Here is a 56709-nt window from a genome sequence, read left to right as displayed (position 1 = left end):
GCCTGCGCACCGGCTCCAGCGTCTGCGTGTCGCGGCGGACTGCCGTCAGCGCGTTTTCGACCTCTTCAACGCCGTTCAGCACCGCCGCTTTCCAGGCAAGATACTGGGTCTTCGCATCAGATTTTTCGATATCGACATTCGCCCGCAACGTGCCGCCATCGAAGATCGGCAGGCTAAGGGATGGGCCGAAGGACCAGCTGGTCAGACTTCCGCCGCTGGCGCCTGACGATTTGACCCAGCTCGGCGAAATCGAGCCGGAAAGCGAGATCGACGGATAGAACTGGGCTTCGGCTGCGCCAATATCGGCGACGGCGGCCGCCAGCTCACGTTCGGCCTTGCGGATATCGGGACGGTTGCGGATGAGATCGGCCGGAATGCCCGCGTGAAGATCGCCGCGGAATACCGGTTGGCCCGCACTCTTCTGCAGCTCACCCATCAGCGCGGACGCCGGCATCCCGATGAGCGTGGCGATATGATGGGCCGATTCCGTGAAGCTCTTTTCGAGGCCGGGAATGTCGGACTTCGTCGACTGCACCAGGCCTTCGGCCTGCACGACGTCGAGGCGGGAGGCCGCCCCGGCTTTCAGCTGCAGCTGCGTCAGTTCGTAGGTCTGCTGGCGGGATTTCAAACTCGCCTGCGACAGCGCGATGCGCTCCTGATAGTAGCGGGCGTCGATATAGCTCTCGACGAGATCTTTCAGAAAGGTGAGCTTGGCATTGTCGGCCGTCGCATAGGCGGCCCCGAGCGAGGCGATTGCGCTTTCCCTGGAGCGGCGATACTGGCCGAAAAAGTCGAGCAGCCAGGACAGGCTGGCCTCGCCGCCTGATGTATTGGTGGTGCCGACGCTCGTGCGCAGCCGGCCCTTCTCGCCGGACAACGTATGCGACGCGCCGACGGTCAGGCTGGGCAGGCCGCCGGCGCCGGCGACGGTGACGTTGGCGAAAGCCGAGTTGATGCTTTCAAGCGCCTGCAGCACATCGAGGTTCTCACGGAGGCCATGGGCCACCAGGCCGTTTAGCTGCTTGTCACGATAGGCCGTCCACCATTCAGCGGTCACGACATCGCCATTGCTCTTGCTGCCGCCCTCCTCGAATTTGGCGGGCAGCGGCATTTGCGGGGGAACGTGATCCGGGCCGCTGACGCAGCCTGCCAACAGAATTGTCAGGAGCGATGCGGCGTAACGGAGGGGTGATAATCTTGTGCGAAGCGACGTACTCACGGGCGAGCCTTCTGAACCGGGATCGTGGGTTCAGGCTTAGCGACGTCAGCGTTAATGGCGGTTAAGAAACTGTAAAGTTAGGTAAAACCCGCCTTCATCGAGATCAGCTTTGATCGCCGCCCGTCCCATAGGGCGTCGGCCTTCTCGGAAGTTCCAGTGTAATGGCCAGGCCGCCGGCTTCCGGCAGCGACGCGTGCACGCGCCCGCCGTGGCGCTCGATCGCCTGCCGGGTAATGGCGAGGCCCAGGCCGTATCCGCCTCTCGGCACGGCATCCTTCCCCCGGGAAAACGGCTGGAAGATCCGTTCGAGTTCGTCGCGCCCAACACCCGGTCCCCGATCGGCGACGCGGATCGTCAGGCAGTCGGCCGCCGCCTCGCAGGATACCGATATGTGTGAATGCTCCGCCGTATGTTTGACGGCGTTGCGGACGACGTTTTCGAGCGCCCTGTAGATCAGTTCGCCTTCCACCTCGGCGCGGAAGATGCCGTCGACGCTCGTCGTGATCGAGACCTCCCGCGCCTGGGCTTCGAACGCCGCATCGCCGAGGATTTCGTTGAGGAATTCGATGACGTCAAGGGTCTGCGTCTTTAGCGGCAGGCTGGATCCCGCCGTCAGCCTGGCAAGTGTCAAGACCTCGCCTACCAGCGTATCGAGCCGTTCGACCTCACGGTCCATACGATCCAGCATGGCGCCGAGTTTGGCCGGGCTTTGCCTGAGGACGCCGACGGCTGCCTGCAGGCGGGACAAAGGCGAGCGCAGCTCATGGGAGACGTCATGGAACAGCCTCTGCTGCGCATCCTGAAGCTCCTGAAGCCGGGCTGCGCTCGCATCGAAATCGTAGGCAAGTGCGGTGACTTCATCCTTTCGCCCGGCCATCTTGTCGCCAATGCGAAAGTCGAAACGGCCATGGGCGAGCGCGCTCAAGCCGTCGCGCAGATGCACGACAGGACGAATGAGGTATCGCGCTAGCGCGCCGGCCGCAATCGTGCTGGCGACCAGGATGGTGAGCCACGGTAGGAATGGGCCAAGGCTGTCGAAGGTGGAACCGGCCGGAGCCGACACGGAAAGCCGATAGCAGCTCCCATCCTTCAGCACGGATCGGGTGGTGACCGTGTTCTTCTCGGCGCAGACATCGGTCTCATCAGGCTTCGACAGCATCAGGCCAAGCGGTTGCGTCTTTTCGCTTGTGCTCACGAAGCGCAGAGCGGCGGCTTCGCCGTCCTTAACCAGAATATTTGCAGTCAGGTTCAACACGAGCGTCCGCCGCTCATGCTCTAGCTCGCTTGCAAAGGGAACCGCCTGGAGGAGTTTGACGATAAGGATAATGACAGCAAGGCTTGCCGCCAGAGTCAGCCAGATGATCCTGAAGAACTTCCAGAAAAGCCGGGGCATGGTCAATCCAACAGCAGTTGATAACCCTGACCGCGAACGGACTGGATCCACGATTGCCCGTCCTCTCGCAGGCCGAGCTTCTGGCGAACGCTGCTGATATGGACGTCGATGCGGCGATCGAACGGCGTGAGCGGTTTTCCGAAGGCCCGCTTCGAAATCTCCTGCTTCGACACCAGCTGGCCGGCGCTGCGGGCGAGGACTTCGAGCAGGCTGAATTCGGTGCCGGTCAGCTCCAAAGTCTCGCCGCGCCATTCGGCGCTTCTGCTGCCGGAATGGATCAGAAGCTGTCCCGCCCGGATCGTGTCGGTCGATGCGCCGCCTGCCGGCTGACCCGCGCGGCGCAAGATGGCGCGCAGCCTTGCCGCCAGTTCGCCCGGCGAGCAGGGTTTCGGCACATAGTCATCAGCGCCGAGATTGAGGCCCGATATCCTGTCGACGTCGTCGCCTCTTGCCGTCAGCATGAGGACGGGGACCTGGCTCAGTTTCCTGATCCGCTGCAATACCTCGATCCCGTTCATCCGCGGCATCATGATGTCGAGCACGATGATATCGACCGTATTGCCGGCGGCCGCGGCGATGGCGGCGCGGCCGTCCGTATCCGTCACCACGTCATATCCTTCCTCGACCAGATATTCCTGCAGAAGCGTCGTCAACTCGGCATCGTCGTCGATGAGGAGAACCTTGTTCATTTGCTTAGTCCGTCACTAGAACAGGATGATTTTAGGCCGGCTCGGCCTGAAAATCTGAATCCTGTTCTACATTAAAGAGTTAGAGCATGATGTCGCCCGAAAACCGCTCACACTTTTCGGCATCATGCTCGGATCGGGCAAGCCATACAGCACATACGCGCTCAATCGGCCAAGTTTTACCTAACTTAACACTAACTTGACCGCGCTTAACGTTCGCCCCGTTACTTATCCTGCCCATGACATCGACGCGCACCAGGACCGGGTTGCCTCGACATGAGCGGCACTCCTTCGTCGCCTTCGCGCGGATCCAAAGGCATCGATGCCTTTGACCACAAGGAATGCTTCGTTGAGAAAATCCTCCAGAATACTTGCCACCGTTCTTGTTGCGGCGGCGCTTGCCTCCCCCGTCCGTCTTGCCATGGCGGAACAGGCAGCCGCAACCGCGCTCACCGTCTCCCTGACGGCGCCTGCGCAACGGGACTGGCCTGAGACCGTTCCCGCGAGCGGGTGGCTGAAGCCGTGGCAGGAAGCGATCATCGCCTCGGAGACGAGCGGCTTGCGCATCACCGATGTGCTGGTCGATATCGGCTCCGTGGTCACGAAGGGAGAGACGCTCGTCCGGCTTTCGCAGGAGAGCGTGCTCGCCGATCTGCGCAAGCAGGAGGCGTCCGTCGAGACCGCCAAGGCAAGCCTTACGAAGGCCAAGGCCAATGCCGACCGGGCACGGCAGCTCCAACCCTCGGGTGCGCTCTCTGACGAGAAAATCGTCGAATATCTGGCCGACAAGCAGACGGCAACGGCAAGCCTTGCATCGGAAGAGGCCGCACTCGACAGCGAAAAGATCAAGCTCGCGCAGACGACCATCACAGCGGCCGACGACGGCGTCATAACTTCGCGTTCCGCCAATCTCGGCGCTGTGGTCTCTACCGGCACCGAGCTGTTCCGCATGGTGCGCCAGCAGCGGATCGAATGGCAGGCTGAGGTTTCCGCCCGCTATCTCCCACGCATTTCGGAAGGCCTGAACGTCAAGATCAAAGGGCCGGACGGCCAGGCCATCGAGGGCAAGGTGAGGCTTGTCGGACCGTCGGTCAGCACCGATACGAGCCGAGCGATCGTCTATGTCACGCTTCCAGCCGACTTGCGCCCGCGCACCGGGCTTTACGTGACCGGCAACATCGAATTGCAAACCTCACCGGCGCTGACCGTTCCCGAAACGGCGATCGTGTTCCGAGACGGCATCAGCTACGTCTTCACGTCAGGCGAGGATCAACGCGTGCAAAGGATCCGGGTCGAAACCGGCCGCCGCAACAATGGCGAGGTGGAAATCGTCTCAGGACTGGACCGCTCGTCGAAAGTAGTGGGCTCCGGCGGCGCGTTCCTGTCGGACAACGACCTCGTAAAGATTGCGGAGACGAACTGATGAACTTCTCAGCATGGTCGATCCGCAACCCCGTGCCGGCAATATTGCTGTTCGTGATGCTTGCCGTCGGCGGGCTCCTGGCCTTCAAGCAGCTGCCGATCCAGAACTTCCCCGATATGGACCTTCCGACGATCAGCGTCACCGCCACGCTCGACGGCGCAGCACCGACGCAGCTCGAGACGGAGGTCGCCCGCACCATCGAGGATAGCCTCGCCTCGCTCAGCTATCTCGACCACATCACCACGACCATTACGGATGGTACCGTCTCGATCAAGGTCTCCTTCGAGCTGGAGAAAGACAGCGAAACGGCCCTGAACGAAGTCCGCAACGCCGTCGACAGCGTCAAAGGCGATCTGCCGGCGCAGATGGAAAGCCCAAGCGTCACCAAGGTCACGGTGCAGAGCTCCGCGCTCGTCACTTACGCCATTCGCTCGACCGCTCTCAACGAGACCGAACTTTCCTGGTTCGTCGACAATGATCTGACCAAGGCGCTGCTGTCGGTGCCGGGCGTCGGACAAGTCAACCGCATCGGCGGCATTGACCGCGAGGTTCATGTGGATCTCGACCCTGCGACCATGGCTTCGCTTGGGGTCACTGCGGCGACCGTGTCATCGCAGCTGAAGGCGGTGCAGGCGGATACGTCAGGCGGGCTTGGCGAAATCGGCGGTACCCGCCAGACCTTGCGCACGCTCGGCGCCCTGCCCTCGGTCGAAGCGCTGAAGGCGCTCAGAATTCCGCTGGCGAACGGCCAGCAGGTTCGCCTCGACGACGTCGCATCCGTCACCGACAGTTTCGCCGAGCGGTCCTCGATGGCCTATCTCGACGGCAAACCGGTGATTGCGGTCGAGATCAAGCGCTCGAACGGGTTTTCGGACAGCGGTGTCGCTGACGACGTCGACACAGCGATCAAGCAGTTCGCCTCCCAGCATTCCAACGTGCAGATCGAAGACGCCTACAGCACGATCGGACCGATCATCGAGAATTACGATGGTTCGATGCACATGCTGTACGAAGGTGCGATTCTCGCGATCGTCGTCGTCTGGCTCTTCCTGCGGGACTGGCGGGCAACGATCCTGTCGGCCGTGGCGCTGCCCCTGTCTGTCATACCGACCTTCCTCGTCATGTATCTCTGCGGCTTCAGCCTGAATATCATCACGCTGCTTGCACTGTCGCTCGTGGTCGGCATCCTCGTCGACGACGCCATCGTCGAGATCGAAAACATCGCCCGCCATCTGCAGATGGGAAAGCGGCCGATCGATGCCGCCCTCGAAGCCGCCAACGAGATCGGGCTTGCCGTCATCGCAACCACCTTCACGCTGGTCGCGGTCTTCCTTCCAACGGCATTCATGAGCGGCATTCCGGGACTTCTGTTCCGCCAGTTCGGCATCACCACCGCCGTCGCCGTCCTCGCCTCGCTGGTCGTCGCACGCTTGCTGACGCCGATGATGGCCGCCTATTTCATGAAGGCCCATCCGACGGAGGAAAAGGACGGCCGCATCATGCGTGCCTATATGGCAGTCGTGAAAACCGCCATGAACCACAGAAAGACCACTGTGGCGGCAACCGCCGTCTTCGTCGCGCTCTCGCTTTCCACCATTCCCTTGCTGAAATCAGGCTTCCTGCCCGCTTCCGACGACGCGCGAACCCAGATCACGCTCACCATGCAGCCGGGCGCCACGATCCAGCAGACGGACGCGTCGGCGAGGAAGGCAGCCGATATCGTCGGAAAGCTCAACGATGTCACGCGTGTCTTTTCCTCCGTCGGATCCGCATCCTCGGGCGGCGGCCCCGACAGCAGCACGACGAGCGATGCCGGGGCCGCCACGATCGTCGCCGTCTTGTCGCCCATCGGCGATCGCGATCGCAAGCAGTCGCAAATCGAAAACGACATGCGCCAGGCACTCTCCGTCCTCCCCGGCGTACGCGTGGAGGTCGGCAGCGGCGGCAACGGCACGAAACTCGATATCACGCTGGCGAGCGACGATGCGAATGTCCTCGACAGCGCCAGCACGGCGCTCGAGGAACAGCTCCGCACGCTGCATGGTATCGGCGCGGTGACATCGACCGCGGCGAGGCAGGCGCCCGAAATCCAGATCACGCCCGATTTCGCGCGTGCGGCAGCGCTCGGCGTGACGTCGAGTTCCATCGCCGAGGCCGTACGCGTGGCGACGAATGGAGAATATTCGGCCGACCTGCCGAAGCTCAACCTGCCGCAGCGCCAGATTCCGATCGTCGTCCGCTTCAGCCCCGAGACACGCACCAATCTGGACGACATCAAGAACATGCGGGTAGCGGGCACGAACGGCAATGTCGATCTCGGATCGATCGCCGATGTGAAGATCGGCGGCAGCCCTTCCGAAATCGACCGCATCGACCGGATGCGCAATGTCACCCTTTCCGTCGAACTCAACGGCCGCATCCTCGGCGACGTCAACCGCGAGGCGCAGGCCCTGCCGGCGCTCCAGCACCTGCCGTCGGGCGTCACCCTCGTCGAACAGGGCGAGCTTCAGCGCAGTTCGGAGCTGTTCCAGAGCTTCGCCCTTGCCATGGCGATCGGCGTATTCTGCATCTATGCGGTTCTCGTGCTGCTCTTCCACGACTTCCTGCAGCCGCTCACCCTGCTGATGGCTCTGCCGCTCTCGCTCGGCGGCGCACTGCTGCCGCTCGTTTTGACCGGAACCAGCTTCTCGATGGCGGCCGTCATCGGCTTGCTCATGCTGATGGGCGTGGTGACCAAGAACTCCATCCTGCTCATCGAATATGCGATCATGTCGCGCCGTCAGGGCATGTCCCGGTTCGATGCCCTGGTGGACGCCTGCCACAAGCGCGCCCGGCCGATCGTCATGACCACCATTGCCATGGCAGCCGGCATGCTTCCCGTCGCGCTCAGCCTGACGGGCGGCGATTCGAGTTTCCGCCAGCCGATGGCCATCGTCGTGATCGGCGGCGTGATGATGTCGACCTTCCTCAGCCTCATCGTCATCCCGGTCATCTTCACCTTCGTCGACGACTTGGAACAGATCCTCAAGCGGTTGCTGCGCCGGATCGGGCTGGCTGGGGAAACCGCTGGAGATAAGCCGCATGCGTCCAACGATCACGCGGCGATCGCCTTCCACCCCGAGCAATCACGGCGAGGGCACGGTCAGAGATGATCTCCACCGCCCTTCCGTCAGCAGCCGGTGACAGCAACCTCTTCGGTCGCGTTCCCTCCCCCACGGGAACAGACCGCGGGACGTGTTCCCCCGCAGGCGGCCTCAAGCCGCCTGCGCGTCCTGTATCCCAATCACGAGGTATGGCTCTGTCGGAAGACATTTCAATTGGTGGAACGGGGTGATCGACGACCTGCCCCGGTGATCAGGTCGAACAGTTCGACAGAGCGGCGCTACTATCGATGCCGAATGTTGCCAGCTCTCAGGACAATGGCTTCATCGATCCGAAATCGGGCAAGGTGCCGCTCGCGTAGCCGATGGCCCCGAGCGAAGCGATGGCGATCCGGCCCTCACGGATCGACAGGAGCGGCCCGTCCCGCCCCTGCTCGTAGAGATCGGGATGGGCAGCCGCAAAACGCGCCTTCTCCGCCTGCGGCGCGCCCTGCATGCCGGCGACATAATGATGGCCATTGCGCTCGACATGGGAGAGACCGAGCAGCGAAACCAGCGCCAGATCCTGCTGCACAGCGAGCCCGGCCTGGCAGGTCAGATCCTCACCGGAGAGAAACAACCCCGGCACGCCGTCCGTTATAATGCGGATCGCCTTGATGAGCGAGCGGTAAATGCCTTTGCAGGTTTTCGAGGAGACGCCGGTATAGCCGAGCCCCCGGGCGCGGGCGAAGGCACCGTCGCCATCATCGCTCTCATCGATCAGGAAAGGCAGCTGCGATACCAGCGCTCCGAGCGGAGTTTCCATGGTGATCGCGCGCGAAAACGGCTGTTCGATGAAGGCAATGGCCGCGCGCAGCCGCGCCAGACGCGGCATGGCCGCGATCTGCGCCATTAGGGCGGCAAGCTCGTCGGCGGCGGGGAACTGTTCGTTGCCGTCGACCGTCACCCGGTAATCTGGCAGACGGTCCAGAACGGCGGCGATCCGCGACAGCCGGTCGATATCGGCATCGGCCGCGCCCGAAAGCTTGATCTTGAACCAGCGGTTGCCATAACGGGCAATCACCGCCTCGAGACTTTCCGGCAGGCCATCGCCGACCGGATCGACGATCTCGTCCTCGGCAATGGAGTCGAGCAGTCCGATCGTATGCCGGGCTGCAATCGAGCCGGCGGGACGAAGGCCGGCGAGCACCGCTGACGCTGCATCCGCGTCGATATCGCCTGATAGCATCGGGCCGCCGATGCCGACGAGATTGCTCCGCACCGCGTCAAAAAAGGAAATGCCGGCAAGGCGGCAATAGGCATCGAGTGCTGCGCGGGCGATCAGCGAAGGACCGAAACCGGCGGCCAGTGGATTTCCAGGCAGGCGGCGGGCGGTTTCCATCTCGTTCAGGCGGGCGGCGGTAAACAATGTCGCCGGCGCGGACGCTTCGAGCGATGCGGCGGCCGCAGTGCGGATCGAGCCGCGCAATTGATCGACATTCTGCGTTGGCGTCAGCATCGGGTTCTTATCGAACCATTTCGGCACCATCAGTTCGGCGGCACCGCCGATGGCGGTTTTCCCCTCCTCGTCCTCGACACGTACCCTGACAAAGGCCTGCGGCGCCTTTTCCAGCGTCGCCGCGCCGAAGCGGAACGGCAGGCGCAAGCGGATGTCGCGCTCGAAGGCGTCGATCTCGACAATTCTGATGCGCGGCGCCGTCATGCCATCCGCTCCAGCATCGCGCGCGACACCTCGTGTTGGAGCGGTTCCCGGCGCAACAGCCGGCCGATCTCGTCGACCATGGCCCGCCCCTGGGCGAAATGCGCCTCTTCGGTGTGGCCGGCAGCATGCGGTGAAATAGTAACATTGGCAAGCCTGGGGTCGCGGAAGGGACTGTCCTGAGGCAGCGGCTCGTTGTCGAAGACATCAAGAGCCGCATCGATACGCCCGGAGCGGATCTCCACGAGCAACGCCACCTCATCGACCAGCTCGGCCCGCGCCGTGTTGATGAACAAGGCGCCGGGCCGCAGCAGCGCCAGTTCGCGGGCGCCGATCATGCGGCGCGTTTCCGGCAGAACGGGCGCATGCAGGGAAATCACGTCGCTCTCAGCAAGCGCATCGTCCAGCCCGGCCTTGATAACGCCGAGCGCGGCCGCCTCGCTGTCGTCGAGATAGGGGTCGACGACAAGCACGCGACAGCCAAAGGGAACGAGCAGGCGGATGACCGCCCGGCCGACATATCCGGCGCCGACGATGGCGACCGTTCTGGCGCCGAGCAATCTTTGCGGCACGGCGGCGCGGACGTCGAGCCATTCGCCGCCCTTGCGCAATCGATGATGCAGAAGGTGGATGCCGCGCATGGCAAGCAGCGCTTCGGCGACGACAAATTCGGCAACCGAGGCGGCGATTTTCGAGGCGGCATGGCTGACGCGAAGGCCATCATCGAACAGGCGGACGGGAACCAGCGTGCGGATGCTGCCGGCCGAATGGGCGACGAGGGCAAGCTGCGGATGGCGTTGGCGCGCCGCGGGATCGAAGGGCGGCGTACCCCAGCCGGTCAGGCAGGCCGTGGCGCCTTGCAGCAACCGGTCGGCATCGGCGGCATCGATCGTCGCGCCGGCCGGCCAGCGGACGTCGCCGAGGGCATTCAAATCAGCGGTCGCCGCATCGTCGAGCATCATTCGGCGGGTCTTTTCGGTCAAAAGGACGGCGATGACGGGAGCTTGTTCACGCATGCTTCTACTCTTTCGCTGCGGCGACGAGGCGCCTGAGATGGGCGAGATCGGCGCGGGCCTTGTCGAGCGCCTGTTCCCGGGGAAGCCGGTATTGGGAGTGCACCGAGAGCACCCCTGCAAAGCCATTCATCACCAGATGCGGGATGATTTCGTTCCAGGGAACCATGCCCTCATCGAGCCCATACCAATCCGAATGCCAGGCACGCTGGCCCTGCGCCCCATAGACGCCGGGAAACCAGCCGCAATTCTTGACGCCCATGCAGCAGAACCAGGGATCGAGAAGGTCGAGGGTCAGACGCCAGTCCTCGCTGCCCTCGCGGATGATCTGGTTGGCCGGATCGGGATAGGCACCGATCCTTGAGGGATCGCGGCCGGCCAGCAATTGCGCCGCCAGCGCGCCGGAGCTGTGCAGGGTTCCGCCGTGAAGCTGGACGGTCAGCTTGATATCGAAGCGTTCGGCGAGGCGCTGGAAACCGTCGAGGTCACGCCGCGCCTCATCGGCCTGCGCCTTCCAGCGCCGGGACGGATCATAGCGCCAGAAGCCGAGCCGAACCTGCCCGATGCCGGCCTCACCGCAGCAACCGAGAAGCCGCGACACGGCATCGTCGGGCCGGGTGGCGTCGATGGTCGCCATGGGTGTCCGCAGGCCGGCCGCGGCAAAGCGCTTTGCGGCCTTGACGATCTCTTCCGGCCTGTCGGGGCAAACGGCGTGGCCGTCGCGGATGAGAAGATCGGCACAATCGAAGCCCAAACCGGCAGTGATCTCCGCCGCCTTCTCCAGCGGCAGGCCTTCCAGGGTCTTGGTGAAATAGGCGATATCCATGATGCCGCTGCTCATCGACTGGAAATACAGAGCTCGCTCTCGCGGCCGAAGGCATCGCGGGCGCGCACCGCGTACCGCACGCCCACCGGCGGCGACATGTGCAGGAATGCGGTCGAAATCAGCGGCACCGGACTGACCTTTTCGAAGCTCTTGCCGTCGGTGCTGGCGAGGACATCGTAGAAGATGGCGGGGCTCGCATCTCCGGCTGCCCAGAACAGCATGCGCTCCTCGCGGCCGCCGAGACCGAGGTATCGTTCGACGACAAGACCGGTGGGGACGGCCGGCGGCGCGCCGGTATCGGGAACGACGAGCACCTGCGTCAGCGACGGCAGTGGCACGTCGAGATCGACACTGATCCGGCCCTCGTCGCATTCGATGACGCTGATCGGGTGCAGCAGGGCGGGCTCCTGGGCGCGGCGCAGTTCGGCAAGCTGCGCTTCACCAGGTTCGGGCGGCGCGCCGACCGGCTCGAAGAGCCCGCGCGGATTGCTTTCGTCGCGCTGGGCCTCCCAGACCTCCATCGGATTGGTGAATTCCTCGTCGATGCGCAGCTGGCAAAGGGCGTGGCGGCCGGGAGCGAGCCCGCTGACCTCAAGGCGGACGGCGGTCCGGCCCGAAAGGTTGATGGCATCGACACTGTGGATGAGGCTGATCGAAACACCGCCGCCCGGCAGCCGTGTCGGCAGGATCGCCAGGCCATCCTGATCGGGAGTCAGCGGCGGCTCGGCCGTCACCTTGCAGACGGTGTCGCCAAGCGTCGCCAGCAGCTCCATCGCTGTGAGGCCGGGCTTCTTGATGATGTCGAAGGGCGGCGCGCTGTCGATGTCGGTCACCAGTCTGTTCAGATCGGTCTTGTGCTCCCACTGCGCCTTGGTGAAATTGCGCGGGCCGAAATAGGCGAAGATCGTGCGCTGGCTCCAGCCGCCGATAAAGGCGTGGTCATTGCTGAGGAAGGTGAAATTTGCCGCTTTCGGGGCAATGATGCGCCGGTCGTGCTGCTCGATGATGCGAGCGATGATCCCGGCATAATAGGCCTTGCCATGCCAGCTGTGATGATCGCTCCAGCCGAGCTGCGGATCGCATTCATCATTGACGATCGGCAGGCCGGCAAGCCTGGGATGGTGCTCCTTGAGATAATCGACGACGAGCAGGGTGCGGTCGACGATGGCGTTGGTCTTTGGGGTCAGGTCGTCTTTGCTGCCGTTGACGCCCTTTTCGTGGATCGAGATGTAGTCGAGGCGCGGCGGGCCGTCGCCGCTCAGGCAGCTCGTGCCGCTGTCGCAATGAGCCATCAGGGCGCGGAAGATCGGCGAGAGCGTGCGGGCGGTGCCGGGTCCGCCCATCGGCAGGCCGGGATCGACGGCGTTGAGGCCTGCGACGCAGGCGTCGTAATAATTGGTGTAGCCCTTGATCCCGTAGGTCCACCAGCCGGAGTCGGCCTCATTCGTCGTTTCGAAATACCACGTCCGCAACTCGTCCACGCCGTAGCGCGCGCCGTAACGATCGACCGTCGCCGTCACGAGATCCCGCCAGCGCCTGACCTGGTCCATGTCCTCGTAATCGGTGAAGAGATCAGACGGGTTGCCCATCAGCTCGAAGAAGGGCTTCAGACGGTGCTCGATCATCACGTCGAGCGCCCGGTCGAGCAGCGACCAGTCGTAGACGAATCTGCCCTCGCCGCCGGTCGCGCGCAGCAGATTGTAGAGATAATGGACGCGCAGATAGCGGATACCCTCGTTCGGCAGGCCGCCCATATAGGCGAGCATCTGGCGCATCTCGGGTTCGAGCAGCAGCTCGGCCGGCGAAAAGCCGGTGCCGCGCCAGAACCGGTTGAATGGACGCACTGCTTCACCGGCATCGACGCTTATTCGCGTACGTTCACGCATGGATCATTCTCCTTAGGCGGAAAGTTTGGCGGCTGAGAAGGCCGGCGCCGGTTATTTGAACTTGTCGCGCATCGCATCGATGCCGGGGATGGTCTTGGTCAGGTGCTGATGCGCGGGATCGAAGCGCTGGATCAGTCCGCGGCGGTGCTTGCCGACGAGGATGGTGAAGATATAGCCGCGATGCCCGGGTGAGGTGACGGTCGGGTGGTAGCCGCGATCGACCAGGACGGTATCGCCGTTGCGGGTCATGAGGATCTTGACCGGACCATTGTCGTCATAGGTGATCTGGCTGCCGAAGCCGGTCTCGGGCTGGAAGCGGTAGTGGTAGAGCTCCTCGTGCAGGGTCTCGGCGTCGCCGTCTTCCGTATCGTGCTTGTGGGGAGGATAGCCCGACCAGCAGCCTTCGCCGGCATAGAGCTCGCTCACCAGAAGGTTGCCGCAGCGGCCATTCTGGCGTTGGCCGAGCAGGTGGACGATCCGCCGCTGGCTGTGGGTGTCGGGCGAGCCGACATTGACCGCGTCCACCTCGTCCGGCGTGACCCGGAACGGGGCGTAGCGCGTGTCGCAGAGGCCGCCGGCGATGGCGACTTCCGCCGGGCCGCCACGGGCCGATATCCGGACATTGGCGTCGACGGGCGCGTAAACCGAATCCGCATCGCCTCCCCAGATATCGGCTCGCCGGCCCACAGCTTCGAAGCTGATGTCATCCACTTCGATATCCACCTGCCCCGACAGCACGACGTAGAGGCTTTCGTGCAAGGGCAGCCGCCGCGTCTCCCGGCCGCCGGCCGGAAGCGTGACGAGGTCGAAGTAGATGAGATCGAGCGTCCTGGAGGAGGTATCCACAATGGGACGCTGCTCGGAGCGTGGAATGAATTCGGGCATCAATTGAACTCCGGAACGATACGGTCGGCAAAAGGATTGAGCGTCAGCGATTCGGCGTGATGGCAGGCCACGGCATGTCCATCGGTAGTGACGGTGCGCAGCGCCGGCAGTTCCTGCCTGCAAAGCTCGGTGGCGTAGCGGCAGCGCGGATGAAATGCGCAGCCGGGAGGCGGATGCGCGGGGTCGGCGACTTCGCCCGCCAGCCGGATGCGCCGGCCGTGGCGACGCAGCCTCGGATCGGCGATCGGCACCGCCGAAAGCAGCGCTTCGGTATAGGGATGGAGCGGGCGCGAGAAGATCTGCTCCGTCGGCGCCTTCTCGACGACCCGGCCGACATACATGACGGCGATATTGTCGGAGATGTGCCGGACGACCGAGAGATCGTGGGCGACGAAGAGATAAGTCAGGCCGAACCGTTCCTGCAGGTCCTGCAGGAGATTGATGGTTTGCGCCTGCACGCTGACATCGAGCGCCGAAACGGCTTCGTCCGCAATCACCAGCCGCGGATTGGACGCCAGCGCCCGGGCAATTCCGATGCGCTGGCGTTCGCCGCCGGAAAAAGCATGCGGGTAGCGTCGCATATATTCGGGCCGCAGGCCGACACTCTGCATCAGCTCGGCGACGCGATGCTCGAGCTCCCGGCCCTTGACGATGCCATTGACGCTGAGCACCTCGCCGATGATGTCGATGACGGGAAGGCGCGGATTGAGAGAGGATTGCGGGTCCTGGAAGACGATGCGCAGGTCGCGATGGATTTCCTTGAGGGCCGGACCGGACAAGGCCGCGAGATCGACCGTGCCGCCGCTGCGGTCGCGATAGCGGATCTCGCCGCTGGTCGGCCGATAGATACGCAGGATCGTGCGAGCAAGCGTGGATTTGCCGCAGCCGGATTCGCCGACGATACCGAGCGTCTCGCCGTCCTCGACGCGAAGCGAGACGCCGTCGACCGCCTTGACATGCCCGACCACCTGCCGGAACGCGCCCTTGCGGATGGGAAAATGCATCCTGAGATCGTTGAGTTCGAGTAGCGGGCTCAGCGGCGTTTGGGAACCGGCCATCATTGTCTCCCCTCGTAAAGCAGGCAGCTGGCGACGTGTCCGTCGCCGACGGCGATGGATTTTGGATCCCTCTGATCGCAGAGGCCCGCTCTCGCCTCTTTGCATCGGGGATGAAAGCTGCAGCCCTCCGGCCGGTCGAAACGCGAAGGCACCATACCGTCGATGGTCGCGAGCCTTTCGCTCGGTCGCCCGTGCATGCGCGGCACCGATTGCAGCAGGGCCTTGGTGTAGGGGTGAACGGGCGCATGGAAGATCGTGTCGACGTCGCCCGCTTCCACCACCCGGCCGACGTACATGACGACGACCTCGTCGGCGATTTCGGCCACCACGCCGAGATCGTGGGTGACGAACAGCACCGAGAGCCCGAATTCGGCCTGCAGCGAGGCGAGAAGATCGAGAATATTGGCCTGAGTGGTCACATCGAGCGCCGTGGTCGGCTCGTCGGCAATCAACAGCTTCGGGCGACAGGCGAGCGCGAGCGCAATGCAGACGCGCTGGCGCATGCCGCCGGAAAACTGGAAGGCGTAACTGTCCATCCGTTCGGCCGGCCTCGGAATGCCGACGAGCGCGAGCGTCTCGATCGCATGTTCACGCGCTTCCTTCTTTCCCATCTTCAAATGCAGGCGGATCACCTCCACCATCTGGTTGCCGATCGTATGGACAGGCGAAAGTGCCGCCATCGGCTCCTGGCTGATCAACCCGATCTGGGCGCCGCGGATCGCCCGCATGTCGCGGCCGCGCGGATCGAGCGAGGCGAGATCGATGGCAGGGGCGGCCGGATCGGGCCGGTAGCGGATCGCGCCCGAGACGATCCGCCCGCCGCGCGGAACTTGGTTGAGGATCGAGCGGCCGGTGATGCTCTTGCCCGAGCCGGATTCGCCGACAACGCAGACCGTCTTGCCGCGCGGGATGGAAAAGGAAACGCCGTCGACCGCCCGCACCGTGCCCGCGCCGCCGAAGAAATGCGTCCTCAAGTCGTCGACTTCGATCAGCGGGTCGCGTTCGATGCTCCGGCCGCCGGCGGCGGCGAGATGGGAGTCAGTATTCATAGGGATCTGCAGCATCGCGTAATCCATCACCAAGGAAATTGAGGGCGAGCACCGTGACGATCACCGCGATGCCCGGGAGAAACAGCCAGGGGGCGCTCGAGACCGCGAGAATGTTCTGCGCCTCCTGCAGCAGCACGCCCCAGCTCACGACCGGCGGACGCAGACCGATGCCCAAGAAGGAGAGCGCGGTTTCGGCGAGGATCATCGTCGGAATGGCGAGCGTCACCGAGGCGATGATGTGGCTCATGAAGGACGGCACCATATGCCGCCAGATGATCCGCATCCGGGAACAGCCGTCGAGACCGGCGGCGATGACGAAGTCCTCCGTCTTCAGCGACAGGAATCGGCCGCGCACTACCCGCGCCAGATCGGTCCAGCCGATCAGCGACAGGATGACCGTGATCCAGAGATAGACGAGGATCGGATCGGCGCTGATCGGAACGGCGGCCGCAAGGCCCATCCAGAGCGGAATGGTCGGGATCGAGTTGATGAGTTCGATGCAGCGCTGGATGACATCGTCCACCCAGCCGCCGTAAAGGCCGGAGATGCCGCCGAGGATGATGCCGAGGATCAGGCTGATCGCCACACCGATCAGGCCGACCGACATCGAAACGCGGGTACCGTGCACCGTCCGGCTGAAGACATCGCGGCCCAGCCGGTCGGCGCCGAACAGGTAGAAGGGCTTGCCCGCCTCGACCGGGCCGATCAAGTGACGGTCGAGATCGAACAGCCCCCAGAGCCGATAGGGTTCACCCTTGACGAAGAAGCCGACGGGAATGACGACGGCCGGATCGGGCACATAGGTGCGGCTGAGCGCGATCGGGTCGACCTTCATCGAATAGCCGTTGACATAGAGCGGGTGAAATCCGCCCGCCGCGTCATAGCCGGCAAATCGCAGCTGCTGGGGCGGCGCATAGGTGTAGCGGGAATCGTAGGTCTGCGACGACACCGGGGCGAGGATCTCGGCGAAGAGGGCGACCATGTAGATGAGGAAGATGACGACGCCTGCCGCCAATGCGAGCCGGTGGCGGCAGAAGCGCCACCAGATGAGCTTCCACTGTCCTGCCGAAGCGGCGGTATTTCTGATCGGTTCAGGTGATAGCGCGATGGCTTGATCGGTCATATCTATCGTCCTTCAGCCGTTGCGGATGCGGGGGTCGAGCCAGGCGAGCAACAGGTCCGAGATCAGCGTACCGATCAGCGTCAGCATGCTCATCAGCAGAATGAAGGTGCCGGCGAGATACATGTCCTGGGCAAACAGGGCGTTGAGCAGCAGCGGACCCGTGATCGGCAGGCTGAGCACGATGGAGACCACCACCGAACCCGAGACCAGATGCGGCAGCACCCAGCCGACCGTGGAGACGAAGGGGTTGAGCGCGACGCGCACCGGATATTTGAGCAGCAGCCGGATTTCGCTGAGGCCCCGGGCGCGCGCCATGTCGACATAGGGCTTGTTGAGTTCGTCGAGCAGGTTGGCGCGCATGATGCGGATCAGCGCCGCCGTGGCGCCCGTTCCGAGCACGACGACCGGGATCCACATATGCGAGATGAGATCGCCGAGCTTGGCCCAGCTCCAGGCGGCGTTGATATAGAGGGGCGAAAACAGCCCGCCGACGCTCTGGCCGAAATACTGCGCGGAGACGAACATCAGCACCAGCGCCAGCAGGAAGTTCGGGATGGCAAGGCCGAGGAACCCGAAGAAAGTGGCGACGTAATCGCCGACCGAATATTGCCGCACCGCCGAATAGATGCCGATCGGAAAGGCCACCGCCCAGACGAAGAGCAGTGTGGTGACCGAGACCACCATCGTCAGGCCCATGCGCGCCCAGATCAATTCGCTGACCGGCTTGTTCCAATCGAGGGACTGGCCGAAATCGCCGCGCAGCAGGATGCCGCTGATCCATTTCCAATACTGAACCGCCCAGGGCTGGTCGAGGCCGTAGCGCTCGCGCAAACCCGCAATGACACTGGGATCGACGGTCTCGTTCTGCGAGGCGAGACGCGCGGTCATCGCCGTCAGGAAGTCGCCCGGCGGCAGCTGGATGATGATGAAGGTCACGACCGAGATCGCGAACATCATCGGGATCATGTAAAGCAGACGTCTGATGATGAAGCCGGCCATGTTCAAGCTCCTTCGACCGGCAATCGCCGACCGGACTGGGTGATTGGGCGGGGCTGGTTCCGGAACGGCGCCCGACGACGCCATTCCGGCCGATCATTTGTCTTATTGCTGGTAGTAGAAGGTTTCCGGCTTGGCCGGTCCCGGCGTCATGTAGAAGGACGTACTGGGGATGACCTTCGGCACGTTGTGCATATTGGTCTTGACGATGCCGACGCGGTCCGGCTCCAGGTTGGTGCCGATGACGTAGAACTCGTCACGCGTGATCGCCAGCAGCTCCTTCATGGCTCCGAGCTGTTTTTCGAGCGTCGGCGCTTCCTGAACCTGCCGGTAGAGATCCATCTGCTTCTTGGCCGCCGGGCTTGGTTCCTCAGCGTTCGGATCCTTGGGATTCTGGTAGTAGAGGCCCCAGGCCGTCGCGAAGCTCGATTCATATTCGTGCGGGAAATACCATTTGGGATCGAGCAGGCCGAGGAAGTCGTAGCCACCACCGCCGACCCAGGCCAGGCCGTCATTCTCATTGTTCTGCAGGCGGGAGAAGATCAGCGAACGTTCGGCCGGGCGGGGCTGCATGTCGATGCCAACGGCTCGCCAATAACGCTGGATCATTTCCAGCGCGTCTACCTGGATGGGACTGCCAGTCAGCGCATCGATCGCAAAGGTGATCCGCTTGCCGTCCTGGCCGAGGCGAAAACCTTCGGCGTCTTTCTTGGTCAGGCCGGCCTTGTCGAGATACTGGTTGGCGAGATCGACATTATATTCGAGATACTGCGTCGCCATCTTCTCGTCGTAGAGCGCCGTGCCCTCGCGGGGCGCGGCCTGATAGGGCTTGGCTTGTCCCGCATAGATCAGCTGGTTGAGCTCCTCGCGGTTGATCGCGTGGCTGAGACCGATGCGGAAGTCCTTGTTGGAGAAGACGGCGCGCAGGGTCGGGTTCTTGTGGGTCTGGTTGAGCGTGATCAGCAGCGCGTTCGACCAGGCCGGCCGGGCGATGAACAGGCCGTAGCCACCCTTCTGCTGGTTCTGCACGATCACGGTGCGGGCATCCGTCGTCTCGATGAAGCGGTTCTGCATGTCGATTTCGCCGCTGATCGCTTTCAGGATGATCGCCTGGGTGTCCTGCATCACGTCGATGGTGATGCGGTCGAAGTAAGGCAGCTGGTTTCCTGCCGTATCCACCTTGGCATAATAGGGATTGCGTTCGGCGACGACCTGGGTCGTGCCGTTATAGGGCGCGGTCAACACCCAGGCGTCGAGCGTCGGGCGGCCGAGATCGCGCCAGCGGCCGGGAAAGCCGATCTTGTTGTTGAAGAGCTGGACCCAGTCGGTTGCGCCGGCCGCCTTCGCCAGGGCGTCGACACCGTCGGGATTGAAATCCTTGTGGAACTGCTTGAGGTAATGCGCCGGTGCTGCCGCCAGAATATCGGAGCCGCGCACGGTCGCCATGTTCATCAGGAAGAGCCCGTTCGGCGCGGCGAATTTGAAGACCACCTTGTCGTCGCCGATCTTCTCGACCTTGACGGTCTCGCCGCCGGCAGTCAGCCATCCCGGCGCGGCAGGCGTGATCTTGGTGTTGCGCAGCACATTCTCGTTCCACCACACCAGATCGTCCGCGGTGAAAGGCTCGCCGTCCGACCAGTGCGTGCCCTCGCGCAGGGTGAAGGTATATTCGGTGGCATTGGCATTAACCTCGAAACTCTTGGCGATGTCGGGGATCACCTCCGTCCATTCCGGGTTCCACCGGACCAGCCTGGTATAGCCGATCGAACGCTCGATCTCGCTGTCGCCGCCGCCGAAGGTGGCCGTGCGCCAGGTCCCTCCATAAGTGCCGACCGATTCAAGGGGAGTGAGCACGAGCGGCTCCTTGGGCACCCGCTTTTCCACAGGCGGCAGCTTGCCGGCATCGACGAGCGCCTTGAGTTCCGGCGCCTCCTGAAAGCCGAGGGCAGCGCCGGCCCAGCTGGAGCCGATGAGGATCGCACCGGCAACGATCGAAACGACCTGCCGTCGTAGCATTCTGACGTGTTGCATTGTTTCCTCCCAATGATCTCGCCTAGGTTATCGTTAACGTATTTTCCTCCAGCTATAACGTTAACGTTACCGTTGTTTCTTGTCAAAGAGATTCTCGGAGTCGTGTTCAAGGCCTGACCAGCCTTGGCTTTATCTAGAATTATGTTAGTTATCGTTATCCCAAATTTATCCAGAGATACCCAGTTGAGCCACCCCAAAGAGCCAGAGTCCAAAATCACCATCGCCGATGTCGCCCGCGCCGCCGGCGTGTCGCCGATGACGGTATCGCGCGTGCTCAATGATCAGGGTGGCGCCAGTGCAGAGACCACGCAGCGCATTCTTCTGGCGGCGAACGAACTCAACTATCGGCCCAATCCCTTTGCGCGCGGATTGCGATCCGACCGGTCGAAGACCATCGGCCTTCTCGTTCCCGACATCACCAACCCGTTCTTCCCCGAGGTCATCAGGGGAGCCGAGGATGCGGCGAGTGCGGCCGGCTACAACCTGCTTCTGTCCAACGTCGTCGAGAACAGCAAGCGGGAGGAAGAACTGATCGAAGCGCTGCTGCGGCACCGCGTCGACGGCATAATCGTCTGCAGCGCGCGCCTGCCCGACGCCGCCCTGCACAAGGCGCTCGCGCACCACCGCGCCGTCGTGCTCATCAACCGCGAGGCTCCGACCGAAGTCGCCGGAACGATCGTTACCGACTACGAGACCGGCGCGTCGCGGGCCATCGACCATCTGGTCGAGCGCGGACGCCGAAAAATCGCCATCGTCGCGGGACCGCGCAGTTCCTTCGGCGGCAAGAGCCGCCTCGTCGGCTTCCGCAAGACGCTGGCGGCCCATGGGTTGAAGGCACATGGCATCGTCTACTGTGATCCCACAGCTGCGGGCGGACAGACGGCGGCGGCGCAATTGCTGGCGGAAACGCCTGGGATCGACGCCCTCGTCTGCTACAACGACCTCAATGCGATCGGCGCCATGAAGGCCTGCCGGGCCGCCGGCATTTCCATCCCCGAACAGATCGCCCTCATCGGTTTCGACGACATCCCGACCGCCGAACTTCTGTCACCGGCGCTCACCACCTTGCGGGTGCAGAAACGGGAAATGGGAGAGGAAGCCGTGCGCCTGCTGCTCAGCCGCATCGCCACCAAGAACCGTCAGCACGGCATCGTCATCGTGCCCGAGCTCATCATCCGCGAAACGACCTGACCGACGTTAAACAGGAGGATATCCCATGGATGCCGATAATCTGCAGTCACTGGCCCTGCCCGAGGAGAAGAAAGCCTGGTTCGTCCATGACCGTTTCGGCATGTTTGTGCACTGGGGGCTGTATGCCCTGCCGGCCCGTCATGAATGGGTCAAAAGCCGCGAAGAATTGAACGACGCCGACTATCAAAAATATTTCGATCATTTCGATCCCGATCTCTACGACCCCCGCGAATGGGCGAGACGCGCCAAGGCCGCGGGCATGAAATATGTCGTGCTGACCACCAAGCACCATGAGGGCTTCTGCCTGTGGGATACCAAGGCCACCGACTTTAAGGTGACCAACACGCCCTATGGAAAGGATCTGCTGCGCCCCTTCGTCGACGCCTTCCGCGCCGAGGGGCTCAGGATCGGCTTCTATTATTCGCTGATCGACTGGCATCACCCCGACTTCACCGTCGATCCGCGCCATCCGCAGCGCAATCATCCCGATGCAGCGAAAATCAACGAAGGCCGGGATATGCAGCGCTATGCCGCCTTCATGCGCGAGCAAGTGCGCGAGCTGCTGACCGAGTTCGGCCGGATCGACATCATGTGGTTCGATTTCAGCTATCCGCAGTGGAAGCTCGGAGAACTGGTGGGAAAGGGCCATCAGGATTGGGAGAGCGAGAAGCTGGTGCGCCTGGTGCGCGAGCTTGCCCCCGATATCATCATCAACAACCGGCTCGATCTTGCCGGCCTGCAGCCGGACATCGTCACGCCGGAGCAATATATGCCGCGCGCCTGGCCGAAGCGCGAAGGCAGGCGCGTCGTCTGGGAGGCCTGCCAGACGCTCAGCGGCTCCTGGGGCTATCACCGCGACGAGGACACCTGGAAAAGCACGGAGCAGCTGGTGCAGATGCTGGTCGGCACCGTTGCGATCGGCGGCAATCTGCTGATGAATGTCGGACCGACGGCACGCGGCACGCTCGACCACCGTGCAATATCGGCCCTTGCCGCCTATGAGGAGTGGATGGCGCTGCACGAGCGCAGCATCGTCGGCTGCACCCAGTCCGACTTCACCGCCCCGCCCGATTGCCGGCTGACCCAGAACGGCGACCGCCTCTACATCCACCTGTTCAACTGGCCCTATAAGCATCTGCATTTCGATGCGCTGGCGGGCAAGATCGAATATGCGCAATTCCTGCATGATGCCAGCGAAGTCACATGGCTGCGCCCGTCCGCCAATATGCTGTGGGCGAACACCCAGTTCCCCGTCGGCGAGGACGAGCTGACATTCGTCCTGCCGGTGCGCCGTCCCAAGGTCGCCGTCCCGGTCATCGAGGTCAAGCTCAAGGCGGGAGGCGCTGCCGGCATTCAGGATTGATGCAATCGCCTGATCCGCCGATCAGGACAGGCTGATCGCCATTGGCCGGTCGAGGTCGCGGGCGAGGTAGTCCTGGATCTGGCGGACGATCTGGCTGGCGTGGGCGATCGCCAGCCGGTCGGCCCGCTCGGCGTCGCCCGCTTCGATCGCGGCGATGATTTCCTCGTGTTCATCGACATATTGACGCGGCAGGCGGTCATCGAAGGTGGAGTAATAGAGGCGAAGGATGCGCCGGCCTTCGTCGAGCAGCTTGGCGAAGAAGGTCGTGTAATAGGAATTGCCGGCGAGCTCGGCGATCGCCACGTGAAATTCGCGGTTCGCCTCGATCATCGCATAGGCGTCGCGTGCGGCGACGGCATCGGCAAAATGCTTTTGGTGCAGCCGGATGCTCTTCATGATTTCGCCGTTCCGCCTCTCGGCCGCCCCGCGCGTCGTGACCCGGTACATCAGCGTCAGCGCTTCGAAATAGGTGGGCAGGCTCGCGAAATCGATCGGCGCGACGATCGTGTTCCTATTCGGCAGGGTCGTGACCAGCCCGTCTGCGGCAAGCCGCAGCAGTGCCTCGCGAATGGGCGTCCTCGACATGCCGAAACGCTCCGACAACCGGACCTCATCGAGCGGGCTGCCGGGCTCCAGCGCCATGGACAGGATTTCCCGGCGCAGCGTCAGATAGACGCTCTGCGTGCCGGAGCCGCGCACCCGCACATTTTTCGCGTCGTTCTGCATGTGTCCCGCCCTCTATCCTGAAAGCCTTGTATTGCGTTTCGGCCGGTTTCCGCAACGGTTCTCATAAAGCCGGTTGAGTCTTGTCGACAGTTTGTATATAACGCTCATGACTTTAACGGGGTGCAAGCGATGACGACAGGATGGAAGGGCGTATTTCCCGCCGTAACGACACAATTCAACGAAGATCTTTCCGTGGATCTGCCCGCGACCCAGCGTGTTCAGGACGCACTCGTCAATGACGGCGTCAACGGCCTGATCGTCATGGGCACATGCGGCGAGAACAATTCGCTCGATCCCGATGAGAAGCGTACGATCCTGAAAGCCGCCGTCGAGGTCGTCAACGGCCGCGTTCCGGTCGTCACAGGCGTCTCCGAATTCGACACGCGCCGCGCCGTCGCCTATGCCCGCGACGCCGAAAAGCTCGGCGCCGACGGCCTGATGCTGCTGCCGGCCATGGTCTATGTGCCGAAGCCGGAAGAGCTGATCGCGCATTTCCGCACCGTCGCCGAAGCGACCTCGCTGCCGATCATGCTCTATAACAACCCGCCGGCCTATCGCGTCAACATCGGCGCCGACGTGCTGAAGGTGCTGGCCGACGTGCCGAATATCAAGGCCGTCAAGGAAAGCGCGCCGGATCCGCGCCGTTTCACCGACCTCATCAATGAATTCGGCGATCGTTTCGATATTTTCGCCGGCCTTGATGACGTCGCGCTCGAAGGGCTGATGCTCGGCGCCAAGGGCTGGGTCTCGGGCCTCACCAGCGCCTTCCCGGAGGAATCCGTGCAGCTCGTCGCCGCCGCCGAACGCGGCGACTGGGAGACAGCCCGCGAGATCTACCGCTGGTTCATGCCGCTCCTGCATCTCGATGCCGAGCACGACCTCGTGCAGTCGATCAAGCTCGCCGAACAGATCATGGGCCGCGGCTCCGAACGCGTCCGCATGCCGCGCCTGCCGCTGTCGGGCGCGCGCCGCGCCGAGGTCACCGCCATGGTCGAAAAAGCGGCCGCCACGCGTCCGTCGAAAATCGGCAAGGCCGCCTGAGACAATCAGGCCGGCAGCATGCGCAGCAGCTGCCGGTCCTTCCTCACCCGCTAAACGCCTTTGGCGTTGCCGGAACGGATGAGGCTGCCACGGCTGACCAGCGACGGTATCTGGAAAATATGCTCCGCGCTGGTGCGGCCCTCTATTCTGGAAATCAATGTCCGGGTGGCGACCTGGCCGAGCTCCCTGCCCGACTGATCGATGCTTGCGAGATTGACGAGGCCGAGCGCTGCGGTCGAGGAATTGTCGTAGCCGATGACGGCGAGGTCTTCCGGCACGCGCACGCCCATCTCCATCGCCAGGCTCAAAAGCGTGATCGCGTCGAGATCGCTCCAGCAGAACACGGCGCGCGGCCTGTTCTTTCTCGACAGGAACTTGCGCATCGTTTCCTCCCGCTTTGGCGGGGCGATGGGGATTTTGCTGATCGAGGCAGACGAGCCGAGCCCGGCGCGCTGCATTGCCCGGCGGAAGCCGATCTCCCGCTGGCGAACGACGGAGACCTGATGTCCCTCACGCTCGCCGAGACTGAGCATTTCGATATCGCGGTAGCCGCAGCCAAGCAGCGCCTCGACTGCGATCTCCGCCCCGCGCTGGTCGTCGGCATTGACGGTATCGAAGGCGGTGGCGCCGGCATCGTGGTAGCCGACGGCGACGATCGGTATCTGTGACGCGAAATTGGCGATGATCTCGGAGGGCAAGCGCGGGGCAACGAGGATCAGGCCATCCATCTTGTAGTCGATCATCGACTCGATCAACGAGGTCTCCAGCTGCACGCGCGCATCGCTGACGCCGATCATCGCCTGATAATGCGACGGCGCCAGCACGCCGTTCACGCCGGCAATCACCTCCGGCAGGAAGGGATTGCGGATGTCGATCAGCAGCACGCCGATGGTGAAGCTGCGGCCGCGCAGGCCGCGTGCGGCCCGCGAAGGGCGATAGCCGAGCTCTTCGATGGCGCCGGTCACCTTGGCGCGCAGCGCTTCGCTGACGCCGTAGGCATTTCGCATCACCTTAGAAACTGCGGCGACCGAGACGCCTGCGTGCTTTGCCACTGTCCGGATCGTCACGCGATCATTTCGTTGCAGTCTTTGTTTGTCTTCGATCGACATGAAATCTCTGGGCTGCCCTGCGGGCCGTCACAATCGCCCGCAAAAACAACATGGCAGAGTGGCGGCGAAATTTCTATTGCGCTCCCGAAAAAAATGTAGAACGTTATATGGAGAACGTTCTACATTCTATGGGAGGACTTGATGAACTTTCAGCCGGCAGCCATCAACGGCGATCTCGTTTCGCGCGCCTGGTCGGGGGACATGATCGCGCCGCTGTCGGACGGCGGCCAGGGAACGCAGGCAAGCTTCGTCTCCAGAACCTTCGAGCACGATGGCGCCAGCGGTCCGGCCGAACTCTTCATTTCCGCGCTCGGCCTCTACCGCTGCTTCATCAACGGCGAGCGCGTCGGCACCGATCTTTTGACGCCCGGCTGGACGAATTATGACGATCGCATCGCCTATCAGCGATACGATGTGTCGAGCCTGCTCAAATCAGGCCTCAACCGGATCGAGATCTGGCTCGCCGATGGATGGTATCGGTCGCCCATCATGTGGGGCGCCAAAGCGATCCCGAACTGCTGGGGCGAGAGGATTGGCGCCATTGCCGATCTGGTCGCGCCGGGCGGCACCATTCTGTCCACCGATACGAGCTGGCGCAGCGGCCTTCTGCCCATTCTGAAGTCGGGGATCTATTTCGGCGAGATCTATGACGCCCTCCGGGAAACGCTTAGGGAAACGCACGGGACCGAGAGGCTGCCTTTCGACAAGGGGCTGCTCGTCGCCCATGAGACTGCGGCGGTGCGGGAGTTGCAGCCGCTCGCCCCGGTCGACAGCTGGACCGATGAGGAAGGCACGACGATCTATGACTTCGGCCAGAATGTCGGCGGCTACGTCAGATACACGGTCCGCGGCACGGGCGGCACCGAAGTGCGGGTGGAGCATTCGGAAGTCCTCGGTCCCGATCGCCATTTCGACAATCGCAACTATCGTGCGGCCGCAGCGCACACGCTCTACACGCTGCGCGGAGACGGCGAGGAAACCTATGCGCCGCATTTCACCTTCCACGGCTTCCGCTATGCCAGAGTGACGATCACAGGAAACGCCGAGATCCTCGAAATCGCATCGATCCCAATCTCGTCGGTGCCGGAACCCGCCGGCGGCTTCACCTCGGGCAACTTTCTCGTCAATCGCCTCGTGCAGAACACCATCTGGTCGCAGCGCGCCAATTTCGTCGAAGTGCCCACAGATTGCCCGCAGCGCGACGAACGCCTGGGCTGGACGGGCGACGCCCAGGTCTTTGCCGCAACCGCGTGCTGGCTGAGCGACAGCCAGTCCTTCTTCAGGAAGTATCTGCGCGACGTGATGGCCGACCAGCGCGAGGACGGAGCCGTCTCACATTTCTCGCCGGACCCGACGCGTCTGCACCCCGCCGACTTCCCCGGCTATGCCGGCTCGACCGGATGGGGCGACGCGATCGTCGTCATCCCCTGGGTGCTCTATACCCATTACGGCGATCGGGCCGCTCTTTCGGAGTGCCTCGATTCCATGGTGCGCTGGGTGGATTTCGTCTGGTCCATCTCGGATGGCCCGATCGTGCGTCCGCCGTCGCATTGGGGTGCGCGCGGCTTCACTTTCGGCGACTGGCTGCAGCCGGTCGGCGACAACAGGAAGCCGCGCCCGACGATCGCCGACGATTGCGCCGCCACCCTTTATCACTTCATCTCGACAGACCTTCTCGCAAAGATCGCCGCCGTTCTCGGCGAAGACACGCTAGGAGAGCAGATGAAGCGGCGCGCCGGAGAAATCCGGCAGGCTTTCGCCAACGAGTTCATCACGCCGGCGGGACGGCTCGCTCATAACGACCAGACCTCCTATGCGCTGGCGTTCCTCCACGACCTGATACCGGCCGAGCATGATCAGGCGGCCCGGCAGCATTTCCGGCAGGTGATCATCGATGCCGACTACAAGATCGGCACCGGCTTCATCGGCACCCCTGCCCTCCTGCCGGCGTTGACAAAGCTCGGCATGGACGACCTTGCCGAAAAGGTCTTCCTGCAGGAGGACGTGCCGGGCTGGCTCTACCAGGTTTCGAAGGGAGCGACGACCATCTGGGAGCGCTGGGATTCCATGGCGCCTGACGGCACCATCTACGAGCCCGACATGAACAGCTACAATCACTACGCCTATGGCGCGGTCTGCCAGTGGCTGTTCGAATGCGTCGCCGGCATTTCACCGAGCCCGGATGCGCCGGGATTTGCCGAGGTCATCGTCGATCCCGCGCCGATCCCGTCGCTTTCGCATGTTTCAGCCTATCACGATGTCAGCCAGGGACGCATCGAGGCGGGCTGGCGCTGCACCGGCAACGAGGTCACCTATGTGCTGACGCTTCCGGAGGGCTGCGTCGGCCGCTTCCGGCCCGGACGGCGGCACAAGAACCCGTCGCTCGACGGCAAGCCCGTCACCGGGGAGGCCGTTCTTTCGCCGGGGACGCACCAGCTGGTTTTTTCTCTACCCGATCATTGAGGAGCATAAAGGTCACACCGTTCAGAGGAGGAACGTCATGACACATCGGATAAAGCGCATTCTTTGGGGCGCGTCGGCGCTTCTGGCCTTGGCCGCGGCCGGCCCGTCGCAGGCGGAAACCACGCTGTCTTTCCTGATCGACAATAACCCCGACACGGTCGCGGCGGCCGAGGCCCTGGTCGCCGCCTACCAGAGCAAGGCGCCCGACGTGACGATCGAGATCGAGCAGCGGCCGGGCGGCGGTGAGGGCGACAACATCGTCAAGACGCGCCTGGCGACCGGCGAAATGTCCGACGTGTTCCTCTATAATTCCGGCTCGCTCCTGCAGGCGCTGAAGCCCACGCAGACGCTTGTCGATTTGAGCAGCCTGCCGTCACAGGCCAAAGTGGACGAAAGCTTCAAGGCGGTCGTCAGCGCCGACGGCAAGTTCTACGGCGTTCCCTTCGGCACGGCGATGGCGGGCGGGATCCTCTATAACAGGAAGATCTACCAGGACCTCGGTCTGTCCGTTCCGAAGACATGGGCGGACTTCATGGCCAACAACGCCAAGGTCAAGGCATCGGGAAAGGTCGCCGTGGCGCAGACCTATCGCGATACCTGGACTTCGCAGCTCTTCGTTCTCGCCGATTACTACAATCTGCATGCCGCCGTGCCGAACTTCGCCGCCGACTATACCGCCAACAAGGCGAAGTATGCCGAAACACCGGCGGCGATGAAGGGCTTCGAACGGCTGAAGGACGTTCACGACGCAGGCCTGATGAACGAGGACTTCGGCGCGGCAAGCTATGACGACGGCTTGAGAATGGTGGCGACCGGCGAGGCGGCGCATTATCCGATGCTGAGCTTCGCCGTCGGCGCACTCAAGCAGAATTATCCCGACAATCTGGGCGATGTCGGTTTCTTCGCTCAGCCGAGCGACGATGCGGCGACGAACGGGCTGACGGTCTGGATGCCGCCGGGCCTTTATATTCCGGCCAGCAGCCAGCATGCCGAGGAAGCGAAGAAATTCGTCGATTTCGCCGGAAGCGTCGAGGGCTGCAAGGTGATGGTGGACACCAACGCCGTCCAAGGGCCTTCCCTGGTCGACGGCTGCGACCTGCCGGCGGACGTGCCGCCTGCAATCAAGGACATGCTTCCCTATTTCGAGGCCAAGGACAAGACGACACCGGCGCTGGAGTTCGTCTCTCCCGTCAAGGGGCCGGCGCTCGAGCAGATCACCGTCGAAGTCGGCTCCGGCATTCGTCAGCCTGCCGACGCGGCGAAACTCTATGACGAGGATGTGCGCAAGCAGGCCAAGCAGCTCGGGCTGCCGAACTGGTAGAGCGGTCTTTCGGGCCAGTCAGCCTCGCCCGCAAAGGGCGAGGCTTCACCCGATGGAAGAGGGAGCTATGATCGAGACACGCCGCCCCGCGCGCAAATCGCCCTATCCGTTGTGGTTTTTCATTCCCGCCGCCGTCATTTATGGCGTGCTGTTTCTCGTTCCCACGATATCGTCCCTTTGGTTCAGCCTGACACGATGGGATCTGTCGACGGCCGAATTCATCGGTCTCGAAAATTTCCGTCAGTTCTTTTCCGAACCCTTCTTGATCCAGGGGCTCGTCAACACGCTGATCTATGCCGTGACGACGTCGTGTCTGAAGACGGTCTGCGGGCTGCTGCTCGCCGTGCTCCTGACCGGCAATATCTTCGCCCGCGGTTTCCTGCGCACGCTGGTCTTCTTTCCCGTCCTCGTCTCGACGATCGGCATCGGTATCACCTTCACCGTGATGATGCATCCGACCAAGGGTATCATCAACGTTACGCTCGAGGCGCTCGGCATTCCCGGGCCGGGATGGCTCACTGACCCGGCGCTCGCCCTTTTTTCGGTGGCCCTGGTCGATCTGTGGAAGGGTGTCGGCCTCGCCACCCTCATCTTCATCGCCGGTCTCGCCGCCATCAGCCCCGATTATTACGAGGCTGCGAGAATCGACGGAGCCACGCGCCTGCAGCAATTTTTCCGGGTCACCCTGCCGCTTGTGCGCCCAGCTACCATCACGGTGGTGACATTGTCGCTGATCGGCGGCCTTCGCTCCTTCGACCTGATTTGGGCAATGACCCGCGGCGGGCCTGGTTTCTCCTCCGACGTGATCGCCTCGGTCATCTACAAGCAGTATCAGGCAGGCTTCTACGGCCTGTCGACGGCCGGCAACGTCATCCTGTTCGCGCTGATTGCCGCAATCATCCTGCCGCTTACCCTATGGTTCAACCGGCGAGAGGTCGAAGAATGAGAAGCATCCGTCCCTATGTGACCGGCGCCATATCGCTTGCCGTCGCGGCGGTCATCTTCGTCATGCCTTTCGTCTTCGTCGCTCTCCAGGCGGTCAAATCGAAATCGGAAGCCTCCCGCCTCGATTTCGAATTGCCCGGCCAATGGCTGTTCTGGGACAATCTCGTGGCCGTCTTCAAGGCGCGCGATTACCAGCTTGTGCTCGCCTATTTCAATTCGACGCTGATCACCGTCGCCTCCGTCACGATCCTCATCCTGCTGTCGGCGATGGTGGGCTATGTGATGCAGCGCCGCAGGACTGCCTGGAACAAGGTCGCATCCGTTGCCCTCTTCATGGGCCTGATGATGCCGCCTGCCGTGGTTCCGACGATCGGCCTGCTGCAGGAGATCGGCCTCTTCAAGACCATGACCGGGATGATCCTGATCCAGGTCGCCTATAATCTCTCCTTCTCGACATTGCTCTACCGGTCCTTCATCTCGACCATCCCGCGCGATCTCGACGAGGCGGCGCTGATCGACGGCGCAAAGCCCCGGCAGATCTTCTTCCGGGTGATCCTGCCGCTGCTGAAACCGGTGACCGTCACCAACATCGTCGTGCAGTCGATCGCGATCTTCAACGATTTCACCAACCCGCTCTATTACCTTCCCGGCAAGGAGAACGTCACGGTGCAGCTGACGCTCTATAATTTCCAGAGCATGTATACCAGCCAGTACAACCTCCTCTTCATGAACATCCTCCTCGTGACGATCCCGCCGCTGATCGTCTTCATCTTCTTCAACCGGCAGATCGTCGCGGGCATGACGGCTGGCGCAGTCAAAGGGTAGCAGAATGGCCGAGCTCACTCTCAAACAGGTTCGCAAGAGCTTCGGCGCCCTCGAGGTCATCAAGGGGATCGATCTGGAGGTGGTCTCCGGCGAATTCGTGGTGTTCGTCGGCCCGTCAGGATGCGGAAAATCGACACTGCTGCGCATCATCGCCGGACTGGAAGAGACGACGTCAGGCCTGTTGACCATCGGCGGCAAGGACGTGACCCACGCCGAACCCTCCGAACGCGGCATCGCCATGGTGTTCCAGAGCTACGCGCTCTATCCGCATATGACGGTGGCGGAAAATATCGGCTTCGGCCTATCACTCGCCCGCCGTCCGAAGGCGGAAATCACAGCCAAGGTCGCGGCGGCGGCGGAAACGCTGCAGCTCACCCACCTGTTGCAGCGAAAGCCGAAAGCGCTCTCCGGCGGCCAGAGGCAGCGCGTCGCCATCGGCCGGGCGATCGTTCGCGATCCCAAGGTCTTCCTGTTCGACGAGCCGCTCTCCAATCTGGACGCCTCGCTCCGAGCCCAGATGCGCCTGGAGATTTCCGATCTCCACGCCCGTCTGAAATCGACGATGATTTATGTGACCCACGACCAGGTGGAGGCGATGACGATGGCGGACAAGATCGTCGTCTTGAACGGCGGCGCGGTCGAGCAGATCGGCAGCCCGATGGAGCTCTACCGCAACCCCGCCACCCCCTTCGTCGCCGGCTTCATCGGCAGCCCGAAGATGAACCTCTATGGCGGCGAGACAGCACGGCAATTGGGCTGCACGACCTACGGCATCCGTCCGGAACATATCCGCCTTTCGGCAGACGCCGGACAGTGGCATGGCACGATCCGGCACGTGGAACGCCTCGGCGCCGACGCGATCCTCTATCTCGACGTCGCCGATCTCGGTGAAATGGTCGTGCGCACCGACGGCGACACGCCGTTTGCACCCGGCATGACGGTCTGGGCAAATCCGGTCGAGGGTGCGGAGCATCGGTTCTGAAACAGCGTACCGCCGATGGCCTCGCCGTGGAAATCTGCAATCAATGATTAATATGCAATCATTGCTGAATGGAGAACGAAATGGCCAGCATGACCATCCGCAATCTGGACGAAGGGTTGAAGCAGCGGCTGCGCATACGCGCCGCAACCCACGGACGCTCCATGGAGGATGAGGCACGGGATATTTTGCGGACAGCGCTTGCGGCCAGCGAGCCGACGGCCCGCAATCTCGCAGATGCCATTCGCACGCGCCTGCTCTCGGTCGGCGGCATCGAACTCGACATTCCGCCCCGAGAGCCAATTCGCGAGCCTCCGGACTTCGCCGCGTGATCGTTCTCGATACCAATGTCATTTCAGAACTGCTGGCGCCCGCTCCGAATGCGGCCGTTCTCGACTGGGTCGCAAAGCAGCATCCTTCTTCCGTCTTCACGACCGCGGCAGCGGAGGCGGAGCTGGAGATTCTCTATGGCCTTCGTCTGCTTCCCGAGGGGGCGGGGCCGCCGCGATCTGGAGGCAGTGATTTTGCCGATATTCACCGAAGATTTCGGCGGGCGCGTCCTGCCATTCGATCGCGAGGCTTCGAACGTCTATGCGACGATCGCTACCGACCGTCGCAAGGTGGGTCGGCCGATCAGTCAATTCGATGCCCAGATCGCCGCCATCGCCATTTCGCGTGGTGCTTCGCTCGCAACACGCAATGTCTCCGATTTCACGGGGATCAATCTTCAGATCGTCAATCCGTGGAAGGGCAAATAGCACGCGGAACCGCCAGTGACTCCGCACGGCAAGGTCCCAACAGCGGGGAAGAGGCACCTACTGAATACCGAAGCCGGCGCCACTGCCAAATTCAGAGGCGGATCGTCAGGCGAGAAGACGCGCAGGCTGGCCTTGGCGGATCATCAGTTCGACTGCCTGTTTGTCGAAAGAAACGAAGCTCTCGCCGCCAAGCCATGCTCCTTCATGGGCAATCACGCCATCTGCGAAATCGCCACCCGCTTCCAACATGGCTAGTCCTGCTTCGACCGCGGGGCGGTTCATTGCCACGTTGCCCGCATTGAGCAGATCGTGGAGCGTTTGTGAGACATCTTCCTTTGATAGCTTGGCTCCTCGACGCAGGATCCAGACAAGTTCACATAGGCTCGGCAGGGAAACTGCGATCAGCGATGCTTCCGTGAGGAGCTTTGCCGCAGCCTTCCCCTGCTCGACATCGTCCTGCAGGACTGCCCGAGCAAGAATATTGGTATCCACCGAGACTTTCATTCCTCGCCGGCCCAACCAGAGGCCGCGATTTCGTTCATTTCTTCGATGGTCAACGGCTTTTTCATCTTGCCAGCATGCCGACCGATAAAATCGTCGATCGTCCCCGCTGGACGAGCAGCCTTTACCCGTAGCTCACCTCCAGGAAGCTTGTCGAATTCGATTCGTTCACCCGGTTTGACACCAAGGTGCGTCAGCAAATCCCGTCTCAGCGTGATTTGCCCTTTCATTGTGACGGCCAGGGAAGGCATGGAAAATCTCCTGTCTCAATCAACGTAAAAGTAATGTAAGTTTTCCTTACATTCAAGGTCCAGGCGATACGGCAAGTCGCAAAGCGTCCGAGAATTTTCTTCATTCGACGCTAACGCCTCGACGCAGCCTCAGCAAGTCTGCAATCTAGAGCTACAGATCGGTCAAAGCGTAATGATCCCATATCCACGATCAGAATAAATGGCGGCAAAAAGCTCCACTAAACCTTAACTTGTGATTGGTAACGAGGTCACAGAAACGTTGAGGGGTTGTAAAATGACCGGACATCCAGAGCGCGAACCTTTCTGATAGGCCTTACCGGATGTACCTACGCCGTTGTTCCGATCTTGACTTGGCTCGTTGGCCTGTCAGTGGATCCAAGAGGCTTCACGCAGCTCAGCACGGCCGCAATGATTTTTCTTTTGGGATTCGGGCTCCTCTGCCATTGGCGTAAAATTCCGTCACTGATCTGCATTGTTGAATGCACTGGTCTTGGGCTGTTGCTGACGAGCCCGCTGGTTATCTCCACCTACGTTGCTTTCGCTCTGAACATGCCTTTGCAGGATCAACAGCTTCTGCAGCTAGATCGAAATCTCGGCATCGACTGGTTGAGCATGATTTCATTCTTTGATGCACATCCACTCCTCTCAAAGTCACTGATGTTTTCATATCAAGCTTTCCACTATCAGCTTCTATTCCTTCCGGTTCTGCTAAGCCTCTGCGGTCATCAGTCTCGCGCCTATCAGGTCGTCGGGACTTACGGGCTCATTTGCGTCATCGCGAGTATCATCACCATTTGGTATCCAGCGCTCGGAACCTACACTGATTTTTCCCTGCGGCCTGGCGACCTCAAAAACATCAACGGCATACTCGGCGTCGAATACGTCCCGCAAATACTCGCCGTCAGAAATGATCCTAATTTTGTCCTGCAATTGGAGCATGTAAGTGGCATCATCTCGTTTCCGTCTGTCCACGCGGCGGTAGCAATACTGTGCATTTGGGGTGCATGGACAGTGCGATGGACAAGACTTCCTATGATTTTCTTAAATTCGCTGATGCTGCTGGCCGCTATCACAGAAGGCGGCCACTACGTCGCCGATTTGGTTGCTGGGATCGGTGTTGCTGGTTTCAGCATATCATCGGTGACATATATTTCACGTGGCGGCAGGATTTCATTCTATCGCAGCCAATTTCACAGAAGCGCGCCACAGATCTAATCTAAATGATCCCGATGAACACCTTGCAAGCAACTCGCGACCTGCATCGTCCAATGCCGAAAATCCGCAATGGTTCGTGTACGAACGCACCCCGGATCGGCAACTTGTCACTGCAGATCATGGAAGACGAAGTATCGAGTGAAAGCACAGGCGCGCAAAGCGCAAGCATCAACCAGGTCAGGCAATGCCGCCGAGGCACACATATTTGATTTCGGTATATTCGTCCAAGCCGTGCCTGGAGCCTTCGCGGCCGAGGCCCGACATCTTCACGCCGCCGAACGGCGCCTCGGCGGTGGAGACGAGGCCGGTATTGACGCCGACCATCCCATATTCGAGCGCTTCGGCCACGCGGAATACCCGCGAGAGATCACGCGCATAGAAATAGGAGGCAAGACCGAACTCGGTGTCGTTCGCCTGTTCGATGACATCCTGCTCGTCGCGGAAACGAAAGAGCGGCGCGAGAGGCCCGAAGGTTTCCTCGCGGGCGACCTGCATGCCGGCGCTGACGTCGCGCAGAACGGTCGGCTCGAAGAAAAGGCCGCCGAGCGCATGGCGTTTGCCCCCTGACATGATCCTCGCGCCCTTTGCGACGGCATCGCTGACATGGGCCTCTATCTTGGCGACAGCGTTTTCATCGATGAGCGGGCCAAGCACGACATCACGCTCCAGGCCATTGCCGACCTTCAGCGCCGAAACGGCCTCGGCGAGCTTGGCGGCGAACGCCTCATAGACGCCGTCCTGGACATAAAGCCGGTTGGCGCAGACGCAGGTTTGGCCATTGTTGCGGAACTTGGCGATGATCGCGCCTTCGACCGCGGCATCGAGATCGGCGTCGTCGAACACGATGAAAGGCGCGTTGCCGCCAAGCTCGAGGCCGAGCTTCTTGATCGTCGGCGCGCACTGCCGGTATAGCAGCTCGCCGGTCCGCGTGGAGCCGGTAAAGGTCAGGACCCGGATATCGCGGCTTGCGGTCAGAACGCCGCCGATGGCGGCCGCATCACCGGTGACGATGCTGAGAAGACCCGCCGGCAGGCCGGCTCGTTCGGCGAGAACCGCAAGCGCGATGGCAGAGAACGGCGTCTGCGGCGCCGCCTTGAGAACGACGGCGCAGCCCGCCGCAAGTGCCGGCCCGACCTTGCGCGTGATCATCGCGTTCGGAAAGTTCCAGGGCGTGATCGCCGCCACCACACCTGCGGGCTGGCGCAGCACGAGGATGCGCTTGTCCGGCTGATGTCCCGGTATGATGTCGCCGTTGATGCGTCTTGCCTCTTCGGCGAACCATTCGATGAAGCTCGCCCCGTAGGTGATCTCCCCCTTGGCTTCGTCAAGCGGTTTTCCCTGCTCCAGCGTCAGGATCGTCGCCAGATCGTCGCGGTTTTCGATCATCAGGCGGTGCCACGCCTTGAGAATGGCGGCGCGTTCTCCGGCGGTCTTCTTCGCCCAAAGCTTCTGGGCGACGACGGCTGCCCGGATGGCATCCTCCGTTTCCGCGGCACCGAGTTCCGGTACTGACCCCAGCACCTCGCCCGTCGCCGGGTTGCGGATCGCCGCCGCCTGGCGGCCTTCCGCTTCGATCCAGCGATCGGCGACCGGGCATGCCTGACGGAACAGCGAGGGATCATTGAGCTTCATAAGGCAACTTTCAGCAGAAGACGTGAGCGGCACCGGGATCGAACTCGAGATGCACCTCATCGCCGCGGCTGAGCCCGGTGATCGCCTCGTGACCGAACGGCAGGCGAACCGCCAGCGCTTCGCCATTCGCCGTTTCGGTCGAGACGTGGATGTTGTTGCCGAGGAAGGTGATGTCGCTGACCGTCGCGGCAAGACCGGCTCCCGCCGCCTGGGCCCGCGATAGGCGAATACGCTCCGGCCGCAGCATCAAGGCTGCCCTCTTGCCTGATATTCCTTTTCCATGGACCGGAATATGGTTGAAGACAGTGCCGCCACCAAGCGAAATCGTGGCCTGCCCGTCGGCAGACGACAACAGATCACAAGAAATGAAGTCGCTGTCGCCGATGAATTCGGCGACGAAGCGGGTCTTCGGATTGGCGTAAAGTTCAGGACCGGTGCCGATCTGGTCGATGACGCCCTTGGAGAAGACGGCGATGCGGTCGGAGAGCCGCAGCGCTTCTTCCTGATCATGCGTGACGTAGAGGATCGTCACTTCGGTCTGCTGGTGGATGCGGCGGATCTCGTGCTGGATTTCCTCGCGCAGCTTCTTGTCGAGCGCCGACAGCGGTTCGTCCATCAATAGCACCGGCGGGTCGTAGGCAAGGGCTCTGGCGAGCGCGACGCGCTGCTGCTGGCCGCCGGACATTTGCGCCGGCTTGCGGTCCTCGAAGCCTTCGAGCCGGACGAGGCGCAGCATCTCCTTCACCTTGCTGTCGATCTCGGCCTTCGACTTGCGCCGGACCTTCAGCGGAAAGGCGATGTTTTCGCCCACCGTCAGATGCGGAAACAGCGTGTAGCGCTGGAACACCATGCCGATGTTGCGCTTGTGCGACGGCGTGGCGAGCAGGGTCTTGCCCTCCAGTGTGATGTCGCCTTTCGTCGGGTTTTCAAAGCCGGCCAGGATGTAGAGTGTCGTGCTCTTGCCGGATCCGGAGGGGCCGAGGAAGGTCAGGAATTCGCCGCGGCGAACGTCGAGATTGACGTCGTGGACGGCGACCACAGGGCCGTATTCCTTGCGTATTCCGCGGATCTGAAGGAATGCATCGTTCATTGTTTCAGTACCTTACGCACGACGGCAACCAGCGCCATCAAGATGATCGTCAAAAGGATGAGAAGGGTCGACGCGGCTGCAACGACAGGCGTCAGGTCTTGCCTGAGCGTCGCCCATACCTTTACGGGCAGCGTCTGCAGGGTCGGGCTCGACATGAAGATCGCCACAACCACCTCGTCCCAGGATGTCAGGAACGAGAAGACGGCGGCCGAAAACAGCCCGTGGCTGATCGCAGGAAGCGTGACCCTGATCTTCGCTTCCAGAGGCGAGGCACCGCAAAGCACCGCCGCATCCTCGATCGACTTGTCGAAACCTTCCAGCGCACTCGAGATGGACAGGATCGAGAAGGGCAGCGCCAGGACCAGATGCGAAATGACAAAGCCCGTCAGCGTGCCGCCAAGGCCGATGCGGAGAAAGAAGGCGTAGAGGGCAACCGCCAGAACCACGACCGGCAGGATCATTGGCGTCAGGAACAGCGCTTTCAGCGCATCGCGGAACATGAACGAACCGCGCACCAGCCCGAAGGACGTCACCAGCCCGAGCAACACCGACAGGACCGTGACGATGACAGCGATTTTGAAGCTCGTCAGAGCCGATTCCAGCCAGCGCGGATCGGCGAAGAGTTCATTGTACCACTGGAAGGTCCAGCCGGGAGGCGGAAAGATCAGCCATTGCGACGAGCCGAAGGACAGGGCCGCGATGAAGACGATCGGCAGCAGCAGGAAGGCTGCCGTCAGAAGCGTTATGCCGATAAGGACGTATTTCCACCAGCCGAGGCGATCGAAATTGAGCAGCATATCAACGTCCTCCCGGGTTCTGGTTGCCGAAGAAGCGCAGCTGCACGGCATAGAGCGAGAGCGTCACGACCAGGAGAACCAGCGCCGCGGCGCCGCCCATTCCCCAGTTGACCAGCGACTGCACGAACTGAGCGATCAGTTCGGCGAGCATCATGTTGGCGGTACCGCCGAGAAGCGACGGTGTCACGAAATAGCCGAGCGACATGACGAAAACCATCAGGGCGCCGGCCGCCATGCCGGGCATGGCGAGCGGCAGCAGAACACGCGTCAGACACTGCCAGCGGTTGGCGCCGCAAAGGGCAGCCGCCTGCAAGGTCGACGGGTCGATCTTCTTGATCACGCCATAGAGCGGCAGGATGATGAAGGGCAGCATGATATAGGTCATGCCGATCGTCACGCCGGTCAGATTGTTGACGAGCGCCAGCGGCTGGTCGATCAGGCCCATACCCATCAGCATCTTGTTGATAAGCCCGGTGCGCTGCAGCAGCACCATCCAGGCATAGGTGCGGGCCAGCAGGTTGGTCCACATCGAGAGCAGCAGGATCGCAAAGATTATCGAGGTTAGCCGTCCGGGCATGATCGCCAGCGCCCAGGCGACGGGAAAGCCGATCGCGAGCGAAATCGCCGTGACGAGACCGGAGACGATGAAGGTATTGGCGAAGATCTTCAGATAGGTCGCGGAGCCGATCAGCTGCGCATAGTTTCCGAGCCCCGGCACGGGTTCCAGTACGCTGCGCAGCAGGAGTATCGCCACTGGCACGACGAAAAAAATGCCGACAAAGGCGAGAGCCGGAACGACCCCGCCAAAACCTGTTGCTCTCTGCGCCTTTGGCAGGGGCGCAACTATGCCGGAGGCATCGCTATACGTCGACATGACAGTCCTTCCCACCCGTCAATACCGCGGGGCGCCGAAGTGAAATCAATGGCACTGGCGCTGCGGTGGGGCACGGCGACCTTCGCCGTGCCCGCTCATCTCAATTTGGCTTATTTCGCCTGCCAGGCGTACCACTTCTCGCCGATCGCATCGCGATTGTCGGCCCAATAGTTCATATCGGCATTGACCTGGCTTGCGGTCTGCTGGTCCGGCAGGGTCTTGGCCGTTTCCGGATCCATCAGCTTGGCCGAGTCGAGGTTGATCGGCGCATAGCCGGTGGCCTTTGCCAGGGCAGCCTGCGGTTCGGCCGAAGTCGCCAGCGCAATGAACTTCATCGCAGCTTCGACATTCGGCGAGCCCTTCGGTACGACGAGCGCATCGGCAGCGGTGATGTTCTGTTCCCAGGAGGTTTCCACCTTGATGCCGGTCGCGGCAAGCGCCGTCATGCGGCCGTTCCAGACGCTGCCGAAGGGGGCTTCGGCGGATGCCAGCAGCTGCTGCGACTGGGCACCGCCCGACCACCAGATGATATCGGACTTGATCGTATCGAGCTTCTTGAAGGCGCGGTCGAGATCGAGCGGATAAAGCTTGTCGGCCGGCACGCCGTCGGCAAGCAGCGCCGCTTCGATCACGCCGGGAGCCGACCACTTGTAGAAGGTGCGCTTGCCGGGGAACTTGGCCGTGTCGAACAGGTCGGCCCATGTCTTCGGGCAGGCTTTGACGGCATCGGCGTTGCAGCCGATGACGAAGGAATAATAGAAGCTGCCGACCGAATAATCGGTGACGAAGCGCGGATCGAGCTTGGATTTGTCGATGATGGAGAAGTCCAGCTTTTCGAGCTGGCCGCTCTTGCCGGCCTGGGCGGCATAATCGCCTTCGACGTCGACGACGTCCCAGGTGACTTCGCCAGCCTCGACCATGGCCTTGAGCTTGCCGTAGTCGGTCGGGCCGTCCTGCACGACGGTGATGCCGGTCTTTTCGGTGAACGGGCTCGCCCATGCCGCCTTCTGCGCATCCTGGGTCGTTCCGCCCCAGCTCGAGAAGACCATGTTTTCGGCCTTGGCCGGCGCGGAGACCGCGACGAATGCGGCAACCGCCGCGAAAGCAAATGTCGTTTTCATGTTCCCTTATCCCTGTTCTGGTTTGTCCTACGGGTATGCCTTATGCCGTCAGTGCGCCTCACCCCTGGGAGAAAAGCTTGCTGGCTTCATAATCTTGTTTTCCGCCACCTCGATGAGATCGCGAATCTTGGGCAGGAAGGCCTGCCACCGGGGATCAGCCAGAAGCCTCTGGCGTCTCGCCTCCCGGTCGTCCAGGCTTGTGAAGGCCCAGATGTGGACGATTTCGTTGATCGTCCCGATCTCCGAGAAGAAGTAGCCGACGAGCGCGCCGAGATGGCTCTTCTGGATCTCGATCCCCTCTTCCTCCACCACCTTGAGATATTGCGGGATCGTGCCGTTCTTCAGCCGATAGGTCCGGATTTCGTAAAACATCGGCGTCACCTCATCACGAAGGGATCGGGGATCGGATCGTCCGAGGTCCTGAGCCAGATCGTCTTGGTGCGGGTGTAATCGAGGGCTGCGGCCATGCCGCCTTCCCGGCCATGACCGGACAGGCCAAAGCCGCCAAAGGGCGCGATCGGCGATACGGCGCGGTAGGTGTTGACCCAGACGATGCCGGCGCGGATGCCCTTCATCAGCCGGTGCGCCCGGGTGAGGTTCTGGGTGAAGAGGCCGGAGGCCAGGCCGTAGCGGGTATCGTTGGCAAGCCGCAGCGCCTCGGCCTCGGTTTCGAACGAGACCACCGACAGGACCGGCCCGAAGAACTCCTCGGTGAGCGAGGGCGAAGCGACGTCGTCGCAATCGAGGATCGTCGGCGGGAAATAATAGCCTTCGCCATCGATCTTGCGTCCGCCGGTGACGAGACGCGCGCCGCTTTCGATCGATCTGTCGACGAGGGCGCCGATATTGTCCTGCTGGCGCTTGGTGGCGAGCGGACCGACCTCCGTCGCCATGTCGAGCGGCGCGCCGATCCGGATCGCTTCAGCCTTCTGACGCAGCAGGGCGACGAACTTGTCCTTGACGCTGCGTTCGACGATCAGGCGCGATCCGGAAACGCAGCTCTGCCCCGTTGCGGCGAAGATGCCGGCGACCTGGGCGTTGGCGGCACTTTCGAGATCGGCATCGGCAAAGACGATGAAGGGCGACTTGCCGCCGAGTTCCAGCGATGTCGAAGCGAGGTTTTCGGCCGAGTTGCGAACGACGTGCCGCGCAGTCTCGGGACCGCCGGTGAAGGCGACATGCGCGACCTTCGGGTGGCGGCCAAGGGCAGCGCCGCAGGAGGCGCCGAAGCCGGTGATGATGTTGACGACGCCGGCGGGAAAGCCTGCCTCGTGCACGAGACGGGCGAATTCGAGCAGCGGCGCCGGCCCATCTTCCGAGGCCTTGACCACCATCGTGCAGCCGGCGGCAAGCGCCGGGCCGATCTTCACCGCCGACAGGAAAAGCTGGCTGTTCCACGGCACGACCATGGCGACGACGCCGATCGGCTCGCGGCGAAGCCAGACATCCATGTCGGGTTTGTCGATCGGCAGGTAGGAGCCTTCGATCTTGTCTGCAATGCCGGCATAGTAGCGATAATATTCGGCAACATAGGCGATCTGCGCTGATGTTTCGCGGATGATCTTGCCGGTGTCGCGCGTCTCCAGTTCAGCGAGGATCTGCGCATTGGCGGCAACGAGGTCGGCCAGCTTGTAGAGCAGCTTGCCGCGCTGCGTCGCCGTCATCTTCGCCCAGGGGCCTTCGTAGAGCGCCCTTTCGGCAGCGTTCACAGCCCGATCGACATCACCTTCGCGCGCTTCGGGCATCTCTGCCCAGACCGCGCCGGAAGCCGGATCGATGCTTGGATAGGAAGCTTCGCCATCCGAGAATTCGCCGTCGATATAATGCTGGAAACGCCGCATGGCCTTACTCCTGAAATGCCGGCATGACCTCGGCGATGAAGCGTTCGAGCGACGCCTTCTTGCGCTCGAAACTCATGCCGGTGTCGATCCAGAAGGAATATTCGTCATAACCGAGGGCTTCATAGGCCTTGAGCCGGCCGATGACGGTCTCGGCGTCTCCAACGACATTGTTGGTGCGCATGACCTGATCCGACAGCATCGCGTTTGCCCGGATCTGCTCGTCGGGAATGCGCTCGATCAGGCCTTGGGCAATCGGCTTCTCGTTCTTGAACCAGGCGAAGAAGTAGTTGTAGTAGACGCTGAGTTCATGGGCCGCCTGGGCGACGTCTTCTTCCGAGGAGCCGACATAGGTGTGGCGCAGCAGCATGATCTTCGGCCGCTCGATATCAGGGTTCTTGGCGCAGGCATCGTTGAAACGGTCCATCAGCGACTGGACCTCGTCATCGCCCTGCCAGAGCGGTGTGACCTGAACGTTGCAACCGTTGGCGACGGCAAATTCATGCGAGTTCGGATCGCGCGCGGCGACCCAGATCGGCGGGTTCGGTTGCTGCAGCGGCTTCGGCGCCGAAGTGGTCGCGGGAAACTTGAAGAACTCGCCGTCATGGGCGTAGTCGCCAGCCCATATGCCCTTGACCGCCGGGATGAGTTCGCGCATGCGCTGGCCGGCGCCCCAGGCGTCGAGACCGGGCAGCAAGCGTTCGTATTCGAAGGAATAAGCGCCGCGGGCAATGCCGATATCGAGCCTTCCATCGCAGATGATGTCGGTCATGGCCGCTTCGCCGGCAAGCTTGATCGGATGCCAGAAGGGGGCGATCACCGTTCCCGTCCCGAGCCTTGCCCGCGATGTGCGGCGCGCCAGATCGGCAATGGTCACGAACGGATTGGGGGCAATGGTGAAATCCATGCCATGATGCTCGCCCGTCCAGATCGCATGCATGCCGCCTTTGTCGGCGATCTCGCAGAGCGCGACGAATTCCTCATAGAGGCTCTTATGGCTCTGGTTGGCGTCGAGCCGTTCCATATGGACGAAGAGGGAGAACTTCATGCTTTTGCGCCCTTGGCTGGAATGGGATGAATTTTGCCGCCGGTCTCGTCACCGAAATAGACGCCGAAATTGCCGATCGAGCTTTCCATCGCGAAACGGTTGACGATATCGGCGGTCGAACTGGTCTTGAATTTTGCCGCAGCCAAGGCGTCGGGCTTTACGAACCTGCCGCCGGCGGGCTCGCCGTCTCCGGCAACGGCGTGGTAGACGATGTGCTGCTTGCCGTCGCTCTTACCCTCGTAGACCGAATAGAGAAAGCCGATGCTGACTGTCAGCCCGGTGAGCGTCTCCAGATATTTTTGCAGCGCTTCGGTCGGGTTGCCTTCATGGGCGTCGATGCTCGGCAGGGAGAGCACGTCTTCGCCCAGCAGCAGAACCTCTCCGCGGCGTTCGACGACGGCCGCAAGCTCGATATTGCCTTCGGCGGCGGCGGAAACCGCCTTGCTTGAAAGCGTCGGCGTGAAATAGCCGCCGCGCGCATAGCCGAGACCGTTACGGCCGCTATTGTCGAAGGATTCGATGCGCCCCATCAGGATGACATGGTCGCCGGCCTCGATGACCTCTTCCATGGCGCATTCGAACCAGGCAGCGACATTCGAGAAGATCGGGCAGCCGGCCGACCCCTTGGCCCATTCGACCGCCGCAAAGCGGTCTTCGACAGGACGCGCGAAGGTATTCGACACGTCCTTCTGGGCTTCCGACAGCACGTTGATCGCGAAATGCGGCGCGCCGGTCATGGTGGCGAAATTGCGCGAGGTCTTGGCGAGGCAGACGAGGAGCAGCGGCGGGTTGAGCGAAACCGAGGTGAAGGAATTCGCGGTAAAACCGATCGGATGCCCCTCCCCGTCGCAGGCGGTGACGACGGTCACGCCGGTCGGGAAAGCTCCGAATGCATCGCGCAATGCTCTTGGATCGACAGTCTGGATTGTCATCGTTCATCCTCCCCGAACGACAGCCACTCTGCGAGCAGCGAATTGACGATATCAGGCGCGGTCAGGTTCACCATATGGCGATGGCCCTCCACGATGCGGACCCAGCCTTTCGGTGCGAGCGCTGCCATTTGTTCCGCCATCAAGGGCGTCGAATTCGGGTCGTCGGAGCCGGTCAGAAACAGAGCAGGACCACGGACATCCTTCCAGCCGTCGGCATAGGTCTCGTCTCCCCCGGCAAAGGCCGCGTATGCGACAGCATATCCCTGGGGATCGACGACGCTCAGCCATTCCCGTGTCAGTTCGCGGGCCACCGCGCTGTCCCTGTCATCGCCGAACCAGCGCGCCAGAGGACCTTCCTTGTCCACGCCCGTCACCGGAATGGCCGCAGCCCGCGCGAGCACGGCAGCCTTCGCCTCCGGGTCGCGCCTGTAGACCCCGTTGAGGTAGGCGACGCGTCTGATGCGTGCGCCGAAGGTCGCCGCCGCCCCGCCCGACACCAGCGCACCCATGGAGTGCCCGGCGACATTTGCGGTTTCGATTTGCATCTCGTCGAGAAACCGTCCGAACCAGGCGACGAATTCCTCCAGACGGCTGCCCACCGGCAGCTTTGCGCTCTCGCCGTGTCCCGGCATGTCGACGGCGATGACGCGATGGCCCCCGGAGAGGGATTTAATCTGCGGAACCCAGGCTTCGAGGCGCATGCCGACGCCATGGATCAGCACCACCGGCTCGCCGCTGCCGGCCTCGTGATAGGCCGTTCCGCCTGCCGTCTTTTTCCGGGGCAAGGCACTGCCGGCGCTCTTTGCTGCAGCGGCACCTGTGGTCGATCCAGCTGTCAGCATGTCGGAGCCCCTCTCAAACGCCCGCAGGATTGGCGACGTCCTGCCCCAGGTCCTTCAGATCCTGGTAACGGTCGCCGATGCGGTGATGGGGACGCCCGCCCACGGAGGCGCCGAGAGCGACGACGATTTCGTCGGCAGCAGGCGCGTCGGGGATGGAGGTCTGGATGGTCAGGTAATGAGAGCGGCGGCCTTCGTCGTTCTTGTCCATCAGCGGGATCATGATCGGCGCATTGGCGGGGCCGCGCGTATTGCAGAAGGCGAGGTAGGATTTGGCGCCGACGGCTTGGCGATAAAAATTGCCGAAGCGCAGCGTGTGGATGAGCGCGGATGCATGTTCGATTTCGCCGTCCAGGCCGACGACGGCAGCCTTGCCATAACCTTCGACGGCATCGCCCGATCCGACCGCATCGATGATCATCTTGGTCAGCAGCTCACCGAGCACGGGAGCGCACGCATGAATTTCCGGCTTGAGGTCTTCGACGAAGCCGCGGCCTGCCCAAGGGTTTTTCACGACCGCAAAGGCCGAAAACAGCTTCAGCGGCACCGCTGCAGCCTTGCCGCCCTCGATCAGCGTCGTTTCGATCTGCAGTCCCGTCTTGCGAATTTGAATGGCCATCCGAACACCTCATTTCTCTATCAGGTATTATGGTATACCATGATATCGCACTGTCAAGTTCGTTTCTGCAGAGACAAGGGCTGCGTTGATCGCTTTATGATACCGCCTTAGATATTATTGAATATGGCATACCATCACATTGAGAAAAGTTGGGTGTCAAGCCTCGAGTGCGGCTGCTCCCGGATTCCAGGATGTCGTGATTGCGGCTGTCGAACAGCAATAGGGGACCGCCGGTGGGCAGCCGTTACGGTTGCATCTCAACAGAGGCAGAAGCGCTGTCTATGCGCTGATTTATTCGGCTGGCTTCTGGGCGGACAGCACCGCTTCGGCAATGGCGCTCGCCGCCGCGACATGATCCATCGCCGCCCGCTGGGCTCCCTCGCCGTCACCGCGGCGGATGGCGTCAACGATTTTCGCCATCTGCGCCGGCCCCTCTATGCCGCGCCGTTCGGTCTTGATCGTCATCGAACGCAAGTGATTTATGCGCACGGTAAGAAGATTGACGACGCCCCAGGCAACGTGCCGATCGACCATGGTGAACAGCGTCTGGTAGAAGGAAGAGGTATTCGCCAGCACGCCCGCCATATCGTTGTCGCGGTAGCTGTTGCGTATTCCGGTCAGGGAATCTTCCAGGGCCGCGACGATTTCGGGGCTGCCGCGCTCGGCGCATAGCCGCGCCGCCATGCCTTCGAGCGCGCCGCGGATTTCATAGATCTGTTTGGCTTCCTCGATATCGAGCTGGGCGACGATCGGCCCCTTGTTCGGCAGATTGGCGACCAGCCCTTCCGATTCCAAGTGCCTCAAAACTTCGCGCACAACAGTCCGGCTGACGCCGAGCTGGGCGCATAGATCCCGTTCGACAAGCCGATCGCCGGGGCGGAAATAGCCGTTCACGATCGCTTCGCGGACCTTGTCCAGCGCCAGTTCCCGCAATGTCTTTGTCGGACGCTCGACTCGAATTGCTGCGTCCTTCAGAGCACCGCTCATTCTACACCTCAGAGTTGGACCGGCTTTGCACGATCAAGTTCCGCCGCGGCAGCCGAATTCGAAAATCGTATTATGGCGTACCAGATACTGTAGCTGTCGGCGGCCGGCAATTCAACAAGCACCGTCACCTTGGGATTGCCGATCTATGCCTCGGGCGCCGCCAGCTTCGAGACGATCTCTTCGACGACGGCTTTTGCCTGCACCCGAATGTCGGGGACGGCCGTAATTTCCCAGAATTGCCCGGCCGTCAAGGCGCCGACCGCAAACAGCCGGGCGGGCGATATGCGGGATGGCGCCACCACTTCGGAAACGGCATCCACGTCTATCCCGAGGCCAAGAGGATCGGGGGCGATCAGCCGAACGCGGCTCATTTCCTTCAAAAGCGGCGAATGGCTGATCCCGGCGCGCTCCATTCCCGTGCAGTTGACCAGCCAATCCGCCTTGATGCCGACGTTCTCCTGCGTCGCTCTGATCCTGTATCCGGCAAGAAGCCTATCCTCCTCGGCCGCAAGCAATTTCACGAAGCCCGCATGGAAGCGGACGGTTCCTTCCGAGACAAGTCTTTCGAACCTGTCGAACACGTCCGGCGCGACCCTGTGACGGTGAATGTTCCACCAGGGAAGCGCATGGCGCAGGAAGCGGGCCCGCTCCGTGTCCGAAAGCCGCTGCCAGAGAGCCTGCGTCACCGGCCTCAGGCCGTCCATCACCGCTCTCCAATCGGCGACCTCCCTGCTCCTGGCCCGCAAGCTCTTCAATATGCCGCTGATTGTCCTGGGAAGCGTCTCGACATCGACCGGCAGAGGCGCCGGCGGCGTCTTCGCATGTCCGAGCGGTGCGAGCCCGCGACGGGAAAGCACGTCGATCCTGCCTCTATGGCCATGGGCGCGAAGCGCGAGAACCTGATCGATCATCGTCAGGCCGGAGCCGAGGATACAGACCGTATCGGATGGGGCGACGCGCCTCAGCCACGAGAGCCGCCACGGATTGTCGATGATCCGCGATCGCAGAAATGGCGGGACGCTGGCCGGATCGACTGGCAGGTTGGCATTGCCGACGCCGAGACAGAGCACGACATTCCCTCCGGCAATCTCGTCGCCATTATCGAGCTGGAAGGCGAGCGTGCTGGTGTAGCGCTCCACACATCCCGCCGCCTTGGCCTTGATGAAATCGACCCGGCAACGGCCGTCGCGCTTGCGAAGCAGTTGCGCAAGCGTATCCCTGACATAGAGACCGTAGTCGCTGCGCGAGGCGAAGTCGCCTGCCTGCATCGGACGGTCGTGGCTCTTCAGCCAGTCGACGAAATCGTCGGGACGATGCGGCAAAAGGCTCATGCGGCCGGCGGGAACATTGAGGCGATGGAGATAGAGTTCCGTCCGGTAGGCCGTCCCGCGGCCAAAACCCGGATCGTCGCCGATGACGGCAACCTTTGCCGAAGTGGGAAGCTGCTCGATGAGATTACAGGTCACGGCTATTGCCGAAAAACCGGAACCGACCACGATCACATCGTACATCATTGTATTCTCCCTGAAGCTCTGGCTAGCCTCGCCTCTGTCGCTCGCTCGCCTGTAGGATCGCCCGAGCGCCAGAATCACGAAAACAATTATCTCTATAGTCTATAAATATAGTTTGTTATTTCTCCCGCCAGTCCCTTCTCACCCGCTACGCTTTTAGGGGTGAGATCAAGGGCCGTCGGGGCCCTCAAACAAGGGGCTCAAGATGAACTTTAGAAATTTGGTCGCCGCAATCGCTGTCGGCATCGGCACTCTCGCAACGGCGATCGTCGCTCAGGCGGCAGACAAGAAGGTCGTCGTCGGCTATCAAACCGATGCGCTGCCGTCCTCGGTGGCGATCGCCAATGGCGAATTCGCCAAGACGACGGGATACGATATCGACTTCCGCCGGTTCAATTCGGGTGCGGAGATCTTTGCCGCCATTGCCTCCGGCGATGTCCAGGTCGGCTATGTCGGCTCCAGCCCGTTCGCGGCCGCGGCTTCGCGCGGACTGGAGGTCAAGGCCTTCTACCTCGCCTCCATCTCTGGCATCGACGAGGCGCTCGTCGTCCGCAACGGCTCCGGCATTGAAAGCCTCAACGACCTGAAGGGCAAGAAGCTTGCCGCCGCGCCGGTGTCGACCGACCATTATCAGCTGCTGGCGCTGATCAGATCGCTAGGCCTGACCGAGAAGGACGTTCAGGTCTTCGCAATCCCTCAGCCCGAAATTGTCGCAAGCTATAATCGCGGCGATATTGACGGCGGCTTCGTCTGGGATCCAGCGCTGACCGAACTCAAGAAGAACGGCAAGGTCCTCGTGACTTCTAAGGATGTGGCCGACAAGGGGGCGCCGACCTTCTCGGCCTGGGTTGCGACCTCGAAATTTGCCGCCGACAATCCGGAATTCCTGAAGGGCTTCGCCTCTGTCGTCACCAAATACTATACGTCCTTCGCATCCGACAAATCCGCCTGGGGCCCTGATAGCGACAACGCCAAGTCGCTCGCCAAGCTTCTCGGCGGAACGCCGGAGCAGCAGGCCTCGGCCTTGAAGAACCTGACGCTGCTCACGCCCGAAATCCAGGCATCGGACGCTTGGCTCGGCGGCGGCGAAAAGGCCGGCGCCGGGAAGATCCTCAAGGACACGGCATCCTTCCTGAAGGAACAGGGCAAAGTGTCCGGCGTGCTGGACAACTACGGAGCCTTCGTCACCGCCGACGCGCTTGCCGGCGTCAGCAACTGATCCTCCCTGACACCGGCGCGGCAGTCGCGCCGGTGTCGAACTTGTGAGTTCCAACATGCTGAAAGTCGATCACGCCAGCGTCTTCTTCGCAGCCCGCGACGGGCGGACCGTTCACGCGCTCGATCGCGTGTCTTTCGATATTCCTGAACGAGGCTTCGTCGTCGCGCTCGGAGCCTCGGGATGCGGCAAATCAACCCTGCTCAACGCCATCGCCGGTTTTCTGCCACTTTCCGAAGGCCGGATCACGCTCGATGGCCGCACCGTCGAACGCCCGGGCGCCGATCGCGGCGTCGTCTTTCAGAAAGACGCGCTGCTCCCTTGGAAGTCCGTGGTCGACAACGTCGCGCTCGGCCTGAAATTTGCGGGCATCAATCGCAAGGAGCGGCAGGCCCACGCCTTGGAACTGCTTCGGCTCGTCGGCCTCGACGAATTCGCCGGCGCCTTTCCCTACGAGCTGTCGGGCGGCATGCGCCAGCGCGTCGGCATTGCCCGGGCGCTCGCGACCAATCCTGACATCCTGCTCATGGACGAGCCCTTCGGCGCGCTCGACAGCCTGACCCGCGAGCAGATGCAGGAACTGCTGGTTTCCGTCTGGGATAAGACGGCAAAAAAAGTTTTCTTCATCACCCACTCGATCGAAGAGGCGCTGTTCCTGGGCACGCAGGTGCTCGTCATGTCGCCGCGGCCGGGGCGTGTCGTCGCGCGCTTCGATCTCGATTTCGTCAGGCGTTTCGCCGAAACCGGCGATGCCCGCGCGATCAAAGCCTCGGCGCAATTTGCCGAGCTGCGCGAAGAGATCCGCGCCATTCTCCACAACAGCGAAGACTTGAGGAGCGCCGCATGAGCGACATAACACAGGCTCCGCCGATTGCGGCTCATGTCGAAGACCGTCAAGTCAAGCTGGTGAAAATGGCGGGCTTCGGCGCCGGCGAGAGATCGACGGTGGCCATCAGCATCGCCGCCGCGCTCGCCATATTGCTGCTGTGGTGGCTCGTTTCAGCACTTGGCGTCGTCCCGCATCTGTTCCTGCCGCGTCCCGATGAGGTGCTGACGCAGATCGGCGTCATCTATCGCGACGGCTATGCCGGCGCCTCACTTTTCGAGCACGTCTCTGCAAGCCTGTTCCGCATCGTCGTCGCAGCCCTGATCGCCATCTCCGCCGGCATTCCGCTCGGATTGCTCATGGGTCTCAATCGCTGGGCGAAAGGCGTGCTCGACGCGCCGATCGAATTCTACTGGCCGCTTCCGCCCCTCTCCTACCTGCCGCTGATGATCATCTGGCTTGGCATTGGCGAGACATCGAAGATCACGCTGCTCGTGCTTGCGATGTTCGCCCCGATCTGCCTGTCGGCCCAGGCCGGCGTTCGTTCACTGCCGATCGAGCGCGTCAACGCCGCCCGTTCTCTGGGCGCAAGCCGGCTGCAGCTTTTCCTCGACATCGTCCTGCCGTCGGCCCTGCCCGAGATCCTCACCGGCATCCGCATCGCACTCGGCGTCGGCTGGAGCACGCTGGTTGCGGCCGAATTGATCGCGTCGACGCGCGGGATCGGTTTCATGATCATGTCGGCGTCGCAGTTCCTGGCGACCGACGTCGTCTTCGTCGGCATCGCCATCATCGCGGTCTGCGCCTTCACCTTCTCGGCCGGCATCCGCTTTCTGGAAGCTTTCCTGGTGCCCTGGAAGGGCAAGCTCTAGAACAGGATGATTTCGGCCCGGTTGGCCTAAATCTGAATCCTGTTCTAAATTAAAGAGTTAGAGCATGATGCCGAAAACCGCTCACACTTTTCGGCATCATGCTCTGAGCGGGGTCAATGCACCGTAAACCTGGCCGCATCGGCCCGTCGCCGTTCCAGGCTGCGGATCAGCATTGCCGCCTCCCTGACGATCGCCGAAAACGTCGCATCGTCGGCCTCGGCAATCCTTTCCGTCATGTCACGGATGATCGTCGTCAGATGAAGGATCGATTGGCGGCTTTGCGCATCTTCCGGTCCGAATTCACTATCGGCCATGGCAAGCAGCGCCTGCACCAGACGATCCATGGTCTGGCGGCGCCTGCTTCTCGGATCGGCGTTCGGATCTTCACTCAGGCGCAGGAGATCGGCGACGATATCGGACATTGCGCTTCCACTCAGATCGCAAAAGCCGGCGGCATGGAAGCGATGCGCTTTCGCGCGCCCGTGCGTGTCTTCAAGGCATCCAGCAGCCGGTAGCCGTTGCGCCAGCGTCCGAAGCCGCTGGCGATATTGATGTGCCCGGCAAGACCGATATTCCTGGTCTCGGCGTTCCATAGCCGGCCGAACAGGGCCAGGCGGTCGACCGTCATGTAAGCATCGTTCATGCTGCCGACGACGATACTCGGAAAAGGCAGAGACGCCACCGGCATTTCGCCGAAGGAGATTTGTCCCGGATGCAGGATCTCCGTCGCCGGCAGATCGCATGGCGCAACGAGCAGCGCGCCTTTCACCCGGCGTGCGGCGCTCCGGCCGGCGAGCCGGGCGGCAAGCAGGCATCCGAGACTATGGGCGACCAGATAGGCCTCGCCCGCCTCCTCAAGCGCGCTTTCCAACCGCGGCAGCCACCTGTCGAGACGCGGATGATCCCAATCGTCCTGGGTGACGCAACGGCTGTCCGGCTGATCCTGCAGCCAGTGCTGTTGCCAGTGACCGTCTCCCGAACCGAAGAGCCCGGGAAGGATAAGGACATCGCTCATCGGACCAGCCCGATCACCAAGGCAAACAGAAATGTGAAGGAGCCTGCGATCGTGCAGATCCCGGCCGCATGCCGGATTCGCGGCATGAGACTGTCCGCTGCTCTTCTCGCACCGTGCCGGCCGAGGCCGGTCTCAACGACAATTGCCATGACGCCACCTCCTCAATACCAAGTTCCGGGCATCGCGCCCCAATAATGGATTTCGTATTCGCGGGCGGATCGGTCCCGCTCATCGTCTCGAGTGCGCATCGCGTCTGCAGGCTCCCACTGAGCCACCGGCTTCGCCTTGAGGAGGCGGTCGACCGCGAGTTTCAGCCACACATGGAAATCGAGTTTCATGCGAACCTCCCTGTCGGGGACCCATATTCTCCAGCTAGGAAATCAGCGAATGACGCCGCGCATTGGCCAGAAGATCGCGAAGCGATGCCGTTGGCCCGTAGAGCATCAGCAGGCGGTTTTCCTCGCGCTTGGCGAGGCGGTATCGCCGGGCGAATTCAAAGACGTTCCACAATTGATCGCCCGATCCCGGCCTGTCCGCGTCATCCGTCCTTGCTTCCTGAGAGCGCACCATGACCTATTCGGCCGCAGCGATTGCCGGACTTGCATGCGGAAAGAAGGCCGCCAGCTCTCCGATCACTTCGCCGATACGGCTCGAAAGCTGATCCGAGGAGACCGTATAGTCCGCGAAATCGCGATCGGATGCGTAAACGGCGGTCGGCAGCGTATGAGCCATGAAAAAGCCGAACAGGGGCCGGAGCTGATGCTCGACCATGAGCGCATGCCGGTCACCTCCGCCCGTCGCCGTGAGGATGATCGGCTTGCCCCGAAGTTCCTGCGGATCGATCAGATCAATGAGGTGTTTGAAAAGGCCGGGATAGGATCCCTTGTAGGTCGGCGAACCAATGATCAGCGCATCGGCCCTTACGATCTCGTCGACGACGCGGCTTGCCCGCTCGTCGAGATCCTTACGCCACAAGGCGCTGCCCAGCGACGGACCGACATCGTTGAGATCATAGGTCTTGGTCGTAAAGCCGTAGCGGATGCTGGCGCGCTCGGCAACGTGCCGGACGAGCGCCAGTGTCTTCGATGGACGGTTGAAGCTGCCAGCGATGCCGACGAGTTTGAAACCTGACATGGGCTTTCCTCTCTATGGTTGCCTCAACTATTGTCTATAAAATTACTGGATTAAAGAAATGCGTGTCTCTCCTTCTCCGTCCCGTTGAAAAAAACGTTCGTCTGCAATTGCTCGTTCGAGCCTAGGGCCGGTCGCCGCGAAGATGGCGTTCGAGAAAGGACAGGTTGTCCTGTCCCCAATAGAGTTCACCGTCATAGACATAACTGGGAAAACCGAAGACGCCGCTGTCGCGCGCATGCACGCGGTCTGCCAACCACTTGTTCTGGACGTCGTCATCGGCCTGCCGGCGAAGAAGCGCTGCGCCGTCGAAACCGGCTGCTGTGACGATCGCCTCGCGCACATCGGGTCTGCCGATATCCCTCGCCTCGCTCCAGAAGGCATGCTGCAGGGCACGGGCGACGCCAATCCAATCCTGCCCGTCGAGATAGGCGGCAATCACGAAGAGGGATGCCGGCGTCGGATCGCCGAGCTCCGGGCGATGTTCGAGGCGCAACTCCTTGCCGCGCACGCGCGCCCAGCGTTTGAGATCCCGCGTCCAGTAAGCGCGGCGGATCTCGGGACGGTTGCGCGAGAAGATGCCGCCATTCTCTTCGACCACCGTCGTCAGATAAGGCGTGATGACGACGTCGTTCTTCGCGGCCAGCTCAGTAAAGGCGTCGAAGCCGATATAGGACCAGGGCGAGCCGATCGAAAAGAAATATTCCACCGATTTGGTCACTGACGAATGTTCCTCTTAAAATGGTTGTTTGGTGCCGAATGGGCGCCGTCCCGCCGACAGCCCTTCAAGCGGCCCGAATTTCGGGCCGCGCTTTCCATCCGAGTTCCGGAGCGATCTTTGTGACGAAGTCGTGGAGGATCTGGCGATATTCCTCGTGCTCGAACTCGTAAGGGAGCTCCAGCCGCAGCTCGCTGACCTCGGGCAGGACCGGATCGGCGAAAAGCCGTTGCAATATTTCCTCCGACGTGCCGACGATATCGCGTGCGAACAGAGTACGACGCTCGCCCTGCGGCGAAAGCGTCCGCTGATGGCGGCCGTCGGCATAATCGCGGTATCGCCGGCGGGTTGCCGCATCGGCACTGTCGAAAGGCACGATGACACGGCCGAGCGCGACGCGGCGCTGCTTTCCTGAGTCGCGATAGGTTGTAATCAGTCTGGATTGGGCAACGAAGAAATCGTCGGTCCCCTCCCCCGTTATCACATTGCCCGTTAACAGATTGAAGCCGTTGCGGCCCGCCCAGCCGGCCGAGCGCTGCGACCCGCCGCCATACCAGATCCGGTCGATCAGGCCCTTGGCGTAGGGCTGCAGGCGCGGACGCTGCGGGCCGAAGGGCGTCTTGATGAAGGTCGCGTCGTCGCCGAGATAGGCGCCGCGCAGATTGTCGGCAAAGCGCAGCACGCGATCATGCGAGAAATCGTAGCTCGTCCAGTCGCCGTCGAAGGCGAGCGGGCCGATCAGCTCGGCATGCAGCGGCCGGCCGGCGCTGACGCCGATATTCAGCCGCCCGCGCGAGAGTACATCGACCGTCGCAAGGTCTTCGGCCAGCCGATACGGGCTTTCATAGCCGATCGGAATGACCGCCGTTCCGAGCTCGATCCGGCTGGTGCGCTGGGTGGCGGCCGCCAGAAAGGCGCTGGCGGAGGAGATCCCCGGCTCCAGGTGCCGCTGGCGGACCCAGGCGCTGTCGAAGCCGAGTTCCTCGCCATAATGCAGCTGCTGGAGCGTCTGCTCCAATCCCGACAAGGGATCATCATCGGGATAATTGCCGGGAGTGAGGAAGCCGATATGGCTGATGGATATATTGCGGCCGCTCATGTCACGCCTTCCGATAATCAATATTTCGGCAGGCCGGGAGGATTGGTCTCCGATGCGGGCAACGCTTCCTCGGAAAGATGCCAATGATCGAGTATCCCCGCATAGGTGCCGTCCTTGATCAGACCGTTGGTGGCGACGGTCAGCGCATCGGCGAGCCCGCTTCCCTTGCGGGTGGTGATCGCGACGTCCGATCGATCCGGCCAGCCGGCGCTCAGCGTGCCCACCCGTTTGATGTTCTTGTCGCGCGCCGCGATGAAGACGAGCTGCGCGTGCGGCTGGACGATGACATCGGCCCGCCCGGAACGCAGGGCGAGAAGGCTCGCCGCCTCGTCATCGTAATATTGCAGCTCGATCGGCTTCAGGCCCGCAGCTACATCCTCTTCGCTCCACTTGACCAGGATACGCTCCTGGTTGGTGCCGGCGCCGACGATGATCCTGAGGCCCGCCGCATCCTTCGGCTCCTTGATCGAGGTGACGGGACTATCGGATTTCACGAAGAAACCGTGCAGGCCCTGGCGATAGGTGGAGAAATCGAACTTCTCCTTGCGCTGCTCGGTCACGCCGACATTGGAGATGACGGCATCATATTTGCCCGATGTGAGGCCGAGCGGCCAGTCGATCCAGGCGACCGGCACGATCTCCAGCGTCAGGCCGAGGCTGTCGGCGATGGCATAGGCGTAATCGGGATCCGCGCCGACCACGGTCTTGGCATCGGTGGCGTAAGTGGCAAGCGGCGGGCCGCCGGGACTGACAGCGATGGTGAACTTACCTGGCGTGACGAACTTGAAATCCTTGGGGATTGCAGTGATCGCCGCATTGTTCCTGGCTGCATGAAGCCTGCCCGGCTGCTGCGGGCTCAGGTCGAAATCATCGGCCGCATGGGCTGCACTGAGGCCAGTCAAGGCTGCTGTCAGCGCCGCGAAGAAAAAGGTGCGGATATCAAGAAAACTCGCCACGTTCGATATGTCTCCGTTTGCAGTGAAAGGCAGGGACGGGCCGGCTCGAATGGCCGCCCGTCCCATAAACATTACGAACCGCTCTTCGGCAGGCCGGGCGGGTTGGTCTGGGCCTTGTCGATCGCCTCGGGACCGAGATTCCAGGCGTCGAGGATCTTCTTGTAGGCGCCACTGGCAATCAGGTCGTTGACGACATTGGTGACGGGCGCCGCCAGGCCGCTGCCCTTGCGCGTGGTGACGGCGATCTCGGCCGTGATCGGCCAGCCGCCGCTGACGGTGCCGACGAGTTTGGTCTTGCCGTTGATTCCCGCCGCATAGGCCTGCGTGGCGTTGACGCTGAAGACCGCATCGGCCCTGCCGGACTGGACGGCCAAGTCCTTGACCGCGTCGTCGTCGTAATACTGCACCTCGATCGGCTTCAGACCGGCCGCGACATTCTGCCGGTCCCACTCCAGCAGGATCTTCTCCTGGTTGGTGCCGGCATCGGTGATGACCTTCAGGCCGGCAATATC

The 56709-nt window shown here is 62.2% G+C and carries 54 protein-coding genes and 1 pseudogene (1 of these 55 only partly in view); 16 read left to right on the top strand and 39 right to left on the bottom strand.

Annotation, left to right across the window (positions count from 1 at the left end):
* From ATY76_RS05810 to ATY76_RS05800, 3 genes are all read right to left on the bottom strand, one after another.
* On the bottom strand, positions 1 to 1219 hold the 5' portion of the coding sequence (locus ATY76_RS05810) for an efflux transporter outer membrane subunit (RefSeq protein ID WP_088673831.1). The gene continues 230 nt to the left of window position 1, outside the view; 1219 of the gene's 1449 nt are visible here — the first part of the coding sequence; it begins with the start codon at positions 1217 to 1219; its stop codon lies beyond the left edge, outside the window.
* 103 nt (positions 1220 to 1322) lie between these two features.
* A complete protein-coding gene (locus ATY76_RS05805; protein WP_088673830.1) occupies positions 1323 to 2612 on the bottom strand; it encodes an ATP-binding protein in 1290 nt (429 codons plus the stop codon).
* Between the two features lie 2 nt (positions 2613 to 2614).
* On the bottom strand, positions 2615 to 3301 hold the full coding sequence (locus ATY76_RS05800) for a response regulator (protein ID WP_088673829.1): 687 nt from the start codon (positions 3299 to 3301) through the stop codon (positions 2615 to 2617).
* Positions 3302 to 3620: 319 nt separating this feature from the next.
* Between ATY76_RS05800 and ATY76_RS05795 the strand changes: the two genes are divergently transcribed.
* Positions 3621 to 4721 (top strand): efflux RND transporter periplasmic adaptor subunit, encoded by a 1101-nt coding sequence (locus ATY76_RS05795; RefSeq protein WP_190233603.1) that lies wholly within the window; start codon positions 3621 to 3623, stop codon positions 4719 to 4721.
* A complete protein-coding gene (locus ATY76_RS05790) occupies positions 4721 to 7873 on the top strand; it encodes an efflux RND transporter permease subunit (RefSeq protein ID WP_088673827.1) in 3153 nt (1050 codons plus the stop codon). Before ATY76_RS05795 ends, ATY76_RS05790 begins: the two co-directional genes overlap by 1 nt.
* Before the next feature lie 259 nt (positions 7874 to 8132).
* On the opposite strand, the gene ATY76_RS05785 is transcribed toward ATY76_RS05790, so the two are convergent.
* The 10 genes from ATY76_RS05785 to ATY76_RS05740 form a co-directional block, all read right to left on the bottom strand.
* The gene (locus ATY76_RS05785) at positions 8133 to 9524 is read right to left on the bottom strand and encodes a mandelate racemase (protein WP_088673826.1); all 1392 of its coding nucleotides are present in this window, start codon (positions 9522 to 9524) and stop codon (positions 8133 to 8135) included.
* Positions 9521 to 10537 carry a hydroxyacid dehydrogenase gene (locus ATY76_RS05780; RefSeq protein WP_088673825.1) on the bottom strand — a complete coding sequence of 339 codons (1017 nt, stop codon included), beginning with the start codon at positions 10535 to 10537 and terminating at the stop codon, positions 9521 to 9523. The genes ATY76_RS05785 and ATY76_RS05780 overlap by 4 nt, the downstream gene beginning before the upstream one ends.
* A gap of 4 nt (positions 10538 to 10541) precedes the next feature.
* A complete protein-coding gene (locus ATY76_RS05775; protein WP_088673993.1) occupies positions 10542 to 11360 on the bottom strand; it encodes a TIM barrel protein in 819 nt (272 codons plus the stop codon).
* Between the two features lie 11 nt (positions 11361 to 11371).
* Positions 11372 to 13246, bottom strand: coding sequence for a glycosyl hydrolase (locus tag ATY76_RS05770; RefSeq protein ID WP_088673824.1), 1875 nt, complete (start codon positions 13244 to 13246; stop codon positions 11372 to 11374).
* A 51-nt stretch (positions 13247 to 13297) separates the two neighbouring features.
* Positions 13298 to 14131 (bottom strand): 5-deoxy-glucuronate isomerase, encoded by an 834-nt coding sequence (locus tag ATY76_RS05765; protein WP_088673823.1) that lies wholly within the window; start codon positions 14129 to 14131, stop codon positions 13298 to 13300.
* Complete coding sequence (locus ATY76_RS05760) at positions 14131 to 15189, bottom strand: oligopeptide/dipeptide ABC transporter ATP-binding protein (RefSeq protein WP_088673822.1); 1059 nt, start codon at positions 15187 to 15189, stop codon at positions 14131 to 14133. The genes ATY76_RS05765 and ATY76_RS05760 overlap by 1 nt, the downstream gene beginning before the upstream one ends.
* Entirely contained in the window at positions 15189 to 16238 is a 1050-nt protein-coding gene (locus ATY76_RS05755) for an ABC transporter ATP-binding protein (protein WP_088673821.1), read from the bottom strand. The genes ATY76_RS05760 and ATY76_RS05755 overlap by 1 nt, the downstream gene beginning before the upstream one ends.
* Positions 16228 to 17361, bottom strand: a complete 1134-nt coding sequence (locus tag ATY76_RS05750) for an ABC transporter permease (protein WP_088673820.1) — start codon at positions 17359 to 17361, stop codon at positions 16228 to 16230. The genes ATY76_RS05755 and ATY76_RS05750 overlap by 11 nt, the downstream gene beginning before the upstream one ends.
* 12 nt (positions 17362 to 17373) lie before the next feature.
* Positions 17374 to 18360, bottom strand: coding sequence for an ABC transporter permease (locus tag ATY76_RS05745; protein WP_088673819.1), 987 nt, complete (start codon positions 18358 to 18360; stop codon positions 17374 to 17376).
* 102 nt (positions 18361 to 18462) lie between these two features.
* Positions 18463 to 20388, bottom strand: a complete 1926-nt coding sequence (locus tag ATY76_RS05740; RefSeq protein WP_088673818.1) for an ABC transporter substrate-binding protein — start codon at positions 20386 to 20388, stop codon at positions 18463 to 18465.
* Between the two features lie 183 nt (positions 20389 to 20571).
* Between ATY76_RS05740 and ATY76_RS05735 the strand changes: the two genes are divergently transcribed.
* Positions 20572 to 21579, top strand: coding sequence for a LacI family DNA-binding transcriptional regulator (locus ATY76_RS05735; RefSeq protein WP_088673817.1), 1008 nt, complete (start codon positions 20572 to 20574; stop codon positions 21577 to 21579).
* Between the two features lie 25 nt (positions 21580 to 21604).
* On the top strand, positions 21605 to 22942 hold the full coding sequence (locus ATY76_RS05730; RefSeq protein ID WP_088673816.1) for an alpha-L-fucosidase: 1338 nt from the start codon (positions 21605 to 21607) through the stop codon (positions 22940 to 22942).
* A gap of 21 nt (positions 22943 to 22963) precedes the next feature.
* On the opposite strand, the gene ATY76_RS05725 is transcribed toward ATY76_RS05730, so the two are convergent.
* Complete coding sequence (locus ATY76_RS05725; protein ID WP_088673815.1) at positions 22964 to 23668, bottom strand: GntR family transcriptional regulator; 705 nt, start codon at positions 23666 to 23668, stop codon at positions 22964 to 22966.
* Positions 23669 to 23797: 129 nt separating this feature from the next.
* On the opposite strand from ATY76_RS05725, the gene ATY76_RS05720 reads away from it, so the two are divergent.
* Positions 23798 to 24709, top strand: coding sequence for a dihydrodipicolinate synthase family protein (locus ATY76_RS05720; protein ID WP_004676699.1), 912 nt, complete (start codon positions 23798 to 23800; stop codon positions 24707 to 24709).
* Positions 24710 to 24759: 50 nt separating this feature from the next.
* Here ATY76_RS05720 and ATY76_RS05715 read toward each other — a convergent pair whose 3' ends face one another.
* A complete protein-coding gene (locus tag ATY76_RS05715; protein WP_088673814.1) occupies positions 24760 to 25818 on the bottom strand; it encodes a LacI family DNA-binding transcriptional regulator in 1059 nt (352 codons plus the stop codon).
* 141 nt (positions 25819 to 25959) lie between these two features.
* On the opposite strand from ATY76_RS05715, the gene ATY76_RS05710 reads away from it, so the two are divergent.
* From ATY76_RS05710 to ATY76_RS05680, 7 genes and pseudogenes are all read left to right on the top strand, one after another.
* Positions 25960 to 28281, top strand: coding sequence for an alpha-L-rhamnosidase (locus ATY76_RS05710; protein ID WP_088673813.1), 2322 nt, complete (start codon positions 25960 to 25962; stop codon positions 28279 to 28281).
* A 37-nt stretch (positions 28282 to 28318) separates the two neighbouring features.
* Positions 28319 to 29602 (top strand): extracellular solute-binding protein, encoded by a 1284-nt coding sequence (locus ATY76_RS05705; protein WP_088673812.1) that lies wholly within the window; start codon positions 28319 to 28321, stop codon positions 29600 to 29602.
* A 67-nt stretch (positions 29603 to 29669) separates the two neighbouring features.
* The gene (locus ATY76_RS05700; protein WP_088673811.1) at positions 29670 to 30548 is read left to right on the top strand and encodes a sugar ABC transporter permease; all 879 of its coding nucleotides are present in this window, start codon (positions 29670 to 29672) and stop codon (positions 30546 to 30548) included.
* Positions 30545 to 31372, top strand: coding sequence for a carbohydrate ABC transporter permease (locus ATY76_RS05695; RefSeq protein ID WP_088673810.1), 828 nt, complete (start codon positions 30545 to 30547; stop codon positions 31370 to 31372). The genes ATY76_RS05700 and ATY76_RS05695 overlap by 4 nt, the downstream gene beginning before the upstream one ends.
* Before the next feature lie 4 nt (positions 31373 to 31376).
* On the top strand, positions 31377 to 32354 hold the full coding sequence (gene ugpC / locus ATY76_RS05690) for a sn-glycerol-3-phosphate ABC transporter ATP-binding protein UgpC (protein ID WP_088673809.1): 978 nt from the start codon (positions 31377 to 31379) through the stop codon (positions 32352 to 32354).
* A gap of 80 nt (positions 32355 to 32434) precedes the next feature.
* Positions 32435 to 32683, top strand: coding sequence for a plasmid stabilization protein (locus ATY76_RS05685; RefSeq protein ID WP_088673992.1), 249 nt, complete (start codon positions 32435 to 32437; stop codon positions 32681 to 32683).
* Positions 32680 to 33109: pseudogene (locus tag ATY76_RS05680) on the top strand (type II toxin-antitoxin system VapC family toxin). Before ATY76_RS05685 ends, ATY76_RS05680 begins: the two are co-directional and overlap by 4 nt.
* A 105-nt stretch (positions 33110 to 33214) precedes the next feature.
* Here ATY76_RS05680 and ATY76_RS05675 read toward each other — a convergent pair.
* Complete coding sequence (locus tag ATY76_RS05675; protein WP_088673808.1) at positions 33215 to 33613, bottom strand: type II toxin-antitoxin system VapC family toxin; 399 nt, start codon at positions 33611 to 33613, stop codon at positions 33215 to 33217.
* Complete coding sequence (locus ATY76_RS05670) at positions 33610 to 33861, bottom strand: AbrB/MazE/SpoVT family DNA-binding domain-containing protein (protein WP_029873485.1); 252 nt, start codon at positions 33859 to 33861, stop codon at positions 33610 to 33612. Before ATY76_RS05670 ends, ATY76_RS05675 begins: the two co-directional genes overlap by 4 nt.
* Positions 33862 to 34269: 408 nt before the next feature.
* Here ATY76_RS05670 and ATY76_RS05665 point away from each other — a divergent pair, with 408 nt between their 5' ends.
* The gene (locus tag ATY76_RS05665) at positions 34270 to 35076 is read left to right on the top strand and encodes a phosphatase PAP2 family protein (protein WP_245309740.1); all 807 of its coding nucleotides are present in this window, start codon (positions 34270 to 34272) and stop codon (positions 35074 to 35076) included.
* A 177-nt stretch (positions 35077 to 35253) separates the two neighbouring features.
* Here ATY76_RS05665 and ATY76_RS05660 read toward each other — a convergent pair whose 3' ends face one another.
* The 13 genes from ATY76_RS05660 to ATY76_RS05600 all read right to left on the bottom strand — a co-directional run bounded on the left by ATY76_RS05660 (position 35254) and on the right by ATY76_RS05600 (position 48367).
* Positions 35254 to 36708 carry an NAD-dependent succinate-semialdehyde dehydrogenase gene (locus ATY76_RS05660; RefSeq protein ID WP_088673806.1) on the bottom strand — a complete coding sequence of 485 codons (1455 nt, stop codon included), beginning with the start codon at positions 36706 to 36708 and terminating at the stop codon, positions 35254 to 35256.
* Positions 36709 to 36718: 10 nt separating this feature from the next.
* Entirely contained in the window at positions 36719 to 37798 is a 1080-nt protein-coding gene (locus ATY76_RS05655) for an ABC transporter ATP-binding protein (protein ID WP_088673805.1), read from the bottom strand.
* Positions 37795 to 38595 (bottom strand): ABC transporter permease, encoded by an 801-nt coding sequence (locus ATY76_RS05650; protein WP_088673804.1) that lies wholly within the window; start codon positions 38593 to 38595, stop codon positions 37795 to 37797. The genes ATY76_RS05655 and ATY76_RS05650 overlap by 4 nt, the downstream gene beginning before the upstream one ends.
* 1 nt (position 38596) lies before the next feature.
* Complete coding sequence (locus tag ATY76_RS05645) at positions 38597 to 39469, bottom strand: ABC transporter permease (RefSeq protein WP_088673803.1); 873 nt, start codon at positions 39467 to 39469, stop codon at positions 38597 to 38599.
* 110 nt (positions 39470 to 39579) lie between these two features.
* Entirely contained in the window at positions 39580 to 40590 is a 1011-nt protein-coding gene (locus ATY76_RS05640) for an ABC transporter substrate-binding protein (protein ID WP_088673802.1), read from the bottom strand.
* 48 nt (positions 40591 to 40638) lie between these two features.
* Entirely contained in the window at positions 40639 to 40962 is a 324-nt protein-coding gene (locus ATY76_RS05635; protein WP_088673801.1) for an NIPSNAP family protein, read from the bottom strand.
* A 5-nt stretch (positions 40963 to 40967) separates the two neighbouring features.
* A complete protein-coding gene (locus ATY76_RS05630) occupies positions 40968 to 42431 on the bottom strand; it encodes an aldehyde dehydrogenase (RefSeq protein WP_088673800.1) in 1464 nt (487 codons plus the stop codon).
* A 4-nt stretch (positions 42432 to 42435) separates the two neighbouring features.
* Entirely contained in the window at positions 42436 to 43476 is a 1041-nt protein-coding gene (locus ATY76_RS05625) for an LLM class flavin-dependent oxidoreductase (RefSeq protein WP_088673799.1), read from the bottom strand.
* Positions 43473 to 44408 (bottom strand): flavin reductase family protein, encoded by a 936-nt coding sequence (locus tag ATY76_RS05620; protein WP_088673798.1) that lies wholly within the window; start codon positions 44406 to 44408, stop codon positions 43473 to 43475. The genes ATY76_RS05625 and ATY76_RS05620 overlap by 4 nt, the downstream gene beginning before the upstream one ends.
* Positions 44405 to 45250, bottom strand: coding sequence for an alpha/beta fold hydrolase (locus tag ATY76_RS05615; protein WP_088673797.1), 846 nt, complete (start codon positions 45248 to 45250; stop codon positions 44405 to 44407). The genes ATY76_RS05620 and ATY76_RS05615 overlap by 4 nt, the downstream gene beginning before the upstream one ends.
* A gap of 13 nt (positions 45251 to 45263) precedes the next feature.
* Complete coding sequence (locus ATY76_RS05610) at positions 45264 to 45866, bottom strand: amino acid synthesis family protein (RefSeq protein ID WP_088673796.1); 603 nt, start codon at positions 45864 to 45866, stop codon at positions 45264 to 45266.
* Positions 45867 to 46157: 291 nt separating this feature from the next.
* Positions 46158 to 46853 carry a GntR family transcriptional regulator gene (locus ATY76_RS05605; protein WP_088673795.1) on the bottom strand — a complete coding sequence of 232 codons (696 nt, stop codon included), beginning with the start codon at positions 46851 to 46853 and terminating at the stop codon, positions 46158 to 46160.
* A 143-nt stretch (positions 46854 to 46996) separates the two neighbouring features.
* The gene (locus tag ATY76_RS05600; RefSeq protein WP_088673794.1) at positions 46997 to 48367 is read right to left on the bottom strand and encodes an FAD/NAD(P)-binding protein; all 1371 of its coding nucleotides are present in this window, start codon (positions 48365 to 48367) and stop codon (positions 46997 to 46999) included.
* Between the two features lie 202 nt (positions 48368 to 48569).
* Between ATY76_RS05600 and tauA the strand changes: the two genes are divergently transcribed.
* The 3 genes from tauA to ATY76_RS05585 are packed head-to-tail and all read left to right on the top strand — an operon-like array spanning position 48570 to position 51278.
* Positions 48570 to 49583, top strand: coding sequence for a taurine ABC transporter substrate-binding protein (tauA, locus tag ATY76_RS05595; protein WP_088673793.1), 1014 nt, complete (start codon positions 48570 to 48572; stop codon positions 49581 to 49583).
* A gap of 55 nt (positions 49584 to 49638) precedes the next feature.
* Positions 49639 to 50427 (top strand): ABC transporter ATP-binding protein, encoded by a 789-nt coding sequence (locus ATY76_RS05590; RefSeq protein WP_088673792.1) that lies wholly within the window; start codon positions 49639 to 49641, stop codon positions 50425 to 50427.
* Complete coding sequence (locus tag ATY76_RS05585) at positions 50424 to 51278, top strand: ABC transporter permease subunit (RefSeq protein WP_088673791.1); 855 nt, start codon at positions 50424 to 50426, stop codon at positions 51276 to 51278. Before ATY76_RS05590 ends, ATY76_RS05585 begins: the two co-directional genes overlap by 4 nt.
* Before the next feature lie 113 nt (positions 51279 to 51391).
* Here the strand turns inward: ATY76_RS05585 and ATY76_RS05580 are convergent, their stop codons facing one another.
* The 9 genes from ATY76_RS05580 to ATY76_RS05545 form a co-directional block, all read right to left on the bottom strand.
* Positions 51392 to 51700 carry a hypothetical protein gene (locus ATY76_RS05580; protein WP_088673790.1) on the bottom strand — a complete coding sequence of 103 codons (309 nt, stop codon included), beginning with the start codon at positions 51698 to 51700 and terminating at the stop codon, positions 51392 to 51394.
* 11 nt (positions 51701 to 51711) lie between these two features.
* Complete coding sequence (locus ATY76_RS05575; RefSeq protein WP_088673789.1) at positions 51712 to 52293, bottom strand: alpha/beta fold hydrolase; 582 nt, start codon at positions 52291 to 52293, stop codon at positions 51712 to 51714.
* 161 nt (positions 52294 to 52454) lie between these two features.
* Positions 52455 to 52631 (bottom strand): hypothetical protein, encoded by a 177-nt coding sequence (locus tag ATY76_RS33620; RefSeq protein ID WP_190233601.1) that lies wholly within the window; start codon positions 52629 to 52631, stop codon positions 52455 to 52457.
* A 34-nt stretch (positions 52632 to 52665) separates the two neighbouring features.
* Positions 52666 to 52863, bottom strand: coding sequence for a hypothetical protein (locus ATY76_RS05570; RefSeq protein WP_088673788.1), 198 nt, complete (start codon positions 52861 to 52863; stop codon positions 52666 to 52668).
* A 3-nt stretch (positions 52864 to 52866) separates the two neighbouring features.
* Positions 52867 to 53427, bottom strand: coding sequence for an FMN reductase (gene msuE, locus ATY76_RS05565; protein ID WP_088673787.1), 561 nt, complete (start codon positions 53425 to 53427; stop codon positions 52867 to 52869).
* A gap of 121 nt (positions 53428 to 53548) precedes the next feature.
* Entirely contained in the window at positions 53549 to 54145 is a 597-nt protein-coding gene (locus ATY76_RS05560) for a DsbA family protein (protein ID WP_088673786.1), read from the bottom strand.
* A 64-nt stretch (positions 54146 to 54209) separates the two neighbouring features.
* The gene (locus ATY76_RS05555; RefSeq protein ID WP_088673785.1) at positions 54210 to 55241 is read right to left on the bottom strand and encodes an LLM class flavin-dependent oxidoreductase; all 1032 of its coding nucleotides are present in this window, start codon (positions 55239 to 55241) and stop codon (positions 54210 to 54212) included.
* 17 nt (positions 55242 to 55258) lie between these two features.
* The gene (locus ATY76_RS05550; RefSeq protein WP_088673784.1) at positions 55259 to 56197 is read right to left on the bottom strand and encodes an ABC transporter substrate-binding protein; all 939 of its coding nucleotides are present in this window, start codon (positions 56195 to 56197) and stop codon (positions 55259 to 55261) included.
* Positions 56198 to 56268: 71 nt separating this feature from the next.
* Positions 56269 to 56709, bottom strand: a 441-nt coding sequence (locus ATY76_RS05545) for a transporter substrate-binding domain-containing protein (protein ID WP_141104990.1), incomplete at its 5' end; no start/stop codon positions are given.

The sequence above is a fragment of the Rhizobium sp. R339 genome (genome assembly GCF_002211395.1).
In the GTDB taxonomy this organism is placed as follows: domain Bacteria; phylum Pseudomonadota; class Alphaproteobacteria; order Rhizobiales; family Rhizobiaceae; genus Rhizobium.
The sequence above is the reverse complement of the archived record's forward strand: the minus strand, read 5'-3'. Positions and strand labels throughout refer to the sequence as shown.

What these genes read in the sequence shown, in the direction of transcription:
- ATY76_RS05665 (WP_245309740.1), top strand. Translation starts at nt 34,270, where the DNA reads ATGATTTTTCTTTTGGGATTCGGGCTCCTCTGCCATTGGCGTAAAATT.
- ATY76_RS05705 (WP_088673812.1), top strand. Translation starts at nt 28,319, where the DNA reads ATGACACATCGGATAAAGCGCATTCTTTGGGGCGCGTCGGCGCTTCTG.
- ATY76_RS05745 (WP_088673819.1), bottom strand. Translation starts at nt 18,360, where the DNA reads ATGGCCGGCTTCATCATCAGACGTCTGCTTTACATGATCCCGATGATG.
- ATY76_RS05605 (WP_088673795.1), bottom strand. Translation starts at nt 46,853, where the DNA reads ATGAGCGGTGCTCTGAAGGACGCAGCAATTCGAGTCGAGCGTCCGACA.
- ATY76_RS05715 (WP_088673814.1), bottom strand. Translation starts at nt 25,818, where the DNA reads ATGTCGATCGAAGACAAACAAAGACTGCAACGAAATGATCGCGTGACG.
- ATY76_RS05755 (WP_088673821.1), bottom strand. Translation starts at nt 16,238, where the DNA reads ATGAATACTGACTCCCATCTCGCCGCCGCCGGCGGCCGGAGCATCGAA.
- ATY76_RS05645 (WP_088673803.1), bottom strand. Translation starts at nt 39,469, where the DNA reads ATGTCGACGTATAGCGATGCCTCCGGCATAGTTGCGCCCCTGCCAAAG.
- ATY76_RS05770 (WP_088673824.1), bottom strand. Translation starts at nt 13,246, where the DNA reads ATGCGTGAACGTACGCGAATAAGCGTCGATGCCGGTGAAGCAGTGCGT.
- ATY76_RS05805 (WP_088673830.1), bottom strand. Translation starts at nt 2,612, where the DNA reads ATGCCCCGGCTTTTCTGGAAGTTCTTCAGGATCATCTGGCTGACTCTG.
- ugpC (WP_088673809.1), top strand. Translation starts at nt 31,377, where the DNA reads ATGGCCGAGCTCACTCTCAAACAGGTTCGCAAGAGCTTCGGCGCCCTC.
- ATY76_RS05760 (WP_088673822.1), bottom strand. Translation starts at nt 15,189, where the DNA reads ATGGCCGGTTCCCAAACGCCGCTGAGCCCGCTACTCGAACTCAACGAT.
- msuE (WP_088673787.1), bottom strand. Translation starts at nt 53,427, where the DNA reads ATGTCAGGTTTCAAACTCGTCGGCATCGCTGGCAGCTTCAACCGTCCA.
- ATY76_RS05655 (WP_088673805.1), bottom strand. Translation starts at nt 37,798, where the DNA reads ATGAACGATGCATTCCTTCAGATCCGCGGAATACGCAAGGAATACGGC.
- ATY76_RS05650 (WP_088673804.1), bottom strand. Translation starts at nt 38,595, where the DNA reads ATGCTGCTCAATTTCGATCGCCTCGGCTGGTGGAAATACGTCCTTATC.
- ATY76_RS05790 (WP_088673827.1), top strand. Translation starts at nt 4,721, where the DNA reads ATGAACTTCTCAGCATGGTCGATCCGCAACCCCGTGCCGGCAATATTG.
- ATY76_RS05780 (WP_088673825.1), bottom strand. Translation starts at nt 10,537, where the DNA reads ATGCGTGAACAAGCTCCCGTCATCGCCGTCCTTTTGACCGAAAAGACC.
- ATY76_RS05685 (WP_088673992.1), top strand. Translation starts at nt 32,435, where the DNA reads ATGGCCAGCATGACCATCCGCAATCTGGACGAAGGGTTGAAGCAGCGG.
- ATY76_RS05625 (WP_088673799.1), bottom strand. Translation starts at nt 43,476, where the DNA reads ATGAAGTTCTCCCTCTTCGTCCATATGGAACGGCTCGACGCCAACCAG.
- ATY76_RS05635 (WP_088673801.1), bottom strand. Translation starts at nt 40,962, where the DNA reads ATGTTTTACGAAATCCGGACCTATCGGCTGAAGAACGGCACGATCCCG.
- ATY76_RS05610 (WP_088673796.1), bottom strand. Translation starts at nt 45,866, where the DNA reads ATGGCCATTCAAATTCGCAAGACGGGACTGCAGATCGAAACGACGCTG.
- ATY76_RS05700 (WP_088673811.1), top strand. Translation starts at nt 29,670, where the DNA reads ATGATCGAGACACGCCGCCCCGCGCGCAAATCGCCCTATCCGTTGTGG.
- ATY76_RS05775 (WP_088673993.1), bottom strand. Translation starts at nt 11,360, where the DNA reads ATGGATATCGCCTATTTCACCAAGACCCTGGAAGGCCTGCCGCTGGAG.
- ATY76_RS33620 (WP_190233601.1), bottom strand. Translation starts at nt 52,631, where the DNA reads ATGAAACTCGATTTCCATGTGTGGCTGAAACTCGCGGTCGACCGCCTC.
- ATY76_RS05580 (WP_088673790.1), bottom strand. Translation starts at nt 51,700, where the DNA reads ATGTCCGATATCGTCGCCGATCTCCTGCGCCTGAGTGAAGATCCGAAC.
- ATY76_RS05555 (WP_088673785.1), bottom strand. Translation starts at nt 55,241, where the DNA reads ATGAGCGGCCGCAATATATCCATCAGCCATATCGGCTTCCTCACTCCC.
- ATY76_RS05615 (WP_088673797.1), bottom strand. Translation starts at nt 45,250, where the DNA reads ATGCTGACAGCTGGATCGACCACAGGTGCCGCTGCAGCAAAGAGCGCC.
- ATY76_RS05585 (WP_088673791.1), top strand. Translation starts at nt 50,424, where the DNA reads ATGAGCGACATAACACAGGCTCCGCCGATTGCGGCTCATGTCGAAGAC.
- ATY76_RS05675 (WP_088673808.1), bottom strand. Translation starts at nt 33,613, where the DNA reads ATGAAAGTCTCGGTGGATACCAATATTCTTGCTCGGGCAGTCCTGCAG.
- ATY76_RS05795 (WP_190233603.1), top strand. Translation starts at nt 3,621, where the DNA reads ATGCCTTTGACCACAAGGAATGCTTCGTTGAGAAAATCCTCCAGAATA.
- ATY76_RS05590 (WP_088673792.1), top strand. Translation starts at nt 49,639, where the DNA reads ATGCTGAAAGTCGATCACGCCAGCGTCTTCTTCGCAGCCCGCGACGGG.
- ATY76_RS05750 (WP_088673820.1), bottom strand. Translation starts at nt 17,361, where the DNA reads ATGACCGATCAAGCCATCGCGCTATCACCTGAACCGATCAGAAATACC.
- ATY76_RS05670 (WP_029873485.1), bottom strand. Translation starts at nt 33,861, where the DNA reads ATGCCTTCCCTGGCCGTCACAATGAAAGGGCAAATCACGCTGAGACGG.
- ATY76_RS05575 (WP_088673789.1), bottom strand. Translation starts at nt 52,293, where the DNA reads ATGAGCGATGTCCTTATCCTTCCCGGGCTCTTCGGTTCGGGAGACGGT.
- ATY76_RS05620 (WP_088673798.1), bottom strand. Translation starts at nt 44,408, where the DNA reads ATGACAATCCAGACTGTCGATCCAAGAGCATTGCGCGATGCATTCGGA.
- ATY76_RS05720 (WP_004676699.1), top strand. Translation starts at nt 23,798, where the DNA reads ATGACGACAGGATGGAAGGGCGTATTTCCCGCCGTAACGACACAATTC.
- ATY76_RS05695 (WP_088673810.1), top strand. Translation starts at nt 30,545, where the DNA reads ATGAGAAGCATCCGTCCCTATGTGACCGGCGCCATATCGCTTGCCGTC.
- ATY76_RS05660 (WP_088673806.1), bottom strand. Translation starts at nt 36,708, where the DNA reads ATGAAGCTCAATGATCCCTCGCTGTTCCGTCAGGCATGCCCGGTCGCC.
- ATY76_RS05765 (WP_088673823.1), bottom strand. Translation starts at nt 14,131, where the DNA reads ATGCCCGAATTCATTCCACGCTCCGAGCAGCGTCCCATTGTGGATACC.
- ATY76_RS05570 (WP_088673788.1), bottom strand. Translation starts at nt 52,863, where the DNA reads ATGGTGCGCTCTCAGGAAGCAAGGACGGATGACGCGGACAGGCCGGGA.
- ATY76_RS05630 (WP_088673800.1), bottom strand. Translation starts at nt 42,431, where the DNA reads ATGCGGCGTTTCCAGCATTATATCGACGGCGAATTCTCGGATGGCGAA.
- ATY76_RS05800 (WP_088673829.1), bottom strand. Translation starts at nt 3,301, where the DNA reads ATGAACAAGGTTCTCCTCATCGACGACGATGCCGAGTTGACGACGCTT.
- ATY76_RS05785 (WP_088673826.1), bottom strand. Translation starts at nt 9,524, where the DNA reads ATGACGGCGCCGCGCATCAGAATTGTCGAGATCGACGCCTTCGAGCGC.
- ATY76_RS05725 (WP_088673815.1), bottom strand. Translation starts at nt 23,668, where the DNA reads ATGCAGAACGACGCGAAAAATGTGCGGGTGCGCGGCTCCGGCACGCAG.
- ATY76_RS05740 (WP_088673818.1), bottom strand. Translation starts at nt 20,388, where the DNA reads ATGCAACACGTCAGAATGCTACGACGGCAGGTCGTTTCGATCGTTGCC.
- ATY76_RS05710 (WP_088673813.1), top strand. Translation starts at nt 25,960, where the DNA reads ATGAACTTTCAGCCGGCAGCCATCAACGGCGATCTCGTTTCGCGCGCC.
- tauA (WP_088673793.1), top strand. Translation starts at nt 48,570, where the DNA reads ATGAACTTTAGAAATTTGGTCGCCGCAATCGCTGTCGGCATCGGCACT.
- ATY76_RS05640 (WP_088673802.1), bottom strand. Translation starts at nt 40,590, where the DNA reads ATGAAAACGACATTTGCTTTCGCGGCGGTTGCCGCATTCGTCGCGGTC.
- ATY76_RS05600 (WP_088673794.1), bottom strand. Translation starts at nt 48,367, where the DNA reads ATGATGTACGATGTGATCGTGGTCGGTTCCGGTTTTTCGGCAATAGCC.
- ATY76_RS05730 (WP_088673816.1), top strand. Translation starts at nt 21,605, where the DNA reads ATGGATGCCGATAATCTGCAGTCACTGGCCCTGCCCGAGGAGAAGAAA.